General features: G+C 55.9%; 40 protein-coding genes, 1 tRNA gene and 1 riboswitch. Of the genes, 7 read left to right on the top strand and 34 right to left on the bottom strand.

Features of this window, described 5'->3' with window-relative positions; genetic code table 11:
* Positions 1–252: 252 nt before the first annotated feature.
* Positions 253–1,380 (bottom strand): PucR family transcriptional regulator, encoded by a 1,128-nt coding sequence (locus ACE418_RS09205; protein ID WP_416450334.1) that lies wholly within the window; start codon positions 1,378–1,380, stop codon positions 253–255.
* Positions 1,381–1,561: 181 nt separating this feature from the next.
* Between ACE418_RS09205 and ACE418_RS09200 the strand changes: the two genes are divergently transcribed.
* Positions 1,562–2,917, top strand: a complete 1,356-nt coding sequence (locus ACE418_RS09200) for an aspartate aminotransferase family protein (protein ID WP_416450333.1) — start codon at positions 1,562–1,564, stop codon at positions 2,915–2,917.
* Here the strand turns inward: ACE418_RS09200 and ACE418_RS09195 are convergent, their stop codons facing one another.
* From ACE418_RS09195 to ACE418_RS09165, 7 genes are read right to left on the bottom strand one after another with little or no spacing between them, the layout of a single operon-like run.
* Positions 2,918–4,054 (bottom strand): amidohydrolase, encoded by a 1,137-nt coding sequence (locus tag ACE418_RS09195; RefSeq protein WP_416450332.1) that lies wholly within the window; start codon positions 4,052–4,054, stop codon positions 2,918–2,920.
* Between the two features lie 20 nt (positions 4,055–4,074).
* Positions 4,075–5,004, bottom strand: a complete 930-nt coding sequence (locus ACE418_RS09190) for a S66 peptidase family protein (protein WP_416450331.1) — start codon at positions 5,002–5,004, stop codon at positions 4,075–4,077.
* Positions 5,005–5,008: 4 nt separating this feature from the next.
* Entirely contained in the window at positions 5,009–6,601 is a 1,593-nt protein-coding gene (locus ACE418_RS09185) for a peptide ABC transporter substrate-binding protein (RefSeq protein WP_416450330.1), read from the bottom strand.
* Entirely contained in the window at positions 6,598–7,566 is a 969-nt protein-coding gene (locus ACE418_RS09180) for an ABC transporter ATP-binding protein (RefSeq protein ID WP_416450329.1), read from the bottom strand. Before ACE418_RS09180 ends, ACE418_RS09185 begins: the two co-directional genes overlap by 4 nt.
* Positions 7,563–8,555, bottom strand: coding sequence for an ABC transporter ATP-binding protein (locus ACE418_RS09175; protein ID WP_416450328.1), 993 nt, complete (start codon positions 8,553–8,555; stop codon positions 7,563–7,565). The genes ACE418_RS09180 and ACE418_RS09175 overlap by 4 nt, the downstream gene beginning before the upstream one ends.
* On the bottom strand, positions 8,555–9,457 hold the full coding sequence (locus tag ACE418_RS09170; RefSeq protein ID WP_416450336.1) for an ABC transporter permease: 903 nt from the start codon (positions 9,455–9,457) through the stop codon (positions 8,555–8,557). Before ACE418_RS09170 ends, ACE418_RS09175 begins: the two co-directional genes overlap by 1 nt.
* Positions 9,458–9,459: 2 nt before the next feature.
* Positions 9,460–10,392 carry an ABC transporter permease gene (locus ACE418_RS09165; RefSeq protein WP_416450335.1) on the bottom strand — a complete coding sequence of 311 codons (933 nt, stop codon included), beginning with the start codon at positions 10,390–10,392 and terminating at the stop codon, positions 9,460–9,462.
* Positions 10,393–10,530: 138 nt separating this feature from the next.
* Between ACE418_RS09165 and ACE418_RS09160 the strand changes: the two genes are divergently transcribed.
* Complete coding sequence (locus tag ACE418_RS09160; RefSeq protein WP_416450327.1) at positions 10,531–11,727, top strand: MFS transporter; 1,197 nt, start codon at positions 10,531–10,533, stop codon at positions 11,725–11,727.
* Here the strand turns inward: ACE418_RS09160 and ACE418_RS09155 are convergent.
* The 15 genes from ACE418_RS09155 to recG form a co-directional block, all read right to left on the bottom strand.
* Positions 11,724–13,334: an FAD-dependent oxidoreductase gene (locus ACE418_RS09155; protein WP_416450326.1), complete on the bottom strand. Its 1,611-nt coding sequence runs from the start codon at positions 13,332–13,334 to the stop codon at positions 11,724–11,726. The genes ACE418_RS09160 and ACE418_RS09155 overlap by 4 nt on opposite strands.
* A gap of 9 nt (positions 13,335–13,343) precedes the next feature.
* The gene (locus ACE418_RS09150) at positions 13,344–14,015 is read right to left on the bottom strand and encodes a 2Fe-2S iron-sulfur cluster-binding protein (RefSeq protein ID WP_416450325.1); all 672 of its coding nucleotides are present in this window, start codon (positions 14,013–14,015) and stop codon (positions 13,344–13,346) included.
* 90 nt (positions 14,016–14,105) lie between these two features.
* Positions 14,106–17,540 (bottom strand): pyruvate carboxylase, encoded by a 3,435-nt coding sequence (locus tag ACE418_RS09145; RefSeq protein WP_416450324.1) that lies wholly within the window; start codon positions 17,538–17,540, stop codon positions 14,106–14,108.
* 171 nt (positions 17,541–17,711) lie between these two features.
* Positions 17,712–18,425 carry a twin-arginine translocase subunit TatC gene (tatC, locus tag ACE418_RS09140; protein ID WP_416450323.1) on the bottom strand — a complete coding sequence of 238 codons (714 nt, stop codon included), beginning with the start codon at positions 18,423–18,425 and terminating at the stop codon, positions 17,712–17,714.
* Positions 18,426–18,564: 139 nt separating this feature from the next.
* Complete coding sequence (locus tag ACE418_RS09135) at positions 18,565–19,068, bottom strand: nitroreductase family protein (RefSeq protein WP_416450322.1); 504 nt, start codon at positions 19,066–19,068, stop codon at positions 18,565–18,567.
* 175 nt (positions 19,069–19,243) lie between these two features.
* Positions 19,244–19,327 (bottom strand) — tRNA-Leu (locus tag ACE418_RS09130).
* Between the two features lie 102 nt (positions 19,328–19,429).
* On the bottom strand, positions 19,430–20,815 hold the full coding sequence (locus tag ACE418_RS09125; protein ID WP_416450321.1) for an alanine/glycine:cation symporter family protein: 1,386 nt from the start codon (positions 20,813–20,815) through the stop codon (positions 19,430–19,432).
* A gap of 105 nt (positions 20,816–20,920) precedes the next feature.
* Positions 20,921–21,008, bottom strand: a riboswitch (glycine riboswitch).
* A gap of 173 nt (positions 21,009–21,181) precedes the next feature.
* Positions 21,182–21,568: a cytidine deaminase gene (locus ACE418_RS09120; RefSeq protein WP_416450320.1), complete on the bottom strand. Its 387-nt coding sequence runs from the start codon at positions 21,566–21,568 to the stop codon at positions 21,182–21,184.
* Positions 21,565–22,323, bottom strand: coding sequence for a 5'/3'-nucleotidase SurE (gene surE / locus ACE418_RS09115; protein WP_416450319.1), 759 nt, complete (start codon positions 22,321–22,323; stop codon positions 21,565–21,567). Before surE ends, ACE418_RS09120 begins: the two co-directional genes overlap by 4 nt.
* Positions 22,324–22,334: 11 nt before the next feature.
* Positions 22,335–23,585: a glycosyltransferase family 2 protein gene (locus ACE418_RS09110; protein ID WP_416450318.1), complete on the bottom strand. Its 1,251-nt coding sequence runs from the start codon at positions 23,583–23,585 to the stop codon at positions 22,335–22,337.
* A 20-nt stretch (positions 23,586–23,605) separates the two neighbouring features.
* Positions 23,606–24,280, bottom strand: coding sequence for a CDP-alcohol phosphatidyltransferase family protein (locus tag ACE418_RS09105; RefSeq protein WP_416450317.1), 675 nt, complete (start codon positions 24,278–24,280; stop codon positions 23,606–23,608).
* Positions 24,280–24,915, bottom strand: a complete 636-nt coding sequence (locus ACE418_RS09100) for a phosphatidylserine decarboxylase (protein WP_416450316.1) — start codon at positions 24,913–24,915, stop codon at positions 24,280–24,282. The genes ACE418_RS09105 and ACE418_RS09100 overlap by 1 nt, the downstream gene beginning before the upstream one ends.
* 27 nt (positions 24,916–24,942) lie before the next feature.
* Complete coding sequence (locus tag ACE418_RS09095) at positions 24,943–25,674, bottom strand: WecB/TagA/CpsF family glycosyltransferase (protein WP_416450315.1); 732 nt, start codon at positions 25,672–25,674, stop codon at positions 24,943–24,945.
* Positions 25,675–25,692: 18 nt separating this feature from the next.
* A complete protein-coding gene (gene guaB, locus ACE418_RS09090) occupies positions 25,693–27,150 on the bottom strand; it encodes an IMP dehydrogenase (RefSeq protein WP_014014993.1) in 1,458 nt (485 codons plus the stop codon).
* Between the two features lie 115 nt (positions 27,151–27,265).
* Positions 27,266–29,305 (bottom strand): ATP-dependent DNA helicase RecG, encoded by a 2,040-nt coding sequence (gene recG / locus ACE418_RS09085; protein ID WP_416450314.1) that lies wholly within the window; start codon positions 29,303–29,305, stop codon positions 27,266–27,268.
* 140 nt (positions 29,306–29,445) lie between these two features.
* Here recG and rpmB point away from each other — a divergent pair, with 140 nt between their 5' ends.
* Positions 29,446–29,637 (top strand): 50S ribosomal protein L28, encoded by a 192-nt coding sequence (gene rpmB / locus ACE418_RS09080; protein WP_014014995.1) that lies wholly within the window; start codon positions 29,446–29,448, stop codon positions 29,635–29,637.
* A 429-nt stretch (positions 29,638–30,066) separates the two neighbouring features.
* Here rpmB and ACE418_RS09075 read toward each other — a convergent pair whose 3' ends face one another.
* The 6 genes from ACE418_RS09075 to ppsA form a co-directional block, all read right to left on the bottom strand.
* Positions 30,067–31,146 carry a flavodoxin family protein gene (locus ACE418_RS09075; protein WP_416450313.1) on the bottom strand — a complete coding sequence of 360 codons (1,080 nt, stop codon included), beginning with the start codon at positions 31,144–31,146 and terminating at the stop codon, positions 30,067–30,069.
* A 15-nt stretch (positions 31,147–31,161) separates the two neighbouring features.
* The gene (locus ACE418_RS09070; protein WP_416450312.1) at positions 31,162–32,157 is read right to left on the bottom strand and encodes a lactate/malate family dehydrogenase; all 996 of its coding nucleotides are present in this window, start codon (positions 32,155–32,157) and stop codon (positions 31,162–31,164) included.
* On the bottom strand, positions 32,141–36,982 hold the full coding sequence (locus ACE418_RS09065; RefSeq protein WP_416450311.1) for a nucleotidyl transferase family protein: 4,842 nt from the start codon (positions 36,980–36,982) through the stop codon (positions 32,141–32,143). Before ACE418_RS09065 ends, ACE418_RS09070 begins: the two co-directional genes overlap by 17 nt.
* 118 nt (positions 36,983–37,100) lie before the next feature.
* Positions 37,101–37,922: a pyruvate, water dikinase regulatory protein gene (locus ACE418_RS09060; RefSeq protein ID WP_416450310.1), complete on the bottom strand. Its 822-nt coding sequence runs from the start codon at positions 37,920–37,922 to the stop codon at positions 37,101–37,103.
* A gap of 2 nt (positions 37,923–37,924) precedes the next feature.
* Entirely contained in the window at positions 37,925–38,563 is a 639-nt protein-coding gene (locus tag ACE418_RS09055) for a helix-turn-helix transcriptional regulator (protein WP_416450309.1), read from the bottom strand.
* Between the two features lie 197 nt (positions 38,564–38,760).
* Positions 38,761–41,169 carry a phosphoenolpyruvate synthase gene (gene ppsA / locus ACE418_RS09050; RefSeq protein ID WP_416450308.1) on the bottom strand — a complete coding sequence of 803 codons (2,409 nt, stop codon included), beginning with the start codon at positions 41,167–41,169 and terminating at the stop codon, positions 38,761–38,763.
* Positions 41,170–41,488: 319 nt separating this feature from the next.
* Between ppsA and ACE418_RS09045 the strand changes: the two genes are divergently transcribed.
* Positions 41,489–43,537, top strand: coding sequence for a transglycosylase domain-containing protein (locus tag ACE418_RS09045; protein ID WP_416450307.1), 2,049 nt, complete (start codon positions 41,489–41,491; stop codon positions 43,535–43,537).
* 372 nt (positions 43,538–43,909) lie between these two features.
* On the opposite strand, the gene ACE418_RS09040 is transcribed toward ACE418_RS09045, so the two are convergent.
* From ACE418_RS09040 to cytX, 5 genes are all read right to left on the bottom strand, one after another.
* Positions 43,910–44,572 (bottom strand): 3-oxoacid CoA-transferase subunit B, encoded by a 663-nt coding sequence (locus ACE418_RS09040; RefSeq protein WP_416450306.1) that lies wholly within the window; start codon positions 44,570–44,572, stop codon positions 43,910–43,912.
* A gap of 4 nt (positions 44,573–44,576) precedes the next feature.
* Complete coding sequence (locus ACE418_RS09035; protein ID WP_416450305.1) at positions 44,577–45,314, bottom strand: CoA transferase subunit A; 738 nt, start codon at positions 45,312–45,314, stop codon at positions 44,577–44,579.
* Positions 45,315–45,341: 27 nt separating this feature from the next.
* On the bottom strand, positions 45,342–46,136 hold the full coding sequence (locus tag ACE418_RS09030; RefSeq protein WP_416450304.1) for an enoyl-CoA hydratase/isomerase family protein: 795 nt from the start codon (positions 46,134–46,136) through the stop codon (positions 45,342–45,344).
* Positions 46,137–46,783: 647 nt separating this feature from the next.
* Positions 46,784–46,987 (bottom strand): hypothetical protein, encoded by a 204-nt coding sequence (locus ACE418_RS09025; protein WP_416450303.1) that lies wholly within the window; start codon positions 46,985–46,987, stop codon positions 46,784–46,786.
* A 134-nt stretch (positions 46,988–47,121) separates the two neighbouring features.
* Positions 47,122–48,285 carry a putative hydroxymethylpyrimidine transporter CytX gene (gene cytX / locus ACE418_RS09020; RefSeq protein WP_416450302.1) on the bottom strand — a complete coding sequence of 388 codons (1,164 nt, stop codon included), beginning with the start codon at positions 48,283–48,285 and terminating at the stop codon, positions 47,122–47,124.
* A gap of 222 nt (positions 48,286–48,507) precedes the next feature.
* On the opposite strand from cytX, the gene ACE418_RS09015 reads away from it, so the two are divergent.
* The 3 genes from ACE418_RS09015 to ACE418_RS09005 are packed head-to-tail and all read left to right on the top strand — an operon-like array spanning position 48,508 to position 51,569.
* On the top strand, positions 48,508–49,644 hold the full coding sequence (locus ACE418_RS09015) for an efflux RND transporter periplasmic adaptor subunit (protein WP_416450301.1): 1,137 nt from the start codon (positions 48,508–48,510) through the stop codon (positions 49,642–49,644).
* A 13-nt stretch (positions 49,645–49,657) separates the two neighbouring features.
* Complete coding sequence (locus tag ACE418_RS09010; RefSeq protein WP_416450300.1) at positions 49,658–50,362, top strand: ABC transporter ATP-binding protein; 705 nt, start codon at positions 49,658–49,660, stop codon at positions 50,360–50,362.
* Entirely contained in the window at positions 50,352–51,569 is a 1,218-nt protein-coding gene (locus tag ACE418_RS09005; RefSeq protein ID WP_416450299.1) for an ABC transporter permease, read from the top strand. The genes ACE418_RS09010 and ACE418_RS09005 overlap by 11 nt, the downstream gene beginning before the upstream one ends.
* The last annotated feature ends 78 nt before the right edge of the window (positions 51,570–51,647 follow it).

Genomic DNA, 51,647 nt, shown 5'->3' with positions numbered 1-51,647 from the left:
GTTCATTCAGTTCATTGTTCAGTTTTCAAAGGTCATCGTTGTCATCGCCTCACCGCGACGACTTGTATATCTTACCAAACTCTGAGAAGTCTGTCAAGGCTTGATTTGAACTTTTTTCAAAAGTTTCAAATCAAGCGGCAGCTCACAGGCTGCCACGTACAGACACAACAAAAATAAACTGATTGTTTCTTTCGTCCGTCTCAGTACAGCTGGTTACTATATAATAGCATTCGTCTTGCAAAATGTCAACAGTTAATTCCCTAAAAGTTCAAAATAACGGTGGATATGGCAGGCCAGGAAGACCGTAAAACGCTGTTCCCAGTCATTCAAATCATAGGGAATGAGCTTTTCCACCTTGTGCATGCGATATGCCACGGTATTGCGATGGGTATAGAGCTGGGCTGCCGTCCCCTTCAGGCTGCCATCATGACAGAGATAGGCTTCCAGTGTCTCATACAGGCTGGACTGATGGGCTGCATCGTAGGCCAGCAAGGCTCCCAGGGCCCGGTCATGAAGAACGTGCAGTACCTGGTCATCGGGCTGGGAAAAGAACAGGGCATAGGCACCGAGAGCTCCGAAATAGCACCATGCCTGCCGGTGAAGCCGCCCCCATACCAAGGCCTGCTGTCCCTGGCGGCAGCTGTCCGGCAGGGCTTTCAGGACAGGCGCCGTCAGCCCCTGCCCCGTCATCAGGCGATCATGGTCTTTGAGCCAAGAGACGAGCGCTGCCGGCAGTTCGCCCCGTAAAAGCAGGACGATCGTGTCTTTATAAGGAAATATAAAGTAAGGCTGGTCCAACCCGTTGAGAAAGGACTTGCTGTCGGCCAAAAAAGCCGCATCCGCATCGGCCCCGGACAGGACCAGTGCCGTATAAGGCCCTACTTCTTTCCATCCGGTCAGCGCCAATTCCGTCAGGACCGACGACCCCTGGACGCCAAAGAGGAATTCCTTCCACGCCGTAATGGCCCGGTACTCTTCGCGGTTGGTCAAAAAGAGGGACGACAAAAAGGACTGCGTAATGTCAGCCAGCCGCACTTCCCAGGGCATAGTGAACAACGGGAAAGCTGCTTCATCACAGCGTTCTTTCAAGGCTTGCGTAATGTCCGAAGGCAGGAGGTATTTCCCCGTATTGACGACCAGGCCGGCTGCATCGGCTGTCAGCAGGGCATCGACGAAGCCTTCCAGCCAGTGCGGGTCGCCGTGGCTGGCCAGACCGGTCGTGAAGATGAAGGCATGAGGCCGCAAAAAAGTCCCGTATCCTGCATCTTCCATGACCTGCACCCAAGCCACGTCGTGGCTCAATCCCTGCCGTCCTGCCAGGAGGTCCAGTTTATATTTATTTTCATCCTGCCTGTAAAGTTGATCAATGGATAGAGACATGGCTCAGAGCCTCCTTTGTGTCGTCAGCACAACATCACATTTTTAGCTTTGTTCTCTCAGCTTCTTGTTGTTTTTAATGGTAAAACGTATAATAATCGTATCATTTAAGTTCATTCATACAAAGCCTTTCATAAAGCACTCACCAAGGCTTTGTATCTTGCATTGATAAGGGGGAGACATTATGTTAAAAGATGAATTACCGAAAATCGTTACCCAGACCGTTCCCGGCCCGAAAGCCGCTGCCGTCTTGGCCCGCCGCCGTCAGGCCATCCCGGATGCTATCGGCACCATCTATCCGACAGTCATCAAGCGCGGCGAAGGCGCCATGTTCGAAGATGTCGACGGCAACTATTTCCTCGACTGGGTCGGCGGCGTCGGCGTCCTGAACATCGGTTATTCCCAGCCGGAAGTCGTCAAGGCCGTCCAGGACCAGGCCGGTAAGTATTTCCACGCCATGGCCAACATCGTCACCCACGAAGGCTACGTCGCCCTGGCTGAAAAGCTCAACGCCATCGCACCGGTCAAAGGGGACAAGAAACGGTCCTTTTTCATCAACAGCGGTGCTGAAGCTGACGAAAACGCCGTCAAAGTCGCCAAGGCCTATACGAAACGGCCGAACATCATCGTCTTTTCCGGCGCCTTCCATGGCCGCACCCTGATGACCATGGCCATGACCGCTAAAAAAGCGTATGCCCGCGGCATGGGGCCTTTCCCGGATGGCGTATACCGCGCTGAATTTCCTTATCTCTACCGGAAACCGGCTGGCATGAGCGACGATGAAGCCCTGGAATTCTACCTGAATTCCCTGAAAGAAGTCTTCATGTACGCTTCGCCGGCAGAATATGTCGCCGCCATCGTCGTCGAACCGCTCCAGGGCGAAGGCGGTTTCATCCCCGCTCCTATCCCCTGGATCAAGGCCCTGCGCAAAGTCTGCGATGACAATGGCATCCTGCTCATTGCCGACGAAGTCCAGACCGGCTGGTGCCGTACGGGCCGCATGTTGGCGACGGAATACTGGAAAGAAGCCGGCTGCCCGCCCGATATCATCGCCACGGCCAAATCCATCGGCGGCGGCGTACCGCTCGGTGCCGTCGTAGCCCGTGAAGAAATCATGGAATCCGTCCCGGCCGGCGTCATCGGCGGTACGTTCGGCGGCAATGCCCTGGCCTGCGCCTCGGCTTTGAAAGTCATTGAAATCATGGAACGGGATCACTTAGCCGACCGGGCATTGGAAATCGGCAAGAAAGTCTGCGCCCGCTATGAACAGTGGAAACAGAAATACGACGTCATCGGCGACTATCGCGGCTTAGGCGCTATGCTCGGCCTGGAATTCGTCCACGACAAGGCCAGCAAGGAACCCTATCCGGAACTGGTCACAGCCGTCATCAAGGAAGCCGCCCAGCACGGCCTGATCATGGAAAACTGCGGCATCTATGACAACGTCATCCGCTTCCTCTGCCCGCTCGTCGTCACCGACGCCCAGCTCGATGCCGGTCTCGACATCCTGGAACAGGCCATCATTACCTGCACGAAATAATCAATGCGTCTCTCCCATGACATCGAGGGCGACCATGGCCATGGCCTTGGCCCCGGTCAATGCCTGCATCTTGCCCAGGTCGCTACCAGCGGCTTGGGCAAATTCTTTCGTATGGGCATTGATATCATAGCCGATACAGATTTCCGGCTGGCTGACCCGCGTGACCTGGCTGACATTGCCCACATCCGTCGAGCCTTCGGCATAATCGTCGTCACGGACGCCGAATTCTTCATAGAGCTGGTTGAAGGCGTCGGCAAAGTACACATCCATCTTGGGGTCATTGATCATATTCTTATAGAGCGGTTCATAATGGACCATTTCCACTTTCGCTCCGTGTGCGTCGGCGACGTCACGGGCGATTTTTTTTATGTCCGGCAGCATCTTGTCTTCCAGGTATTCCACTTTCAGGGCCCGGATGGTCGCCTTGAGGACGGCCCGGTCGGGCACGATGTTCGGCGCCGTGCCGCCTTCGGTGATGATGGCGCCGATGATATGGCGTTCGGTCAGGGTCTTTTCATAATCCTTCAGGCGGCCATAGAAATCGACGAGGGCATCGAGGGCATTGACGCCGTGGTAGCTTGCATCGGCGACATGGGCCGCCTTGCCGAGGAAAGTGAACTGCAGGGGATGGGTTGCATAGGACGTACCGCCGATATAAGTCTTATCCGTGCCGGGATGGACGATGACCGCTGCTTCCAGGCCGTCGAAGACGCCGTGTTCGCTCATATAGACCTTGCTGCCCACCGTTTCTTCAGCCGGACAGCCGTAGACGTGGACCGTCGCCTTGTCGCCGGCCGCTTTGGCAAAGGCCAGGGCCGCGCCGACGCTCATGGCAGCGATGAGGTTATGGCCGCAGCCGTGGCCGATTTCCGGCAGAGCGTCGTATTCGGCCAAAAAGCCCATCTGGAAAGGGCCATGGCCATAGGCAGCGTGAAATGCTGTCGGGAAAGCTTCGGCAACCGGGTTGTCGATGGCAAAGCCGTGATCCTGCAGGATTTTTTTCAGCGTCGATGAGGCAAAAACTTCTTTCATGCCGACTTCCGGATGAGCATGAAGGCTATCGGCAATGCCATAGATGACCGGTTTCAGTGCATCGACATAACGGCAAGCCTGTTCTTTCAATTCTTTATATTCCATGGAATCCTCTCCTATTCAAATTATAGTAAGGTAAAGCGTACCCCGTCCAGGCGGGCTTCGAGGCCGGCCATCTGGCCCAGGGGCAGCCAGGCGTTGTCCGCACCGTGGCCGAAGGGCAGTCCCATGACAGCCGGTTTGCCCCACTTTTTGGCGTATGCCCGGAGGACTTCCGGGACGGTCCACTCATACACAGCCCCTTCCGTAGGACCGCAATGATGGAATTCACCAAAAGCGATGGCCTGGACGCGGTCGATGAGGCCGGACTGCTCGAACTGGCAGAGCATGCGGTCCAGAGCATAAGCCTCTTCCCCCACTTCTTCCAGACAGAGGATGGCCCCGTCTGGCGGATTGATGGCATAAGGCGTGCCCATCATCACCGACAGGAGCATCATATTGCCGCCTGCCAGAGGGCCGGTAACGGCGCCGGGTACGAGCGTTTCCGGCTGGCAATCCGGCGGCAGCGGCAGTTCCCGCGGTTCATACGGATGCTGCAAACCATAGGCGAACTGCTCTTTCGTATATTCCGAGGCATCCCGGCCCAGAGACATGACCATGGTGCCGTGGATAGGACAGAAGCCGCAGCGCTGGAGGAAGGCCGTGTGCAGGGCCGTGATGTCACTGAAGCCGACGAACAATTTGGGGTGGGCTGCAATGAGCTCATAGTCCAACAGAGGCAGGATGCGCGTCGCCCCATAGCCTCCGCGCAGGCAGACAATGGCCTTGACGGCGTCGTCGGCAAAGGCTTCGTTGATGTCCGCCGCCCGCAGCCGGTCGGGACCGGCCAGATAGCCTTCAAAGGCCGACACGGATTTCCCGATTTTCAATTCATAGCCGAGGGACCGCAAATAGACGAGGCCCTTGGTCACATCGGCACCGGCCAGGGCCGCAGACGGGGCGACGACGGCGATGGTGTCGCCAGCTTGCAAAGGAGCTGCATAGGTATACTCCATAAGGCTACTTCCTTTCTGATTCATCGATATAGGCTTTCTTAAAATCGACCAGACCCAGTGGGGACCAGTGATAGCCTTTAATATAAGGCTGGGCCACATAGGGCTGAGTCGTGTAGTACAAGGGAATGATGACGCAATCGTCAAAGAGCATCTGTTCCGCTTCATGGAGATAGGCCATGCGCTGGCTTTCGTCATTGCTGGCCTTGGCTTTGGCAATCAATTCATTATATGCCGGATTATGGTACTGGGCGTCGTTTTCGTCATCGGCAAAGACGTCGAGGAAGGTCATGGGGTCGATGTAGTCGGCAATCCACGAAGCCCGGGCCAGCTGGTAATCGCCCTGGGCACGGGTAGCCATGAAGACTTTCGATTCCTGATTGGTGATGTTGACATCGATGCCTAGGTTTTCTTTCCACATGGCCTGCAGCGCTTCGGCTACGGCCTTGTGCATTTCATTGGTGTTAAAGAGGAGCGTCACTTCCGGCAGCGGGTGCTGGTCATCGTAACCGGCTTCTTTCAAGAGCTGGCGGGCCTTGGCCGGGTCTTCAGCGATGAGGTTCCCTCCTTCTTCGCGGAAGTCACGACCCGTGGCCTTATCCTTCAGTCCCGGCGGGACCCAGGCATAGGCCGCTTCCTTTTCGCCGCGGACGATGTACTTCATCAGGCCCTGGCGCTGGACGGCCAGGGCAAAGGCCTTGCGGACGCGGACGTCATCAAAAGGCTTCTTCTGGACGTTGAAGACATAGTAATAGGCTCCGAGATAAGGGGCTATCTTATAGAGGCCCATCTGTTCCAGCCGTTCCTGGTCGGCCGGCGGCGGTTCGACGGTCATATTGGCCTGATTGCTTTCGACCAGGGTCAGGCGCGTTGCCTGAGAATCGCTGATGGGAAAATCGAGGTGGTCCAGGATGACCGATTCCGCATCCCAATAGCGGTCGTTCTTGACGACTTCGATTTCACTGGAATGGTTCCAGGAGACGATTTTGTAAGGGCCGCTGCAAATCATGCCGTCTGCATCGGCTGCCCACGTATCGGGCTTGGCTTCAACGAGTTTCCTGGGAACGGGATAATAACAGTGGAACGCCGTCAGGTTGAGGAAATACGGCGTCGGTTCCTTCAGGCGGACGACCAGGGTCTGGTCATCGATGGCTTTGACGCCGACATCATCCGCCGAGGCCTTCTTATTGAAATAGTCTTCGGCCTTGTCGATGCAAAAGAGCATATAGGCATTTTCTGAAGCTACGTCGGGATCGACGACGCGTTTCCAAGAATATTCGATGTCGCCGGCCGTAATCGGCGTGCCGTCGCTCCATTCGATGCCTGGGCGCAGGTGGAAGGTATAGGTCCTGCCGTCCGGTGAAATATCCCAGCTTTCGGCCAGGGCCGGCTGGGGTACATCATCATCGTCGAGGCGGGTCAGGCCTTCAAAAATCTGTAATTCCACATTACTTTCGACGAGAGCCGTCGTCATGGCCGGGTCCAGCCGTGACGGTTCCGCTTCCAGGACATAACTGACCGTGTCGGGGTGCTGGATGCCGCAGCCGCTGAAGAAGACGGCCATCAGCAGGCAACCCAGGAGTAAGCATAATTTCTTCATCGTCTGCCTCCTCTCGCATGATGGCAGGCAACGAAGCGGTCGTCTGCGACCTGACGGAAATGGGGTACGTCGATGCGGCAGACTTCATCGGCATAGGGACAGCGGGGATGGAAGACGCAGCCCTTGGGCAAATCGAGGGGACTCGGCACTTCGCCGCAGACGATGGTCCGGCGACGGTAATGCGGGTCCGGCCGGGGTACGGAGGCGATGAGCATCTGCGTATAGGGATGGAGCGGGTCGTGAAAGACAGCGTCGCCCGGCCCCAGTTCGACGAGGCGGCCCAGATACATGACGCCCATGCGGCGGCTCATGTGATGGACCATGGCCAGGTCATGGGCGATGAACAGATAGGACAGGCCCCGTTCCTGCTGCAGGCGCTGCATCATGTTGACAATCTGGACCTGGACGGACACATCGAGGGCCGAAATGGGTTCATCACAAAAGACACATTCCGGGTCGACGGCCAGGGCCCGGGCGATACCGATGCGCTGGCGCTGGCCGCCGCTGAATTCATGAGGATAGCGCTGGGCCGCTTCCGGCCGCATGTCGACCTGTTCCAATAAAGACGCCACGCGCTGGCGCCGCTGGCGGTCGTCGTGACAGAGATGATAGTTGCGCAGCGGTTCGCTGATGATGTCTTCAACCGTCATGCGCGGGTCCAGGGACGCATACGGGTCCTGGAATATCATCTGGACATGGCGCCGATAATCGCGGCGGACGCCGTCATCAGCTACATCTTTTCCTTTATAATAAATCGTCCCGCCCGTCTTCGAGTATAAGCCCAGCAGCGTCCGGGCAAAGGTCGATTTGCCGCAGCCCGACTCGCCGACCAGGCCGACGGTCTCGCCCTGGCCGATGGTCAGGGACAAGTCGTCGACGGCGGTCAGGGTCTTCCTGGCCCGTCCCAGCCAGTCCCGCTGGACAACGAACTGTTTACTGATATGTTTGGCTTCGATGAGGTTCATGGCAATGCCTCCTTGGCCGCGGCAGCCTGTGCCAGCCAGCACGTATAATGATGGCCCGGTCCGGCTTCTTCCCGCGGCGGCGCCGCCGTCATGCAGGCCTTCATGGCCCGGGGGCAGCGCGGATAGAACCGGCAGCCCTGGGGCATGTGGAATAAGTCCGGTGCCTGTCCGGGAATCCCCGTCAGGATCCGGTCCTTTTGGGCCGGGTCGGGCAGCGAAGCCAGGAGCCCCTGCGTATAGGGATGGGCCGGGCGATAAAAGATATCGTCTGCCGTCCCCTCTTCGACGACAGAGCCGGCATACATGACGTAAATACGGCGGCACATCTGGGCGATGACGCCGAGATTATGAGAAATGAGGACGACAGCCATGCCCAATTCAGCCTGCAGCCGCTTGAGGACGTCCAGGACCTGGGCTTCGGTAGTCACGTCGAGGGCCGTCGTCGGTTCATCGGCAAAGAGGAGCCGCGGCGAACAGGACAGGGCCATGGCGATGAGACAGCGCTGGCGCATGCCGCCCGATAATTCATGAGGATACTGATGGAGCCGTTTTTCCGGCGACGTCAGGCCGACGGCCTTGAGCAGTTCCAGGGCCTTGGCTTCGCAGGCCTTATGGCCCAGGTGCTGGTGCAGGGCGATGCCCTCGCAGAGCTGATTGCCGATGGTCAGGACAGGGTTGAGCGACGTCATCGGGTCCTGGAAGATCATCGCCATGTCGCGGCCGCGCAGGCGGTTCATCTGCGTTTCCGACAAGGGGATGACATCGCGGCCGTCCCAGAGTATCTGGCCGCTCGTATATTCCGTCGCTTCGGCCGGCAGCAGTTTCATAGCCGCCTGGGAGGTCACGGATTTGCCGCAGCCCGATTCGCCGACGATGCCGACGGTCTCGCCGGGATTGACGGTCAGGGACACGTCATGGATGGCTTCCAGCAGTCCCCGGTAGGTATGGAAAGAAATAGTCAGATGGCGTACATCTAATAAGGCTTGCATCAGCGTCCCTCCTTCTGGTTCTGCGGGTCCAGGGCGTCGCGCAGGCCGTCGCCGAGGAACATGAAGCCCAGCATGGTAATGCACAGGGCCAGGGCCGGGAAGACGAGCTGGAACGGGAAGGAGCGCATACTATTGATACCTTCTGAGGCCAGGACACCCCAGCTGGCCATGGGCGCCGATACGCCGAGGCCGATGAAACTCAGGAAGGCTTCTGTAAAAATCGCGTCGGGAATGGACAAGGTCAGGGTGACGATGATCGGCCCGACGCAGTTTGGGATCATATGGCGGCAGAGGATATGCCACGTTGACGTCCCGCAGGAGCGGGCGGCCATGACATATTCCTGTTGTTTCAGGCTGAGAATCTGGCCACGGACGATGCGGGCCATGTTGAGCCAGTAGGCAATGCCCAAGGCCAGGTAGATGTTGAGCAGGCCCGGCTTGAAGACGACCATGAGCAAAATGACGTAGAGCAGCATGGGAATGGAATAGAGGATATCGACGACATGCATCATGATCTGGTCCGTCCGGCCGCCGACGAGACCGGCAATGCCACCGTAAATGACGCCGATAAAGACGTTGATCAGACTGGCGACGAGGCCGATGGACAGAGAAATGCGGGCGCCGTAGAGGACGCGGACCAGGAGGTCACGGCCTAAAGAATCCGTACCGAACCAGTGAGCCGTCGACGGCCAGGCATTGGCAGCCGTCAAATCCTGGTCGGCATAGGTGTAGGGCGCCAGCCAGGGACCGACAAGGGCCAGGATACTCATGACGACGACGATAGCCAGACCCCATAAGGCCAGGCGGTTCTTCTTCATCTGCCGCCAGCCCCGGTCGCGCAAGGTCTGCGGCGGCACGTACGGTTCTGTCCGGTCAGCCGCCGTAAGCGGTGTAAAATCCATCATCAGCCCTCCTTCTTTCCATCCATGGTGATCCGCGGGTCTAAGAGCGGATAAATGACATCGATGAGTAAATTCATCATCATGATGAGGAAACTATAAAAAATCGTAATGCCCAGAATGACCGTATAGTCGCGGTTATAGATGCTGGTGACGAAGTGGCGTCCCAGGCCGGGAATGGCAAAAATCGTCTCGACGATGAAGCTCCCCGTCAGGAGAGCCGCCGCCAGAGGGCCGATATAGCTGACGACAGGCAGCAGGGCATTGCGCAGGGCATGGTGACAGATGAGGGACCGCGTGCCGATGCCCCGCGACCGGGCCGTGCGGATATAGTCCTGTCCCAGGGCATCGAGCAGGCTCGACCGGGTCAGGCGCATGATGAAAGCCGTCGGCTGGGCCGCCAGGGCCAGGGCCGGCAGGATGACGTAAGCCGGCCCTTTCCACAAAGCTGCCGGCAGGATGGGCCAGGTAAAGGCGAAGAGCTGGATGAGGACCGCCGCCAGGATAAAACTGGGCACAGAGACGCCCAGGGTAGCGCCGACCATCATAGTGTAATCGATCCAGGTATTCTTATACCAGGCTGCGGCCATGCCGGCCAGGACGCCGGCACCGATGGCCAGGAAGAGGCTGATGAGCCCCAGCTGGGCCGATACGGGAAAGGTTTCGGCAATGATATCGTTGACAGTCTTGCCGGGATATTTATAAGAAGGCCCCAAATCGAGGACCGCGGCATGGCGGACGTAATCGACGTACTGGGACCATAAGGGCTCGTCGAGGTGATATCGGGCTTCGACGGTTGCCATGACAGCCGGCGGCAGCTTCTTTTCCTGCGTAAACGGGCCGCCCGGGATGGCATGCATGAGGCCAAAAGTAATGGTAATGATCGCCCATAAGACGACACAGGCGCCGGCCAGGCGCTTTGCAAGGTACATGGCCAATTCAGGTTCCTTCCTTTCCAACATAGATATGATTTATTATAAGGCGGCATTCCCATCGTGACAAGTTGTAATCCCCGAAAAGGCGGCGTATAATAAGAAGTTAGCACGTTAACAATTAACACGAGAAAGGTGATCGATGTGAACTGGAAATTCTGTCTGGCTATTCTGACCTGCAACGTCGTCTTCATGTCTTCAAGTTATACCATGCTCATCCCCTTCCTGCCCATGTACCTGACGCGGGAACTGGGCGTCGATGCGGCCTCTGTCAACATCTGGTCGGGTATCGTCTTTTCATCGACCTTCCTGATCAGCGCCATCATGGCCCCTATCTGGGGACGCATGGCCGACCGGCGGGGCAAGCGGCTCATGGCCATCCGCGCCAGCCTGCTCTTGTCCATCAGTTACTTTCTCGGCGGCATCGTCACGTCGCCGCTGCAGCTGACCTTCATGCGCATGTTCCAGGGCTTCGCGTCGGGCCTGTGGCCGATGGAACTGGCCATCATGACGATCTATGCACCGCCAAAGAAACTGGGCATCTGCCTGGGCATCATGCAGGGCGCCCTGACGGCAGGCGGCATCATCGGCCCCCTCTTCGGCGGCATCCTGGCCGAAGCCTTCGGCATGCGCATGTCCTTCTTCCTGGCAGCCGGCGCCTTGTTCCTCAACTTCGTCGTCCTGGTCTTCTTCATCAAAGAACCGCCGACGGATACAGCAGCCGCAGCGGATACGACGGCGGCCGGTGCGAAAGATGAAAAAGTCAGCCTCTGGAAGATTCCCGTCATCCGCCTGATGCTGGTCAGTGCTGCCCTGGTCCAGGTCGTCATCCTCATCGTCCAGCCCATATTGACGACGTACATTTCCCACCTGGCCGGTGATCTGGACAACTTGATTTTCATTTCCGGCCTCATCTTCTCGATGAGCGGCTTTTCCAGCGCCATCACGGCTCCGCTTTGGGGGCGTTTCGGCCAGCATCATGGCTTCGTCAAGGCCCTGCGCCTGTCCCTGGTCCTGGCTGGGATTTTCTTCTTCGTCCAGGCCATCCCGGACACACTGTATACCTTTGCGGCCAGCCAGTTCGCCATCGGCCTCTTCTTCTCCGGCATCTACCCGTCGATCAACGCCATCCTGGCTGAAAAGACCAGTGCCAGTATCAAAGGGCGCGTCTTCGGCCTGATGTTCTCAGCCCAGCAGGTCGGGGCCATGGGCGGCCCCATCCTTGGCGGCGTCATCGCCACCTTCCTGGGCATGAAATGCGTCTTCCTGGCAGCTGGCGCCCTGCTGCTCCTCATCAGCATCGCCGTCCAGCGCAAAGCCCGCCAGCTCCACGAAGCCTAGCCTCTCGTGCCGCGATTGTGGGTGTAATTAGGCAGAAGCTTCGGCGATAAGATATCGTCGTCTACGTGAGCCCCTTCCCGTTCCGCGTCGAAACGGCGGACGTGGTCCAGCGTCCCCTTTCCGGGCTGGGCCGTCTGGCTGTAGGCAGCCGCTTCCGTCCCGGCAATACGGCCGAAGACGATGATATCCAGCAGGCTGTTGCCCATGAGGCGATTCGTCCCATGGATGCCGCCGACGTCTTCGCCGGCAGCATAGAGGCCGGGTATCTTCGTTTCGCTCTTGGCGCCGATACAGATGCCGCCATTCTGGTAATGCAGAGTCGGATAGACCAGGATGGGCTGCTTGCGGATATTGATGCCGAATTTTTCGTACATGTGAATCATGGCCGGCAGGCGCTTTTCCATAGTCCCTTCGCCGTTGATGAGGTCGACCATGGGCGTATCGAGCCAGACCGCCGGACCATGGAGGGCATAGATGCCCTTATCCCGGGCCTGACATTCGCGGATGATGGCCGCAGCGACGACGTCACGCGTTTCCAGGGGATGCAGGAAAGCTTCGCCGTTCTTATTGACCAGCATGGCCCCGAGGGAACGGACCTTTTCCGTCACCAGGGCCCCGTAAATCTGCGGCGGATAGGCTGCGCCCGTCGGATGGTACTGGATAGCGTCGGCATAGATAAGGGGTACACCGGCACGGTAAGCCATGACCAGGCCGTCGGCCGTCGAGCCATAATGATTAGACGTCGGAAAGCCCTGATAATGGAGGCGGCCGGCCCCGCCGGTAGCGATGATGACGCTCTTGGCGCGGACAACGTGGTATTCCCGGGTATCGAAGTCATAGAGGACGGCGCCGGCTGCCTTCCCTTCTCCGTCGAGGAGCAGTTCGACAGCTGGCGAGAATTCGACGACATCGACGCCGGCATTACGCACTTCGTCGCGGAGGACGCGCATGATTTCTGCCCCCGTATAGTCGCCGCAGGCATGCATGCGCTTGCGCGACGTACCGCCGCCATGAGTCGTGACCATGGAACCATCGCTGTTCTTATCGAAGAGGACGCCCAGCGAGCTGAGCCACTGGATGGCTTCCGGCCCGTGGAGGACGAGTTCGGCCAGCAATTCCGGCTTGTTCTTATAATGGCCGCCGCCGATGGCGTCGAGGTAATGGGCAGCCGGCGAATCGCTTTCCTTATCGGCCGCCTGGATGCCGCCTTCGGCCATGCCCGTATTGGCATCGCCGATGCGCAGTTTCGTCGCCATGAGGACTTTGGCACCGTGACGGGCCGCTTCGATAGCCGCTGCCGCACCGGCACCGCCGCCGCCGATGACCAGGACATCCGTTTCGAACTGGATGTGGTCCAAATCGACGTCGGCCGTATCCATGCGGCTCTTCCCCTGCAGCAGGGCGGCCAGTTCCTTCGGCACTTTATCGCCTTTATTGGGGCCGACAGTCAGGACAGCAAAGCCTTCTTCATGGTAATCCGGGTGATACTGGCGCAGGAGTTCTCCTTTCTCTGCTGCCGTAAAACGCGGCAATTCTTCAGACAAACGGATATTCCGCGTGGCTTCGACCCGCGCCTGGGAAGCCCGCATTTCTTCTGTATAGATCATGATGTCCCCCTATTTCTCGATATCCCGCGATTCATATAAGCGGTGCAGTTCGTCGTCACCAGCTGCCATCAGATACTGGACGTCGGCCACGAACTGACCTTCCCGGATGGCCTGGACGCGCTGGTCCAGGTGTTTGCTCTTCTTGGCGATGTACTTGCCCATGAGGCGCCGTGCCAGGAGGCCGACGGCACCGTGACTGATCTTGGCCGGACAGCTGGCAGCGCAGATATTACAGCAGACACAGCGGAAGGATTCCTTGGCACAGCCGGCATAATCACCGCGCTGGGCCAGGGCGATGTACTTCATGACCTGGATGCCCTGAGGGCAGTTCCGCGTACAGGCATTGCAGTGGATACAATTATAGATTTCAGGATAGAGCTGGCCGACGACGTTGCCGGCTACGGGCAGGTCGTCCATATCGTAGGTCTGCTTCTTGATGGGAAACGATTCCAGGCGGCCGACACACATGCCGTCTTCGACCTTCGTCTGACAGGCCAGAGCCGAATGGGTCTCTGTCTGCCCCTGCATGCGGTAGACGACGGCACAGGCCCCGCAGAACCCGCTGCGGCAGCCGCATCCGCGGACGAGGCGGAAGCCGGAATATTCCATGGCCCGCATGATCGTCAGATCTTCAGGGACAGAAAACTTCTTGCCCAATAAATAGACCGTTACCATTTTCATATAATAAAAACTCCTTTGTGAATGAATGGCAAAAGGGCTTGTCGTACACGACAAGCCCTTTTTTAGTTGCTAGTGGCTAGTTGTTAGTGGTTAGTCCAGTACTTCCAACAGGCAGTCACCGCTGATGATGGCCTGGCCTTTGGTAGCGTAGATTTCACCGACTGTGCCGTCGATAGGCGACGTGATGGTCGTTTCCATCTTCATGGCTTCGGTAACGACTAAGGGTTCGCCTTTCTTGACTTTCTGGCCCTTGGTGACCAGGACTTTGACGACGGACCCGGACAGGGTGGCGCCGATGTCACCGGCTTTGTCGGGATCGGCCTTGCGGCGGGTGACGGTCTTCATGTCGACGCTCTTATCCTGGACCTGGATTTCACGTTCGGCACCGTTGAACATGAAGGTAATCGTGCGGACACCACTGTCATCGGGATCACTGATGTTGATGAGGGTGATGATGAGGTCCTTCCCTTCTTCGATTTCAACGTGGACTTCTTCATTCTTCTTCATGCCGAAGAAGAACGTCGGCGTATCGAGAACGCTGACATCGCCGTATTTCTTGACCGTTTCGTTGAAGTCCTTGAAGACTTTCGGATACTGGCAGTAGGCGTTGATGTCTTCATCTTCGTGTTTATAACCGGCATCGCTCAATTTCTGGCGGATGGCTTTGAAATCGACAGGAGCCAGGCTCTTGCCCGGACGTTCCGTAAGCGGCTTCTTGCCTTTCAGGACGATTTTCTGGAGTTTTTCCGGGAAGCCCTGATAGGGAATGCCGATACGGCCTTCAAAGAATTCGACGACGGACTGCGGGAAGTCGAGAACATCGCCTTTATCGTAAACATCCTGTTCGGTCAGGTTGTTCTGGACCATGAACAAGGTCATATCACCGACGACTTTCGACGACGGTGTAACTTTGATGATGTCGCCGAACATCATGCTGACCGTGTGGTACATCTTCTTGATTTCGTTCCAGCGGTTGCCGAGGCCGACGGCTTTAGCCTGCTGGCGCAGGTTGGAGAACTGGCCGCCCGGCATTTCATGCTGGTAGACTTCCGTATTCGGATAAGCATCGGCTTTGTCGACACCTTTATAATACGGACGGACCGTAGCCCAGTAACGGGACATTTCTTCCATGGCATCGACGTCGAGGTCCGGCTGGCGGTCCTTGCCGCTCAGGGCATAGTACAAGGTGCTCATGCTCGGCTGGCTCGTGCCGCCGGCAAAAGCGGAGTATGCGACGTCGACGATGTCGACACCGGCGTCGATAGCGCGGTCATACGTGCAGATAGCATTGCCCGAACCGTCGTGGGTATGGAGATGGATGGGCAGGTCGACGGCATCCTTTAAGGCCGATACCAGGCGATAAGCGGCTTCCGGTTTCAAGAGGCCGGCCATATCCTTGATGGCGATGATGTTGGCGCCGGCGTTCTGCAATTCCTTGGCCATGTTGACGTAGTATTTCAAATCGTATTTATCGCGGGCCGGGTCGAGGATATCGCCAGTGTAGCAGAGGGCGACTTCGGCGAGCTTGTTGTTTTCTCGGACGGCCTGAATAGTGCCATACATGTTGTCCAGGCTGTTGAGGCTGTCGAAGACACGGAAGACGTCGATGCCGTTCTTGGCCGACAAGTCGATGAAGTTCTTGACGACGTTATCGGGATAGCTCGTATAGCCGACGGCGTTGGCACCGCGGACGAGCATCTGCAAGAGGATGTTCGGCGCTTTTTTGCGCATCTGGCGCAGGCGGACCCACGGGTCTTCATAGAGGAAGCGGTAGGCTACGTCGAAGGTAGCGCCGCCCCAGCATTCATAAGAGAAGAGATTCGGCAGCTTCTTGGAAGCAGCTTCCAGGACGCGGAGCATATCGATAGAGCGGACGCGCGTCGCAAACAGGGACTGATGGGCGTCACGCATGGTCGTATCGGTAAAGAAGACTTTTTTCTGTTCTTTGATCCACTGGGAGAATTTTTCCGGTCCCATGGCATCGAATTTCTGTTTCGTCCCGTCCGGATAAGGGCCGGCAACCGGTGTCGGCAGTTCCAGGGCTTCAAATTCCGGTTTGTCCTGATGGCCGGCGTCGGCATAGCCGTTGATGGTCGTATCGCCGATGTATTTGAGGAGCTTCGTGCCACGGTCCTGGACAACGGGCAGGTTGAACAGTTCCGGATGGTCGTCGATGAAGTTGACGTTGTATGTACCGGCGACGAATTCCGGGCTCTTGAGGACGTTGATCAAGAAACCGATATTGGTCTTGACGCCGCGGATACGGAATTCCTTGAGAACGCGGAGCATCTTTTCAGCCGCTTCTTTATGGGTCCGGCCATAGGTCGTCGTCTTGACCAGCAGCGAATCGTAGTACGGCGTGATAATGGCGCCGGTATAGGCATTGCCGCTGTCGAGACGGACACCGAAGCCGCCGCCGCTGCGGTATACCATAATCTTGCCCGAATCGGGCATGAAGTTGTTCATCGGATCTTCCGTCGTGATACGGCACTGGATAGCATCGCCCAGGCAGCGGACGTCGTCCTGGGACTTGATGCCGATTTCATCGCTGTCGAGGGCATAGCCTTCAGCGACTTTGATCTGAGTCTGGACGATGTCGATGCCGGTGATCATTTCGGTAACAGTATGTTCAACCTGTACGCGCGGGTTGACTTCGATGAAGTAGAATTCGCCGTCCGGCGTGACCAGGAATTCGACGGTCCCGGCGTTGACGTAATGGACGTTCTTCATCAATTTCAAGGCAGCGTTGCAGATTTTCTGACGCAATTCGACCGGCAGGGCCGAAGCCGGAGCCGTTTCGACGACTTTCTGATGACGACGCTGGATGGAGCAGTCCCGTTCAAAGAGATGGATGACATTGCCGTGTTCATCGCCCATAATCTGGACTTCGACGTGTTTCGGATTGACGATGCATTTTTCCAAATAAATTTCATCGCTGCCAAAAGCCAGTTTGGCTTCCGATTTAGCACGGTCATAGGCATCGCGAAGGTCTGCCATGCGGTCGACCATGCGCATGCCGCGGCCACCGCCGCCGTTGACGGCTTTGAGCATGATTGGGAAGCCGACTTCTTTAGCGAATTTTTCGACTTCTGCATAGTTCATGACCGGGCCGTCGCTGCCGGGAATGTACTGGATACCGGCCTTCTTCGCCTGGATACGGGCGTTGATCTTATCGCCAAACATGATGAGGTGTTCGACTTTAGGACCGATGAAGATAATGCCTTCTTCTTCACAGCGTTTGGCCAGGTCCGCATTTTCAGACAAGAAGCCGTAGCCCGGATGGATGGCATCGACGTCGTGTTCGTGAGCAATGCGGATAATATCTTCAATATCTAAATATGCATCTACCGGTTTTTTACCTTCACCGACGAGATACGATTCATCTGCACGGAAACGGTGCAGAGATAACGAATCTTCTTTGGAATAAATAGCTACGGTACGGATTCCCAGTTCGTTACAAGCCCGGAACACACGAATAGCAATTTCTCCGCGGTTGGCAACTAAAACCGAACGAATTTTTTTCATGAAAATACCCTCCTGCTTAGAAATATTAAGTCAAGACCGGTAAACGCACAGATGTCCACTCCCATACATTCACCGCTTTCTTCATTATAACAAAATAGGAAAACATTACAAGGGAAGGCATACTTTGTCTTTATAAAAATACTGTATACAAGTCATGTTTTTTTGCCCTTTTCACGGGTTTTCCCGGCTCTTTTTATTTGTCATCTTCATAACGATAATCGTCCCTTCGTATAAGACAATCATTGGGACGGCAATACAGGTCTGGGTAAAGATATCCGTCGTCGGCGATACGACACCGGCAAAGATGAAGGCCAGCAGGACGAAGACGCGGCGCTTGGCCCGGAGCATGGTTGGTGTCACTAGACCCAGGCGGGACAAAACCAAGAGGACCAGGGGCAGTTCAAAGCCCAGGGCAAAGGGCAGCAGGAAGGCGATGAAGAAAGACAGATACGACGCCAGGGAGAACATGGGCTGCAACGACACCGTAGCAAAACTCATGAAGAACTGGACCGCCGCCGGCAGGACAAAGAAAAAAGCGAAGGCCGAACCGCCATAAAAGAGAATCAGTGCCGATGGGATGAACCACAAAGCCGTCTTCACTTCCCCGCCGCGCAGGGCGGGCCGCAGGAAGCGCCAGAACTCAAAACAGTGGATAGGCAGGGTCCCGACAAAACCGGCAAAGGCGGCGATCTCTAAATAGGAAAAAAAGACTTCTGCCGGATTGAGGAAGTACAATGTCCCGGCAGGCGCCGAAACAACGGCGATGATGTCTTCAGCATATATATAGGAAATAATACTTCCCAGCAGCCAGGCCACGAGACAGACGATAATACGCCGCCGCAGCTCTTCCAGATGGAAAGTAATAGGAGCTCGTTCATCAGACATGGGATTTTCCTCTCAAGTGTATAAAAGGGCTTGTCGCATGACGACAAGCCCTTTTAAGTTATTAGTGGCTAGGGGTTAGCAGATGGTTTTAAATTTAAAGCGATCTGCTACAAACTATGAACTCTGAACTACAAACTAATCATACATAATGTACGCGCGACGGGTCGTAGCGGTCTTCGCGGGGTTTTTCTTCGGCCGTAGCCTGGGGATAGCCCATGGCGACGATGGCGAAAGGAGTCATGCCCTGAGGGACGCCGAGAGCCCGGCGGACGAGGACTTCGCGGGCCTTATACGGAGCGACGCCGAGCCATACGGCACCGAGGTCGAGGTGGACCGCTTCGAGCAGGATGTTTTCGACAGCTGCGCTGAGGTCAAGGTTGATGAAAGCCGGAAAACGCATGTTTTCGTCGCGGGAACAGACGACAATGGCCAAGGAAGCACCGGCAGCACAACCGGCATAGGGACTGCAGTGGGACAGGTCCTGGATGACCCGTTTGTCGCGGACGACGTAGAATTCCCACGGCTGCTGATTCCCAGCCGAAGGAGCGGCCATAGCGGCACGCAGTAACTGTTCTATCTTTTCATCTTCTACCATGGTCGGTAAAAATTTACGGATACTCCGTCTGGCAAAGATTTCATTCATGTGAATCGACTCCCTCCTATAATCATATGTCTATTCTATTATAACATATATAGATAGAAAGAAAAAGAAGTTGGAGAGGCTAACCTCTCCGGCCTTTCAGGCCACCTCTCCTATCAGGAGAGGCTCCATCATGAAGATAAAAAAGGCTTGCCGCTATGCGACAAGCCTCTTTGCTTGGTGCCGAGGGAGGGACTTGAACCCTCACGGTGTTACCCGCCTGATTTTGAGTCAGGTGCGTCTGCCATTCCGCCACCCCGGCATATCTCTTGTGCCCGGCACGTTGTGTTTCAGTGCTTGGCACAAGAAAAATTATACCATAACTAACGGAATCGTCAAGTATTTTTTTGAAAATTTTTACGTCTTAATGGCCAGCCGGTACTTTTTCTTCCGAATCTTCGACGACAGCCATTTCTTCTTCTTTCAAATGAGCGAAATATTTCTTCGTTTCGGCTACGACTACGCCAGAGAGCCCGATGAGGGCGATGAGGTTCGGGATAGCCATGAGGCCGTTGACGATGTCAGCCAGGACCCAGATGACGTCGAGCTTGATGAAAGCACCGCAGGCGACGAGAGCGATGAAGATGATGCGGTACGGCATGATACCTTTGACGCCGACGAGATATTCGACGCAGCGTTCACCGTAGTAGTTCCAGCCGAGGATGGTCGTGAAAGCGAACAAGGTCAGGCCGATGCAGAGGATGATGCTGCCATAGGTCGGGAAAGCCATGGTGAAAGCCGCATTGGTCAGGGCTGCACCATTGACATCACCCATCCAGGCCCCGCTGACGACCAGTACCAGGCCGGTCAAGGTGCAGATGATGATGGTGTCGATGAACGTACCGGTCATGGAAATGAGGCCCTGTTCAGCCGGCCATTTCGTCTTGGCAGCAGCAGCTACGATAGGCGCACTGCCGAGGCCCGATTCATTGGAGAAGACGCCGCGGGCTACGCCATTACGCATAGCGACTAAAACGGTAGCGCCGAGGAAACCGCCAGCAGCGGCAGTCGGTGTGAAGGCACTGACGATGATCTGTTCAACAGCAGCCGGGATCTGGTCGGCAAAGACGACGAGGAAAGCGACCGTCGAAACGACATAGATGACAGCCATAGCCGGGACGATCTTAGAAGCGACGCGGGCGATGGACTGGAGGCCGCCGATGGTGATGGCAGCGACGAGGATCGTCAATACGATAGCCGTGTATTCGACAGGGATGCTCGTCGTCAGGCGCGTGATTTCAACAATGGAATTGACCTGAGCGAAGGTCCCGATGCCGAAGAAGGCGACGAGGACGCCGAAGAAAGCGAATAAGAAAGCCAGGGGCTTATATTTCTTGCCCAAACCGTTTTCGATGTAGTACATCGGGCCGCCGGCGATATCGCCGTTCTTGTCGACCGTACGGTATTTGACGGCCAGACAACCTTCGGCATATTTTGTAGCCATGCCGACGAATGCGGCCATCCACATCCAAAAGATAGCGCCAGGGCCGCCAGCATGGACTGCCGTAGCGACGCCGACGATATTGCCTGTCCCGACCGTAGCGGCCAGAGCCGTGCACAGTGCCTTGAAGCTGTCTACGTCCCCTTCGCCCTGGTTCTTAGCCGTGAAGATGAGCTTCAACGCTCTCGGCAGGCGGAAGACCTGGAGCAAATGGAGGCGGATGGTCAGCATCAGGCCGGTACCGATGAGCAGTACCAGCAAGGGCGGGCCCCAGACAAAACTATCAATGGCATTCAACGTTTCTAACATCTTTCATACTCCCCTTTTGTTATGGTAATTATAATGACATGAAAAAAGACCTATCATCATCACTCTGAAGATAGGTCCTAAGGGTCGCAGAAAAAGAAAGGTCGTTCTGCCAGCTCTGTCCTTTTGCCTGAGAGATTAGGAATCGCTTCCTTGCACCTTCGGCGCCCAAATGGGACTCTCCAGAGTCGTGTCCACACACGGTCCCACCCCCTGAGGGGCACCTGAGAGTTTGACTCCGTCGGTAGGCTTTGCCTTCTCCCGTGTGTTTCGTTCACGCAATATGTATGATGTGATTGTTATTATAAACCGGCTTCTTAAAAATTGCAAGCCTTTTATGGAAATTTGTCCGTATTCAGCGCACTTTCTTTACAAATCTGTGTCAGAAAAAGCGTACGGCAGGAGCTGGTCCATCGTGACGACGCACCATTCCCCTTTCAAGTTGGCCATAATGACCTTGGGGATATGGAATTCAGCCATGACCTGCCGACAGGCGCCGCAGGGCGAACAAGGGCCGGGCGTATCGGCGACGATGGCGATAGCCGAAAGGTCCCGTTCCCCTTCGGATACGGCCTTGAAAATAGCCGTCCGTTCGGCACAATTACCCAAAGGATAGCTGGAATTCTCGATGTTACAGCCACCATAGACCTTCCCCGACGCAGCCAGGACGGCAGCGCCGACGGGAAAATGAGAATATGGGCTGTATGAATGAGCGCGGTATTTTTTTGCTATTTCTATGAGTTCTTCATCAGTCATAGGGACAAACATCCTTTCAAGTGATCCATGGCCCGGTCGGCTGTCTGCTGCCATTTGAGCGGCGTCAAGGCGATATGGCCCTGGCGGATGCAGGCGACGTCGCTGTCATCCGGTGCCGTCGTCATGTCGATATCGCCGACGATGTGATAGCAGACGCTGCCGTCGAGGTCGCGTTTCTCAGCGATGACGTTATGGTAAATCTGTACCGTCTGAGGCACGACGCGGACGTTGTCCAGGCCGATAGCCCCTGCCGGCGGCACGTTGACGTTGACGATGCCTGGGAAACGGCCTTTGACGATGAGCTTCTGGACCAGGTCCCAGACGAGATGGGCCGTCTGGGCGCAGCGTTCATCTGTCATGCCCAGCATGGACACAGCAAAGGCCGGCAGGCCGTAATAAGGCCCTTCCATAGCAGCTGATACGGTCCCGGAATAGAGGACGTCGCTGCCCAGGTTATAGCCGTCATTGATGCCGGAAATAATGAGGTCCGGCTTATCTTCTTTGAGGAAATATTCCATGGCCATCTTGACGCAGTCTACGGGCGTACCGGACACGGCGATTTCCCGGATTCCCGACACCGTCGATTCGTCGCGGCAGTAGAGAGCCTTGTTGATAGTCATAGAATGAGACGCCGCACTGCGCTGGCCATTGGGCGCAACGACAGTCAGGCGGCAGTCATGGGATGCCAGCTCCCTTTTCAGCGTCTGAAGACCTGGGGCCTTCAAGCCGTCGTCATTGGTCAACAAAATATGCATAGTCTATCTCCTTACTTCTTATTTTCTTTACGCAATAAGGCCGCGCTTTCATAAGACAGGGCCCGCGTGTGCAGGGTATGGCTCCATTTCATCTTATGCCGGTCTTTGAAACCGAGGAAGTTGACAGGGATCCAGCTGTACATGAAAATCGGATAAATAATGAGGTATGCCCATGATTTCGGCGGCACCTTAATCTGCAAGAGGACGATGACCGGAATGAGATACTGGCCGACGCCGATGATGGTCCATATCTGGACGGGCACGATGGCATTGAGGATATTCGTATAGAACGGCAGATAGGAATTGATCGACGCCAGGACGGCGTAAATCGTCGAAGCCATCATGAAGAAAGGCTGGGACAAGGTGACGATGCCGTCGAGCATGCGGATATTGCCGGTCTTGATGCCCCGGGCGAAAAGTTTCGGGATAAAGCGTTCACCGCAGTCACACTGGCCCTGGGCCCAGCGCTTGCGCTGACGGCAGGACTGCATGAAGCCGACGACTTTTTCGTCATAAATGATGGCATCATGGGCCCAGCAGGTGCGGACGCCTTCCAGGAGGACTTTCATGGAAAATTCCATGTCTTCCGTCAGGCAGTCGCAGCCCCAGCCGTACTTGCGGACGATTTCCGTGGCGATGCACATGCCCGTGCCGCCCAGCGCCGTCGACAGGCCGATGTTGTACTTGGCCAGATGCCACATGTGGTTGATGAGCCAGAAGGCGATAGAAAAGGTCCCGGCAATCCACGAGTCCGTCGGATTCTTGGAATCCATATAGCCCTGGATGACCTTTTCCCCTTTGCAGAGGTGGTTGTTCATTTCCCGCAGGAATTCCGGATGGACCAGGTTATCCGCATCGAAGACGACGAAGGCGTCATACTGCTTCTCCTGGGCCAGCATCTGGGAAAACATCCAGTCCAGGGCATAGCCCTTGCCGACCTGTTCCTTGTTGGTCCGCACCTTGACGATAGCCCCGTGCTCCCGGCAGATGTCGGCCGTATGATCCGTACAGTTGTCGGCGACGACGTAGATGTCGTACATCTCCTTGGGATAGTGGAGCTGTTTCAGATTGTCGATGAGCTGCCAGACGACTTTTTCTTCATTATGCGCGCAAATAACGGCAGCGAACGTGTTCTTAGGCGCTACCGTAATGCGTTCCCGCCGCTTCATGAGGCCGAAGCAGGCGAGGATGAAATAATAGAGGGAATAAAAAACGATGATGACCTGTATGGGTATCATGATGATATCCAAGATGTGTTCCATATGCGACTCTCCCTAAAGACTTAGCGAGCAGCTGCGACGTTCATGGCCGTATTGACTAACCCGAAGACGATATACAGTAAGAAAGGCATGGTGATGATCAGACGCCAGTCGACAAAGGCCAGGACCAGGACGCCAAAGATGAGGGCAATGGCCAGGGCCGATTTGTGGAGTACATCCGGGCTGGCCCCTTTGAAATCGGGGTTGTGGACCTTGCTGACCAGATGGTAGCCCAAGAGGACGACGAAGATGGCCAGCAGCCATGCCGGCAGGACGGCACCGGAAATGACATACGTCGCAATGAGGCAGCCGCCGTTAGGAATCGGCATGCCCTGGAAATAGCCGTGGATGACGCCGGTATTGAGGTTGAACCGGGCCAGGCGGATACCACCGAGAGCGGCGTAGATGATAGCTGGGATGGCACCGATCCAGCCCAGGGACTGGAGCGAATAAGAATAGATCAGGAAAGCCGAGGCGGCCCCAAAGGATACGACGTCGGACAAAGAATCGAGTTCCTTGCCGAAATCACCGGCGACCCCCAAAGCGCGGGCCGAGCGGCCGTCACAGGCATCGCAGACCATAGCCAGCAGGATGCAGACACCGGCCCAAGTATAGAGCCCATGGAGGGTCATGATCATACTCAAGACCCCAAAGCTGAGGTTCCCTGATGTAAACAGACAGGGTATTACATTTTTCATTAGATAATCCTCCCTATGACGGATTCACCAGCACGGACCTTCTGGCCCTTCTTGACGGTGATTTCCACGTTGTCGCGGACATAGATTTCTGCACACGAACCGAATTTAATCATGCCGTAGAGCTGGCCGTGCTGCAGTTCATCGCCCAAGGTGACCCAGGAGACGATACGCCGTGCCAGGATGCCGGCAATGATAGTGACCAGGATATCCGTATGGGCTGAATGGATGCCGATGGAATAGCGTTCATTTTCATAGCCGACGCCTTCTTTATAAGCCGGACGGAAGCGGCCGCACGTATACTGCTGGAAATCAATGGTCCCCGGCAGCGGTGCCCGGTTGACGTGGGCATCGAAGATGGACAGGAAAATAATGATTTTCCGGCACTTCTGGTTGAGATAGGCCTCTTCTTCCACTTCTTCGACGCCGACGACGGTCCCGTCGGCCGGCGACACCAGGAGATGGTCGTCCGTCGGCATCGTCCGGCTGGGATTGCGGAAGAAATAGGTGAAATACGCGGCCAGCAGCAGCGGCAGGACCGCCACGTAGGCATTGATGAAATAGCCGGCTGCCACAGCCAGTAACAGAGGCACGATAATGAAGGGGTATCCATCTTCTACAATATAAGGTTTGTTCAAGACATCACTTTTCAACTCATCACCTCATCACTTAGCCCGGCCGCCCAGCTTGACAGCTGCGACGAACTTCGGCAGCGCCAGCATGCGCTTGAACCGCGTCGGCTCCTTCAGCAGGCGATAGAGCCATTCCAAGCGGTTGTCCTGCATCCATTTCGGAGCCCGGCCTGCTTTGCCCGCCAGGACGTCAAAAGTCCCACCGACGCCCATACAGACGCAGGGACCGAGTTCGTAGAGATGCTCGGATATCCATTTTTCCTGTTTCGGCACGCCGAGAGCAACTAAGAGGATGCGCGTCCCCTTGCTGCGGATATCTTCGATGATACCCTGTTCTTCGTCAGCCGAAAAGAATCCCGAATGAGTCCCGACGATGTTCAGGGACCCCAGTTGCTGCTGCACATTGGCCGCAGCCTGTTCGGCAATGCCCGGGGCACCGCCAAAGAGGTAGACAGCCGTTTGGCGTGCGGCTGCTTCTTGGAGCAGACTGCACGCCAAATCGACACCTGTCACGCGTTCTTTAAATTTCTTGCCCTGCTGTTCTGCAGCCCACAGGACGCCGGCCCCATCGGGAACTACCAGGTCGGCATGCTGGAGGATATGGGCCAGTTCGCGGTCCGTCTGGGCCCGCATGACCATTTCTGCATTGGCCGTCGCAATGGAAGCGGCCCGGCCTTCGTCGATGCACTTAAAGGCCAGGTTCCGGGCTTCTTCCATGGTGACGTTCCATATGGGGATGGACAAGATATCGATTGTACTAATCAACGTATCCCTCCGCCCTGCTTAGTTTACGCTGTAGTTCGGAGCTTCTTTCGTGATGTTGACATCGTGGGGATGGCTTTCACGAAGGCCAGCTGCGGTGATCTGGATGAACTGCGTATTTTCAATCATTTCTTTAATGTTGTGGCAGCCACAGTAACCCATGGATGCGCGGAGACCGCCGACCATCTGGTAAATCGTGTCAGCTGCCGGTCCTTTGTACGGTACACGGCCTTCGATGCCTTCGGGAACGAGCTTCTTGGCATCTTCCTGGAAGTAGCGGTCTTTACTGCCACATTCCATAGCGGCCAGGGAGCCCATGCCACGGTATTCTTTGTAACTGCGGCCCTGGTAGATGACCGTTTCGCCCGGGCTTTCTTCGGTACCGGCCAGGAGGTTGCCCATCATGACGACGTTGCCGCCGGCAGCGATGGCTTTGGCCATATCACCGGAATACTTGATGCCGCCGTCGGCAATGATGGGGATACCATAGCGCTGAGCGACTTTAGCACATTCATAGACGGCCGTGATCTGCGGTACACCGATACCAGCGACGATACGGGTCGTGCAGATAGAGCCAGGGCCGATGCCGACTTTGACAGCGTCGACGCCACATTCGATGAGGGCTTCCGTAGCGGCGCCCGTAGCAACGTTGCCGGCGATGACCGGGAGGTGCGGGTACATCTTCTTGATTTCTTTCAGCGTATTGAGGACGCCCAGGGAATGACCGTGAGCCGTATCGATGACGACGACGTCGACTTTGGCAGCGACGAGGGCATCGAGGCGGTCCGTCATGTCATGGGTTACGCCGACAGCAGCAGCGACCAGGAGACGGCCGTTGCCATCTTTGGCAGAATTCGGATATTTCGTAGCTTTTTCGATATCCTTGATGGTGATGAGCCCCTGCAGGTTGCCTTCTTTATCGACAAGGGGTAATTTTTCAATGCGGTGCTTGCGGAGAATTTCTTTGGCTTCTGCCAGGGATGTGCCGACAGGAGCGGTAATCAGGTTTTCTTTGGTCATGATGTCACCGATGCGGCGGCTCATGTCTTCTTCAAAGCGCATATCACGGTTGGTGATGATACCGACGAGTTTGCCGTCGACCGTGATAGGTACACCGGAGATGCGGTATTTGCCCATTAATTCATTGGCATCGGCCAGGAGATTATCGGGATGGAGAAAAATCGGGTCGATGATGATGCCGTGTTCCGACCGCTTTACTTTGTCGACTTCCCGCGCCTGGGCAGCGATGGACATGTTCTTATGAATAACGCCGATGCCGCCTTCGCGGGCTACGGCAATAGCCATAGGAGCTTCTGTAACGGTATCCATACCAGAGCTCATAATAGGAATATTCAGTTTGATATCGCGCGTCAGGTTCGTCGAAACATCGACTTCCTTAGGAAGTACGTCGGATTTTGCCGGAACCAGGAGAACGTCATCAAATGTCAAACCTCTCATACCAAATTTATCAGATCTCATATTTGCACCTCTGTTTTGAAAAATATAAGAAACTAAGGGGAAATACCCCTAAATAGCTTATCCCTTATTATAACTGAAATCAGCTCTTATGTACATATATTACAGCAAATTTCTATCAGTTATTTAAAAGTCCGGCAAAAGTATAGCCAAAGCGCCTCTTTACGGCTTCCTCTGCTTTACCCAGGTCTTCATGGCCCAGCCACCATTGCCGGGCCGCATCGCGGGCCGCCGACAGGAGCGGTACATCGTTTATAATATCGGCAGCTTTCAAATCGGGCAGACCATGCTGCATATAGCCGAAGAGTTGTCCCGAACCGCGCAGGAGCAGATCTTTTTCAGCCAGCGTGAAGCCGTCGTGTATCTGTTCCATCCATTTCAGGCGCTGCCGCGTCTCGTCGCTGCCGCCTTTGGCCATGAGGATACAATAAGCCTGCAAATCGCCGCGGCCGACGCGGCCCCGCAGCTGGTGGAGCTGAGCCAGGCCGAAACGTTCGGCGCCGTCGATGAACATGAGCGTCGCGTTGGGGACGTTGACGCCGACTTCGATGACACTCGTCGCGACCAGCAGCTGGATGTCCCCTTTCTGGAAGGCTTCCATAACGGCTTCTTTCTCTTTGCCGCTCATGCGTCCGTGGACGAGGCCGCACGTGCGCTGTTTGAAGACACGGGACCGCAGTTCCTCATAGAGGTCTGTCGCGGCCTGCAAGTCGACGCTTTCCGAAGCCTCGATGAGAGGACAGACGACATAGCACTGCTGGCCCTGGGCCATGAGTTTGTCCATGAAGACATAGACCCGTCGGCGCAGGCTTTCGCCGACGGCATAGGTCTTGACCCGTTTCCGCCCTGGCGGCAGTTCGCGGATGGATGACACGTCGAGGTCGCCGTAGAGGGACAAGGTCAGCGTCCGGGGAATCGGTGTCGCTGTCATGAACAGCGCATGGGGCTCCCTCCCTTTCTGTTCCAGTGCCGACCGCTGGCGGACGCCGAAACGGTGCTGTTCGTCGGTGACGACCAGGCCCAGGCTGCGGAAGGCCACGTCGTCCTGTATCAGGGCGTGCGTCCCAATGAGGATGTCGATCCGGCCCTTGGCCAATTCCACCAGGAGCTGCTGCCGTTCCTTAGCCGTCGTCCGCCCAGTCAGCAAGGCGATGCGTACATCCAGTCCCTGAAAGAGGCGGCAGAATTCTTCATAGTGCTGGGCTGCCAGGATGCCCGTCGGCGCCATGAGGGCCCCTTGATAGCCATTCTCGACGATTTTGGCCAGAGCCAGGGCGGCGACGACAGTCTTGCCGGAACCGACATCGCCCTGGATCAGGCGCTGCATAGGCACTTCGCTCTCCATATCGGCCTGGATATCGAGGAAGGCCTGGGTCTGGCCTTTCGTCAGAGTAAAGGGCAGGTGGTCATAGAAGGCCTTGAGCAGCTTGCCGTTAGGGCCGCATTTGATACCCTGTCGCCGGCCTTCATGACGCCGGCGCAGGAGCAGGCCGAGCTGCATGTCAAAAAGCTCTTCAAACGCCAGCTGGCGCCGGGCCTGTTCCCGTTTCTCCATAGAGTCCGGGAAGTGGATCTGCCGATAGGCTTCCAGGGACGGCATGGCGACAAAAGGGGACTGACGGCAGCCGTCCCAGCCGGGCAGGATATCCGGATGGGCCTGGGCCAGTTCCAGGGCCTGGCGCACGGCCTTGCGGACATCCTGCTGGCGCAGGCCGTCAGTCAAGCCGTAGACAGGGACGAAGCCGTCGCCTCCGGCCCGCCCTTCTTCCGTATCCGGTGTATTCATCTGACGGCGGCCGTAAGCCCATTCCATCTTGCCAAAAGCCGTCAAAGTCATGCCGATATGGAACTGGCGCTTCTTGAAAGCCTGGTTGAACCAGACCAGTTCGACCGACCCGGTGCCGTCGCTGACCATGACCTTCAAGATAGAAAGGCCCCGGCGGGGCCGCATTTCCTGGACAGAGGCCACGGTCCCGCAGACGAGGATAGCCTTCCCCGTCCCGCACGGTGACTGGCCGATGGGCCAGATATGGCTGCGGTCTTCATAATCGCGGGGAATATATTGCAATAAATCAGACACCGTCGTCAGATGGAGCCGGGCAAACAGGGCTTCTTTGCGCGGTCCGATGCCTTTGAGATCACGAATAGAAAAATTCATACAAAAAAACTCCTTGTCAAGTAGTCGTTTTTATTGTATCATATTTCGTAGGCTTTTTTAAAAAAATAAAACTTGCTTTACCTAATAATCTGTGATAAGATTTATATGTTGTACTGTGATGGTGCAGGGAGGTGTAACCAATGGCAAACTTTTGCGAAATCTGTGGTAAAGGAACAATGAGCGGCATGAATGTCAGCCATTCCCACTTGAAAACGAAAAAAACCTGGAAACCGAATATCCAGCGTGTCCGCGCTGTCGTCGACGGCGAAGTAAAACGAGTTAATGTTTGCACTCGTTGCCTTCGTTCCGGTAAAGTCCAGCGTGATGTTTAAGGATGATAAAAAAAGCGTTGTCTGTGAAGACAACGCTTTTTTTAGTGGCTAGGGGTTAGGGGTTAGTGGCTAGGGGTTAGGGGTTAGTGGCTCGTAGGGGTCGCCACGTGGGCGACCCGTTGGGAATTTGGGTGATTTCCCCAACAAAATGACCGGGTAATCGCACATATCCTGGGGCGGGCTCGCCACGCGCGAGCCCCTACACGCAAACTGCGAATTGCGACATGCGGCCTGCAAACCGCGGCCCCTACGACCGAATGGTGAATCACCCATATCCCGGAGCGGGCTCGCCACGTGCGAGCCCCTACATGCGGCCTGCGAACTGCGACCTGCGAATTGCGACCTGCGAACTGCGGCCCCTACGACTGAATGGTGAATCACCCATATCCCGGAGCGGGCTCGCCACGTGCGAGCCCCTACATGCGGCCCCTACATGCATATATATTTCGCCAGGCGGGCCGCCCGGTCTTCGATGCCGGCGTTCTGGAGGATACTCTTGGGATCGTTGGCCGTTTCGATGAGGGCGAAGTACGGCGGCAGGATGAAGTTCTTGTTGCAGTTCATGGCATCCAGTATCTGTTCGGCCACGATATCGCCGCCGCTGTAGCCGGAGACGACCAGGGCGTAGACTTCCTTATTGGCAAAGGCCGCTTCTTCCTTGCGGAACAGGGCCGTCAGCCTGTTGAAGAAGGCCGTGATGTTGGCACTGACGGCGTCGTTGTAGTTCGGGCAGACCAGGACGATGACGTCGCCCTGGCGGACAGCGGGATAGACCTTTTCGACCATGACGCCGCCGTAGAAGCAGTCCCCTTTTTCACCGAAGTGGAGACACGTCTCGTAGCTGCATCCCCGGCAGTCGACGACGCTGCCGTTGCGCAGGGAGATTTCCGTGACCTTGGCCTTTCCCTGCAGATGGCGGCGGACCATCTCCCAGAGGAGGAGCGTATTCGACGTGCGGCGGCTGCTGGCGTGGATGACGACGACGTCTTTGACCTTCCCTGCCCCGGACGGTCGGACGAAGGCCAACAGCTTGTTGACCAGACGGCCGGCACTGACGGCATAGGCTTCTTCATTGGAAAGGCCCTGGATTTTGGCCTGGGTATTAAAATTATAGAGCGAGCCCGTTGCCTCGACGAGGGGCTTTCCGGGAAAGATACAGCCGGCCTGATTGGCAAAGAAAATCAGCTCCCGGCCTATTTTTTTTGTAAAAAATTCCCCCTGCCCGTCGACGAGGACGGCGCCGCGGCAGCCGGCCAAACAGTGGCGGTGGCGGACCAGGCAGGACACGAGGTGGACATAAGACAGGCTGACGCCGGCCCTGGGCAGGGCAACAGCAAAGAGGACGGCGGTCCCCTCCTTTTCCGCCGGCGTGCGGACACACCAGCGCAAGAAGGCCTTTTCTCTCTCGATGACGCGATACGTCCGCCCGGCCAAAGCCCGGTCGAGGACGCGCCGGATGCGTTCCGTATGGCCGGCTTCGTCCCAGCCGACCTTGACGACCAACAACATGGCAAGGCCCCCTTCCTATACGAGGCGGCTCAATGCCGTATAAGCCCGTTTCCAGCGCTCATACAGGGCCGGACAGGCGCAGACGTCTTCATAGGTCACACAGCCGCCGGCGACGCGGTTCTTGACGCCGAAAAAAGCGCCTTTCGCCGCATCGCCGAGGTAGACCGAGCCGTAATGCCACTGACCGCGTAGAGTCAGGATGATCGACAACGCCGCCGACGACAGGGCCGGCGCAATATAAGGCTTGTAACCCAGGTTTCGGACAGCGACGTTGGCATGGACGACGAGATCTGTCAATTCTTTCGACAGCTCGTCGTCATAACCGTCGAGGCGGTCGGCGATGACCAGGTCCGCCCCGTGGGGCCCAAAAGCACGGCCTTCCGTCAGATAATGGGCGAAGCGCGGATCTTTTTTTGCATAATAGCAGGCCCGGGCATGCATGACGCCCAGCCCGTAGCCCTGTATCTGTGACGGATGGAGACCGGAAGCCGTCAAAAAGGCTCGGCACAAGGGGTCGACCGGGTCCGATACGATACAGACCTGACCGCCAAAGCCAGCCTGACGGGCCAAAGCCGCATAATGGGCGACAAGGCTGCGGTTGGCTTCGAGCTGGGCCATGCGCACGTCGCCGCCGGCGCCGACAGGCGGTACGCCCTTGCTGGCACAGAAAACGAAGACATCGCAGTCGAAAACGGCTTCTTCCGGAACGATGGTCACGGCCGGCAGGACCGGGTCATCACAGCCGTCCTGACCGGCAAAGGGGTAGCGTATCTGGTTCATTTCCATTTCCAGGCGGGCCAGGTTCTTCTCATTGATATCGCACATGCCGACAGAACTGATGACATCCTGGCCGGCCAGGAGCAGGCCGATGAGCATAGTCGTGCCCACATCGCCTAAGGCGACGATGTGGACACGGGCTTTCCGGGTCAGCTGCGGCGCCCGGTCGAGGGGTATGGCAGAGGCTCCGATTTCCCCGGGCAGATCATGTATCCATTTATTCAAATTCTCCATCTCCTTCCCCCCAGCGCAGGCGGATGAGCCGTTCGATATCGTTCTTGATGAAACGCGTCGGGTCCATGTTCTCATCGAACTTGACGCCGATGTCGATATCGGGGATGCGCGGGTACGTAATGACTTCGCCGAGCCGCTTCAAGGTCAGGCGTTTTTCAAAGGTTTCCTGATAGACGTCCTGCAGGGTTTCCATGATGGACGCCGCATTCTGCAGGCACGTCAGGGAATATAAGTAATCAGCGTCGCTGTTCCCCTTGCCGATGAAGGCCGGCTTGACATAGGGCAGGACCAGGTTGATTGACGGATTGCGGCCGTAACCGCTGTAATTATGGGCATTGTCCAGGCTGTCGCCGCCGATGAAGGGATAGCAGTCCCTTTCATTGAGCCAGACTTCCAGGCTGGGCAGGAAATAGGCGCTCTCGGCGCGGATGTCCTTTTCTTCCATCATATCCATGGCCTGTCCCGTCATGACGCCGACCAGTACTTCCTTGATTTCGACACCGTTCTGTTCCAGATAAGGCGTCAGCATGCGCATGCGGTGGCCCTTGTGAAGGAGGTCGTCGATGAGGATGACCGGCCGGTCGAAGGACTTGATGGTCTTGACCTGATTGTCGACTGACGAATAATGCTGGCATTCGGCGATGGTAAAGGATTTGACAGTGCGGTCGAAATACTTGTCGATGTGCAGGCCCTTGGTCACCGTATTGGGCACGAGGACGTCGCTCAAGGCCTTGCCAAAGGGAACGGTCATGTATGGGCCGCGGCGTTTCTTCTTATCTTCGACGATAGAAACGCCATTGATTTCAGCGACTTTCTTGATAATCTTATTATAAAAGGCACTCATGTTGAAGGACAGGATGAGCTGGCCCGGATAAATATGGTTCATGACCGACAACAAGTTGTTGTGTGCTTCATAGATGGCCCGGCGGACGCGGGGATTCTTGTTGAACGGGTTCTTGATAGTCGTTTCGACGTCGCGGAAAATAACGATGGGCGACTTCATGTTGACCGCATAAATGGGCGTCTCTTCCGGCGGCGCAATATTGACGAACCCCTGGCGGCGCAGGGCGTCGATGACGGGCTGCTCATAGCCGGCCGGGTCGACGGGATGATAGATGGCGTAGGCGTAGTCGCGGGCAATGAGCTCTGTCAGGATTTCCGTAATGATGATCTGGCTGACATTGGCAATACCGGCCATGTCGTCGGTGTACAGAAAACCAATGCAGGCAATGCCCCCGTCAGCGGCATCGCGGATGTGGGAAGCAATGGCCGAGTCGTGGAACTCGCGCAGCAAATCGCGGGAGCCGACGCGGTGGACGGCGGCGTAGGCAATCATCTTGCGCTCCTGGCTGGCGTCGTCGATATACAGCGTCCAAACATAGTCCTTTTCGACGTAGCTGTCGACGGTCTCCGTATGATAGCCCTTATCCCAAAGAGCACTGCAGATGGGCCACAGGCTTTCGGCGCCGCGCGGCTTGAAGGAACCGATGCCGATTTCCCGGGCTTCCAGGACGTGCTTATACGCCGGTTCGCGCAGGTAGAGATTATTATCGTAAATGAAGTTCTGGGCCACCGCGTCGATGAGGTTGGAAATATCCCGGTTGAGGTCGATGTTCTCGCGGATCTTCGTCGAACTGATATCTTCGTAGAACTTATCCAGCGTCAGGCGGATGACCTTGGCCTGGATGCCGTAGGACCTTTCATGCTGGCCCGGTTCGGGATTTTCCCGCGTCTCCCTGGCGAAGGCGATGTGGTTGACCGTATGGATCGAGTCCGGCGTCGGTACGGCCCGATAGGCTGACGCATTTTCGATGACGTCCGTACCAACGGCGATATACAGGTCCTGACCGGCAAAGATGTCCTTGAGCTTCTTGATATCCGCCGGGTTGGCAATGTTGATGGGGATATCGTCCGGGAAGGGATACATGTTCTCTTCATCGGCGACGGACATGTTCATGATCTTGCGGCGCATGAGGCGCGGCTGCGTATGCTTGGACCAGGAAAATTCATCGAGGGCCAGGTAAATGTCGAAGCCCAGGTCGCGTATCTTGCAGGCCACGGCCTTATGGCCCAGGCTGAAGGGGTCGAAGGTCCCCGGATAGAAGCAGGGCTTGCGGCCTTTTTCAAAGGTAAAGGGCCCTCTGGCGAATTCGTGCTGGCTGATGTAGCGGTAAATATGGTTGAGCACGGCAGAATTGCTGTAGAAATCCAGGTTTTCTTCGCTGTTCTCATCGAGGAGGACCAACAACTTTTTATAACAGTGGCCAAAGAGGAAATCCTTCCGTTCGTCCGGCATGAGCGGGCTGTGGAAGATGAATTTCCCTAAATCGCGGAAAGCATCGCGGCTCAGTTCCTTATTGTAATGGGCATAGGCCTTGATCATGATGTAGAGCAGGCGGCGCTGGCGTTTCTCGTTGACAGCCGGGTCTTCTGAGAATTCCCTGGCGAATTCATCGAATTGTTCCAAAATGATGCCCACGGTCTGGACCATCGACGCTGCCAGGGGGATGTTGACCGTCAGCAGCTGGCCTTCGATGGTCTTGACGAATTCGTCGAACTCCCGCGGCGGCAGCTTGAGGATCATCTTGCCCAGGAACTCCGGCACGTATTTAGAAATCTGCGGGTCGCCGATTTCCAGGCCGTTGAACAATTCTACCGTCAATTCGTTGCGCTGGGCATAGGTCATGCTGGAGGCAATCTTGAGCAGGCTGTTGCCGGCAGCGCGGCGGACGAAGATGGATTCGCTGACTTTGAGCAAATTGGTCAGATGAGTCCCGAGATGCATGACGCTGCCGGCGTCGCTCTGGCCGTCGATGTAGCGCAGCATGAGTTCCAGGTTGGCTACTTTGACGACCCAGTGAGTTCCCATCTTGAGGTCGACCAGGAAAAGATTGCCTTCCCGTTCAAAGAAGGCTTCCCGCCCTTCGGGCAGGTCCATGACCTTGAGCAGATCCTTATAGTACAAGTCGTCGGTATAATCGGCAAAGACGTGGCGGGCGCAGTTCAGGGCAGCGACGCGCAGATTGAAGGAGCCGCTCTGCCTGGCCGTTTCGATGAAAGGCCCGGCGGCAGCCATAAAGGCGTCGTCCAGATAGTCCCTATCCATATCGGCCAGGACCTTCAAGAGGATGATGTACTCTTCTTCATTGTAATTGCGCCGTTCATAGTATGGCCCCATGACAGCCGTATAGCGGGGGCGCTGGGACAGGGCACAGCGGCGCAGGACGGCCGACACGAAGGTGCTCAGGCAGTAGCCGATCCACAGCTTATGCTGCTCTGTGAAGCGGATATCCGGGCAGATGATGCGGTCCAGGTACGTCGTGAACAGGGATAGGTTGGTCACGGCCTTGGTCGGCAGGGAGACGCCTTCCGGCAGTTCCTTCGTATACGTATCGTTGAAATTGGCAATGATGCGTCCCATGAGGGCTGCCGCCTGCAGGCGGATGTCCCCTTCACGGTGGGACAAGAGTTCATAGAGGAATTTCAAGGTCATCAGTTTCTGATGCTCTGTCATGTACGTCGAATATTCCTCGAAGATGCCGATATACGTGCGGACATTCTTCCACTGCCGCTCGCTGCGGGCCGCTTCGATGAGGTTGCCAAAATCGCTTTCATCGCGAAAGATACTCATGAGGCGGATATTATGGTCGATGGCGGCATATTTGAGCTGGGCAATGATGTCATTGCCTTCGAGGAGGACCTTTTCCCGATGGACGGGCTGCGGCGGGTCGGCCGGTTCCCAGGCGAAGTCAGCAGGCAGTTCGGTGACGACGCCGTGTTCTTTCATAAAATCTTCAAAGTCCGCCAGTTTGGCGTAGACCTTCTGATAGCGCTGCCGCTTGGCATCGTCGACATTATCCAGTTTCCCCAAGATGACGTCGAAAGCCTGGGCCAGGGAATAGAAATGGACGATTTCCTTCCCCTGGGCGTCACGGCTGCTCTTGACGCGGAAATCAGCATAAATGAGCAGCAGCGATTCGACGGACAAGTTTTCCAGTTCCAGGTCCCAGACGGAATGATTGGCCGCGATATGGCCGATGCCCGGCAGGCCCAGGCGTCGGCAGCACATGCCCGTATAATAATAATGTAAATAAGGGACCCGCTTCTCTTCATTCTTTTTGCAGCCGTACTTGCCGATATCATGGCAGGCAGCGGCACCGGAAATGAGGGCGACGTCGACGGGGATGCCGTTCCGCGCCAGCTGGCGGGCTGCATAGACGGCAACGTAGTGGACGCCGCCGACGTGGCCCAATGTATTGAAAGGCGTAATATCGACGCCGATGCGCATGAATTCATAAATGTAATCGTCAGCTGCCAGGGTACGCAGTCGCAGGTATTCCTTGGTATAGCCGTGGGCCATGATTTCCTGGACCGATACCAGGGGCATATCGCGTTTAGGATCGAAGGGCAGGACGTTCCGTTCATAGCGATAGAGGCCGCGCAGGACCTGCATGAGGATCAGGCAGCCCCGCCGGTAGATGTCGCCATGGCTGCCGCGCCCTGCCAGGGACGCCGCATCCGGCCCCTGGCAGGATCCGGGAAAGAGCCTGGCCAGGACGCGCTGATGGCAGCAGCGCAGCCAGCCGCCGGCCGGTTCGTCGCGGAGGCAGTCCAGATAGGGTTTGGCCGCTGCGACGACAGCAGGCGAAGAAAAGCGCCCTTCCCCGTCGCGGCAGTGCTGTAGTTCATCGGCCAGGGACCGCAGGCGGCTGCGGCGTATCCAGGCCGTCATTTCATCTTTTTCCATTCCCAGCGTCGCCAAAAAATGCCGGCTCTCCAGGGACGCTGACAGGGACGTGAAAATGGCTGTCGTCGAATCTTTCATAGTACTCCTTCCGAAGTTTGATATCGTGATGTCAAACCTCATACATTGACGCAAAAAGGGGCCTTGCAAGATGGCAAAAGCCACCATGCAACAAGCCCCCCTCGCCGCCATTGTCTGATTATTCTGGATACAGTTCTTTGTTTCGTTTTACGATTTCCATGACCAGGTTCGCCGTTTCTTCAATAGCCTTGGACGATACATCGATGATGGGACAGTGGAGGCGGCGCATGACACCGCGGGCATATTCCAGTTCTTCATTGATGCGTTCGATATTGGCGTAGCTGGCGTTGGCATCGAGCCCCATGCTGCGCAGCCGTTCGGAACGGATGAAATTCAGCTTGAACGGGTCGATGATGAGGCCGACGATCTTGCGGGCCGGGATCTGGAACAATTCCGGCGGCAGGCTGACTTCCGGCACCAGCGGCAGGTTGGCCGCTTTGATGCGTTTATGGGCCAGATACATGGAAAGCGGCGTCTTTGACGTACGCGATACGCCGACGATGACGATATCGGCCTTCAAGAAGCCCATCGGGTTCTTGCCGTCGTCGTATTTGACAGCAAATTCGATGGCTTCGACGCGTTTGAAATATTCTTCGTCGAGCTGATGGATCATGCCGGCCTTCAAGGTCGGTTCCGTATCCGTCAGGGTGCCGACACCGGCCAGCATAGGGCCGATGATGTCGACGACGGTGACATTGGCCGATTTCGTCAGTTCCCGCAGTTTCCGGCGCAGAGACGGTGAAATGATGGTGTAGCAGATCATGGCCTTATGGGCTTCAGCTTTGCTGACCAGTTCTTCGATTTGCTGTTCCGACCGGATGTACGGTACGCGAATGATGTTGAATTCCTGTTTGTCATACTGGCTGGCTGCTGCCCGGGCCACGCGTTCTGCTGTCTCGCCGAGCGAGTCTGAGCAAGCATAAATAATCGGTTTTTCCACGGTTATCTCCTCCCTAACCCACATTCTACAAAGAGACGGGTTATGTTCGTTTTTGATATTCTGCCCAAGACCTTCAATTCTTTCTTGTCGTCTTCATCCGTACCTTGGACCTCGACGACAGGCAGGCAGTCGATTTCATATTCAATCAGGCGCTGAGCGGCCACGATGGCCTTCTCTTCGGGCTGGGCATAGATCACTTTACTCACTGGTGTCATGACCATGCGCACTGGCAGGGCCCGCAGGTCATTGCTGCCCATAGCCGTTTTCAATAAATCCTTTCGCGATACGACGCCGGCCAGGATATTGTCCGTCCCGACAAAAACGGTCCCCACATCTTCCGTAAACATGGCGATGATCGCATCGTAAGCACTCGTATGCTCACCGACGATCACAGGCTGCGACAGGCAGGAATCAATGGTAATATCTGTAATGGCCCGTGAGAGCAGGTCTTTTTCCTTGTTGCCTGTAAAAAAGTAGCCTAATTTCGGCCGCGCATCGATGAGCCCCAACATGGTCAAGATGGCCAGGTCCGAGCGCAGGGCTGCCCGCGTCACGTGGAGCCGGTTGGCAATATGCTGGCCCGTAATCGGACTGTTTTCCTTTACTATCTGTAAAATCGTTTCCTGACGTTCCGATAACATAGCGTCTTTTCACCCCCTACATAGCAAGCGTTCTCTTATTCACTTATTATCATAACATATATAAAAACATCCCGCGATATAAGATGTATAATATGCAAATAGTATATAATACAAGGCCTTAGTATGAGAAAAAGGCGGCCCAAAAGTCTGTTTTTCTTTTGGACCGCCTTTCTACGACTCATAAATCGGATATGCTATTACCACGTGTAATCTTCTGTATCAGCACGGCCCTTGCCAGTCAGCGAATCGAGGAGGATACGCTGTTCGACTTGTGCCACGTGTTTCCGTGTCGATACAACGGCATCCGGATTGACCGAGATGGAGTCGATGCCGCTCTTGACCAGGAATTCAGCGAAGTCCGGATAGACGCTCGGTGCCTGACCGCAGATAGAAACGGTCTTGCCGTCCTTATGGGCTACGGCGATGAGATGGCGGATAGCCCGTTTGACGGCCAGGTTGCGTTCATCGAAGAGCGGAGCGACCGTATCGTTATCGCGGTCGCAGCCCATGATGAGCATAGTCAGGTCGTTGGAGCCGATGGAATAGCCATCGACGAACTGATTGAACTGGTCGGCCAGGATGATGTTGGACGGGATTTCAGCCATGAGCCAGACCTTGAAGTCCGGACCGCGATGGAGGCCTTCCTGAGCCATGAGGTCGACGACTTTCTGCATTTCATCGACGCGGCGGCAGAAGGGAATCATGACATTGAGGTTCTTGTAGCCGTATTCTTCACGGACTTTGCGGACGGCTTTCAGTTCCAGCTTGAAGGCTTCGACGTATTTCGGGTCATAGTAACGGGAAGCACCGCGCCAGCCGAGGAGGGCGCTGCTTTCCTGGGGTTCGTATTTGTCACCGCCTGTGAGGTTGCGGTATTCGCTCGATTTGAAGTCGCTCAAGCGCAGCGTGACCGGACGCGGAGCCAGTGCCTGGCAGACTTTGCGGATGCCTTCGGACAACTGATCGACGACGCGGTCAGCCCGGCCCATTTCGATGAGGTATAACGGGTGTTCATGAATGAAGGTCGTCCAGATGAATTCTTCGCGCATGAGGCCGATGCCGTCGCAAGGCAGTTTGCCATACTTTTCAGCCAGATCCGGGTTGCCCAGGTTCATGTAGATTTTGGTGCCCGTAATCGGAGCAGCTTCAGCAGCGACGACGGTAGCAGCAGCCTGGCCGGCAGGCGCTTCGGCAGCTTCCGGTTTGACGATGTCGGCTACAATACCTTCATAGACGATGCCGTTCGTCGCATCAACGGTGATTTCTGCGCCATCCTGGATAGTCGTCGTCGCTTCGACACTGCGGCTCTTCGTACCGACGATGCAGGGGATGCCCAGTTCACGGCTGACGATGGAAGCATGGCAGGTCATGCCGCCGGCATCGGTGACGATGGCTTTCGCCTTCTTCATGGCCGGTACCCAGTCCGGAGCGGTCATGGTCGTAACCAGGATTTCACCATCTTTGAATTCGGCAATCTTCGACGGGTCGAGGATGACATGCGCTTTACCAGCAGCGCTGCCCGGGCTGGCCGGCAGGCCTTTGACGACGACCTTGCGGTCCGTCGTGACAGCCGCTTTTTCAGCAGCCGCTTCTTTCTTTTCTTTATTCTTCTTGGACCATACCGTTTCCGGACGAGCCTGGAGGAGCCATACCTTATTGGTCCGTTCGTCGACGCCCCATTCCATATCCATGTAGCAGCCGTAATGCTTTTCGATGGCTTTAGCATAGGTAGCCAGTTCTTTCACCTGTTCATCCGTGATGACCTGCTGTTTCTGCAATTCCGGCGGAACGAGTTTTTCTTCGCAGTCGCCGCCCGGTTTGCGGACCAGTTCGATCGGTTTAGTATTGATCATCTTGGAGAGGATAGTCAAATCGTCTTTGCGGACTTTGAAGTTATCCGGCGTAACCGTACCCTGTACGACGTATTCGCCGAGGCCCCAGGCCCCTTCGATAGTAATCGTCGAATCATCGCCCGTAACCAGGTCGACGGTGAACATGACGCCAGCGGCTTTGGAGAAGACCATCATCTGGACGGCAGCGCTCAAAGCGACGGAAAGGTGATCGAAGCCCTGTTTCGTACGGTAGTAGGTAGCGCGGTCGGTAAAGGTCGAAGCGTAACATTCCTTGACCTTCTGGATGACCATATCAGCGCCCTGGACGTTGAGGTATGTATCCTGCTGGCCGGCAAAGCTGGCGTCCGGCAAGTCTTCGGCCGTCGCACTGGAACGGACGGCGACGAAAGGATTGTCTTCGCCGACTTTCTTGCCTAATTCTTCATAACTCTTGCGGATATCGGCTGCCAAGTCGGCCGGCATTTCAGCATCGCAGATAGCCTTGCGGATCTTTGCCGTGACATCGCGGAGCTGGACAGCGTCTTCGACGTCGGTCAGCCCTTTGAGCAATTCCGGGATCTTGACATCCATGCCCGTTTCATGCATGAAATGGCGATAGCCTTCCGCTGTCGTCGCGAACCCATAGGGAACGGGAACATCCGTCTGGGATGTCAATTCACCAAGGGAAGACGATTTGCCGCCTACGAGAGCTACATCGGCTCTGCGCAGTTCATCGAACCACAATACAAATGCTTTTTCTCTGTCCTTTGCCATAATCCTTACCTCCTGCTATTATAACCAAGCGTGTACGCTAAATTCTCTGCTTGTTACGTTTATAGTACGCTATTTCTATGCAGTTGTCAATGGTATTTCTAAAAAAGCTACATGATACTCTTTTAAAGAGTATACTACATATGAAATATTTTCAGATTCCGTGTATCGTAAAACGATTTAATCGCCCAATAGACTTTAAATTTTTTCAACCTGTCCTGCCTATATAGGATAATGATGTATGATGTGATATAATAAGAAATTAGTAATGTCTCATTACCTGCTCATCTTGAACGATTACGTCGTCACGTAGGAGGAAAAAATGTATACACCCAGACGCAGAGCAAAAAAAGCCAAAAAAGCCGGTCCCCTTCGCCGCATCCGCCTTTTCATCGCCTTATGCCTTGTCGTTTTCGCAGGCTTAGGCTTTGGCTATATTTTTGCTGCCTATCAAAGTTTGCCTGCTGTAGGCAATAACATGCGGCCTGCCGTTTCATCGCAGGTCTTCGATTCCCACGGCCGCCTGATCACGACCCTTCATTCCGATCAGAACCGCCTGCCCATCGACATCAACAAAGTGCCGCAGAATCTGCAGAATGCCTTCATCGCTGCCGAAGACAACCGTTTCTATGAACATATCGGCATCGATCCTATCGGCATCTTCCGCGCCATCTTTGCCAACCTGACCAATCGCGGCATCGCCCAGGGCGGCAGTACTATTACCCAGCAGCTGGCCAAGAACGCTTTCCTGTCCCAGGAACAGACTTTGAAACGTAAGATACAGGAAGCCATGCTGGCCCTGGAAATCGAACACAAGTACAGTAAAAAAGAAATCCTGGAAATGTACATGAACCAGATTTACTTCGGCCAGGGGGCCTATGGCATCCAGACGGCGGCCAAGACGTATTTCAACAAAGACGTCAACGAACTGACCCTGACGCAGTGCGCCATGCTGGCCGGCCTGCCCAAGAGCCCGAACTACTACTCGCCCTTCAATAACTTGAACGAAGCCAAGAAGCGCAAGAACGTCGTACTCGACCAAATGGTCAAGTACGGCTACGTATCGGCTGCTGAAGCGGAAGACGCCAAGAACCAGGACCTGGGCCTCTCCAAGAGCCATCAGTCCAAAGAAGCCGACGAATATGCATCCTTCATCGACTACGTCTCCCAGCAGGTCGCCAAGAAATACGGCGACGATGCTCTCTATAAAGAAGGCCTCAAAATCTACACGACCATGGACGTCGACAAGCAGCACGCCGCCGTCCGGGCTATGCGCAACCTGCCCAACAACTACACCGACGAAAACGGCCTGACCCAGCCGCAGGCAGCCATCGTCTCCATCGACCCCAAGACGGGCCATATCCTGGCCATGGTCGGCGGCCGCGGACAGGACAGCTTCAACCGTGCCAGCATGGCCGTCCGTCAGCCTGGTTCGGCCTTCAAGCCTTTCGTCTACCTCACGGCCCTGCAGCACGACATGACGCCGGATACGACGATGGACGACAAACCGGTCACCTATGGCGGCTGGAGTCCGAAGAACGCCGGCGGCTCCTACAGCGGTACCATGACCCTCAGCGATGCCCTGGCCCACTCGGTCAACACCATCGCCGTCCAGCTGGCCGATGAAGTCGGCACGAAAAACATCATCGCCAACGCCAAGAAGATGGGCATTACCACCCTCGACGCCAAAGACGACAACCTGGCTATGGCCCTGGGCGGCCTGACCAAGGGCGTCACGCCACTGGAAATGGCCAGTGCTTACGGCACCTTTGCCAATAAAGGCGTCCACGTCAAGCCGACGGCTATCGTCAAAATCCTCGACCGCAACGGCAACGTCCTGGAAGACGCTTCGACGTTAGAAAAAGAAGAAACGAAGACCCGCGTCATGTCCGAACGGGAAGCCTATGAAATGACGACCATGCTCGAAGGCGTCATCGACCACGGCACAGGGACAGCCGCCGCCATCGGCCGTCCGGCAGCCGGCAAGACCGGTACGACAGACGACAACAAAGACGCCTGGTTCGTCGGCTATACGCCGGACATCGTCACCGCCGTCTGGATCGGCGACGATACGGGTTCGCACAGCTTGGGCGAAGTCTACGGCGGCACGATCCCGGCAGAAATCTGGAAGGACTACATGTCGTCGGCTACGTCCGATGAATCAGGCAGTGACTTCTCGGCCCCATCGGGCATGGAACGCCGTAAAGAAACGACGTCGTCTTCCTCTTCCAGCAACAGCGTCCGCAGCGACGACCGGGAAGAACCGAAGAAAAAAACGGCGACGACCGAAAAGACAACGACTAAAGAAAAATCTAAAACACAGACCCAGCAGCCGGCCAAACAACAAGCCGACCGCAATAATAAGGAATAACGAAAAGGAGCTGTCGCATCGCGACAGCTCCTTTCAAGTTGTTAGTGGCTAGTTGTTAGTTGTTAGCGGATGGCTTTAAATTTAAAGGCTTTTTCTGCAAACTACAAACTCTGTACTACAAACTATAAAGTAAACGGGGCATCACATGATGGCAGAAACCTTCGTGCGACAGCCCCTTTAGCTGTTAGCAGCTAGCAGTTAGCCGTTAGTGGCTCGTGGCTCGTGGTTCGTGGCTTGTGGCTCGTGGCTCGTGGCTCGTGGTTCGTGGCTCGTGGTTCGTGGCTCGTAGGGGCGACCACGTGGGGCGCCCGCTTCAGATAAATGGGCCACCTCTCCTAGCAGGAGAGGCTTACGAAGCCTTCATTCGCCCCCTCACTCGCCCATGACGGCGATGGTTTCGGGAACGGTGAAGTCCGCTTCGGTGCAGGCCCGGATATCGTCTACGGTATAGCCCGGTGCCAGTTCCCGCAGGACCAGCCCCTGCGGCGTGACTTCAAAGTAGCAGCGTTCGGTCACGATATCGGTGACGCAATGGGCTCCCGTCAGGGGCAGCGTACATTTCTTCAGTATCTTGGAGTGGCCGCTCTTTTCGCAATGGTCCGTGGCGACGATGATCTTCTTGACGCCGGCGCAGAGGTCCATGGCCCCGCCCATACCGGGGGCAAATTTCCCAGGGATGGTCCAGTTGGCGATATTCCCTTCCTGGTCGACTTGCAGCGTCCCCAGGACGGTCGCGTCGATATGACCGCCGCGGATGAAGGCAAAGGACGTCTCATGGTCATAGACGCTGCCGCCGGTAATGACCGACGCCGGCTGGCCGCCAGCATCGATGACGTCGATGTCGACATGGTCCCAGTCCGGTGACGGGCCGCTGCCGACCGTACCGATTTCAGCTTCCAGCCAGAGGTCTACCCCTTCGGGCAGGTAGTTGACGCACATCAGAGGCAGGCCGATGCCCAAGTTGACGAAATCACCATTTTTAAAGAACTGGGCACACCGCCAGGCAATCAAAGCTCTTCCTTTCCGTTCGACCATGACCTCATCCCCTTTCCTGCCGTTCCCGCGCTTTGGCTTCCGCACGGGCCCTGGCCTTTTTCCACATCGGGCAGATAAACCGTTTTTCGCCCTGCCGTTCATAGACCATATCGACGACGGGCGCCGGGATGGCGATTTCTTCCGGCGAGAGCTGGCCGACAGGGACGATTTCTTCGACTTCAGCAGCGACGAAATCGGCTGCATAGGCAATGGTGCTGTTCGTCGCCCGCGAATTCATACGGAAATAGAGGTTGCCTGCCGTATCGGCTTTGGTCGCTTTGACCAGGGCCACATCGGCATGGAGCGGCAATTCCAGGAGATATTCTTTCCCGTCGATGACCAGTTTCTGTTTCCCTTCTTCGACGCTCGTCCCGACGCCGGTCGGCGTGAGGACGCCGCCCAGTCCGGCACCGCCGCAGCGCACCCGTTCGGCCCAGGTCCCCTGGGGCACGAATTCGACCTGCAGCTCGCCAGCCAGCATCTGCTTCAGCGCTTCCGGGTTGAGCCCGATATGGGTCGTAATGATCGACGATACGCGATGGGCCACGATGAGCTTGCCTACGCCCTGGCCGGGATAGCCGGCCGATACGGCGATAGCTTTGATATCCTTGACCCCTTTTTCCAGCATGCCGTCAATGATTTCATCAGCGGCAAACTGGCCATGCCAGTCACCGAACATGATGGTCTGGCCGTCGTGGATATGTTCCAGGATATCTTGGAGAGAAAATACTTTCGATAACACCGTACTCACTCCCTTCAAAGATGAGCCTTACTGGCCGGTAAAATGAGGACGCCGTTTTTCCATGAACGCGCAGACGCCTTCGGCGAAATCCTTCGTCCGGGCACATTCGCGCTGGCACGGGACTTCGATATTTTCCAGGTAATGCTGGTATTCGGCAAAGGCTGCTGCATAAATCTGGCGTTTGATGTTCTTGTAAGAAATGATGGGCCCTGATGCCAGTTTCTTGGCAAACTTCATCGTTTCTTCATCGAGAGAATCGTTGGACACGATGCGATAGACGATACCCAAATCCTTGGCTTCCTGAGCACTTACGGGCCGGCCAGTCGCGCAGATATCCATAGCCCGTTTCGGCCCCAGCTGTTTGACCAGGAGATACGAGCCGCCCGTATCGGGGACCAGGCCCAGGTTGACGAAGGCCATGATGAACTTGGCGTTTTCACTGCAAATGATGAAATCCGCAGTCAGGGCCAGACTGGCACCGGCACCGGCTGCAGCCCCACTGACCGAAGCGATGACCATCTTGCTCATCTTCTTCAGGCCGTCCGTGACTTTGCCGACCTTGCCGATGAGGCCATCCATATTGACGTCACCGCCAGCCTTGATGAGCTGATAGAAGTAGCCGATGTCGCCACCAGCCGAAAAAGCACGGGGTAAGCCCTTGAAGACGACGACTTTCACCGATTCATCGGCTTCGGCTGCCTGTACGACGTAAAGCAGTTCATCAGCCATCTCTTCGTCAATGGCATTGAGATTCTTGGGATAGTCGAGCTGAACAATAGCAATACCATCTTCGACGGTATAGTGTAACTTTTGGAGCTTCATATGAACCCCTCCTCGTAACCATAACAAAACTGAATATTCGTCTTTCTTTATAATCATATTATAACATATATTTTAGTAAAAAATCTATACATAAAGAAAGGAGCTGTCGCATCGCGACAGCTCCTTTCAAGTTGTTAGTGGCTAGTTGTTAGCGGATGGGTTTAAATTTAAAGCTTTTCTCTGCAAACTACAAACTCTGTGCTACAAACTATAAAGTAAACGGGGCATCACATGATGGCAGAAACCTTCGTGCGACAGCCCCTTTAGCTGTTAGCAGCTAGCAGTTAGCCGTTAGTGTCTCGTGGTCCGTTGTTAGTGGTTCGTGGCTCGTGGCTCGTGGCTCGTGGTTCGTGGCTCGTGGCTCGTGGTTCGCGGCTCGTGGTTCGTGGTTCGTGGTTCGTGGCTCGTGATTCGTGGTTCGTGGCTCGTGGCTCGTGGTTCGTAGGGGCGACCACGTGGGGCGCCCGCTTCAGATAAATGGGCCACGGGATTCCTGCATCCCCCCGCACGTGCAAGCCCCTACGAGGTTAAACCTCTCCGGCCCATTCGGGCCACCTCTCCTAGCAGGAGAGGCTAAACCCTTTCCATCCGCTAGCTGCTAACTGCTTAAAAAAAGGGCTGTCGCACGTGCGACAAGCCCTTTTTTATCAATCAATGCAATACTGGCAGAAGATGCCGCGGAGATTGAAGCCGCTGTTTTCTTTTTCCTGGCGGGCCGTTTCTTTCGGCTGGTCCATGGAAGCGACGAGTTCCTGGCCGCGGCAGTAGATGCCTTCGCCGTTGGCGCTGCCGCTGATGGGCAGGGGCATCATGGTATTGATCATATCATCGAAAGTAAAGTGTTTATCCATTTGAAAAGCCTCCTTTGAAGATGCTCATAGTTTTATTATCTTTCTTGAGCATAAGTTTACGCTTTTCAATGCTTTTTTGTCAATATTAATTGCAAATCGCTTTTGCAATTTAACTATTCTTTTCAAGAATTATATTAAGCCCGTTTCAAGACCTTGTGGACCAAGGCGCTGACGACCATCAGGATGACGACGACAGGGACCGTGATGCCCACCGGCGTGTCGACGTTGAGCAGGAATCGGTATAAGATGACGCCCAGGACCCAGAGGATGAGGTTGAGCCAGTTGACGCTGTCTGCCGTGTGGTCCTGCTTGAGGATGAAGAAATCCGACAAGAGGATGGCCGTCATCGGCGCAAAGACGGATCCGATGAGGTAGAGGAAGTCCTGGAACTGGTCCGGTGCGGCGAAGATGGCCAGGATGACGCCCAGGACGGTAGCGATGAGGGCCAAGACTTTATCCGAAACTTTGGGGACCAGGCTCTGGCAGCTGACGCCAGCTGAAAAAGCATCGAGGAAGGTCGTCGTCACCGTCGACAAGAGGACGACCAGGATACCGGCGACACCCATGCCAGCCTGGACCATGATGGCCGCAATATCGTCCTGTCCCGTGAACAGAGCGGCGCCCATGCCGATGAGGAACATCCACGAGCTGGCGATGAAATAGGCACTGCAGCTGGCCGCCGTAGCCAGGCCCGGCTTTTCAGCCGTCCGCGTGTAGTCCGAAATAATCGGCAGCCATGATAAAGGCATCGCCACGGCCAGTTCGACGGCACCGCCGAAGGTGAGGTCGCCAGCCGGTACCTGCGGCGTACCGCCTTTAAAGACGACCAGGCTGAGGACGATGGTCAGGATGAACAGCGCCGCCATGACGACGACGTTGACCTTACTCAGGTTCTTCAGGCCCATGACGATCCATAAGGTGATGAAGGCGCCGATAATCAGGCTCCACCAGGACACGCCGATAGCGGCGATAGTGTTGGCTGCCAGGGCGGCACTGGCAACCATGACGGCCGTCCAGCCGACGAGCTGGATGACATTCAGCCCGGCAAAGAGCTTGGCTCCCTGGGTACCGAAAGAAATGCGTACCGTTTCCATGGCGCTGCCGCCGGTCCGGCCGCCGATGAGACCGGCCAGATACATGACCGTCCCGCCGATGAGATGGCCTAAAATGATGGCTGCAAAGGCCTTGGCAAAACCCAACGGTGCCAGGAGCATACCCGTCAGGATTTCAGCGATGGAAATGCCGGCGCCGAACCATAACAGGCCATTAGAAAAGACAGATGTTTTACGTTCATTCACAATATGATACCAACCTTTCTCTATAGAAATTATTAGCCACACCAGTATAACACATCTTACGGGAAAACCCTATGCAAGGCAGTCACTTTGTCACAATTTCAACTCACTTTACTAAGAAAAACGGCTTTTATCTTTATTACCCTTCATGCTCATGCTATACTTAGCTAACAATATAATAACTATATAGTCTTTTTTTTAAATTTATACGTTTGGAGTGATACCATGAAAATTGACAAGCGCCTGAAAATCGCCATTGCCGCTGTCATCCTGGCTGCCTGTGCCTTTGGCGGCTATACATATTACCAGTCCCAGCAAACGGCGAAGCAGGCCAAGGCTATCGAAACGGCCGACGTCGTCCGCAAAGACCTGCGCTCGACGGTTTCCGCGACGGGAACCATCAGCCCTGTCGATTCCGTCGAAGTCTCACCGAAGATCACGGCCCGCATCAGCCAGGTCCTGGTCAAGGAAAATGACACGGTCACAGCCGGCCAGACTGTCGCCATGCTCGATGGCAAGGACTATGAAGCCAAGCGCGACCAGGCTCAGTATAAAGTCACCAATACCCAGGTCGAATACGAACGCGCCCAGAAGCTCTACGACCTCGGCGCCGGCACCAAACAGGACCTGGATACGGCCAAATTCAACTATGACACAGCCGTCAGTACCTTGGCCCAAGCCGAATCGGATGTAGCCGAAACGGTCATTACCGCTCCCATGGACGGCGTCGTCGTCGGTGAACCGAAGACCGTCGGCACCATGGCCGTCCAAGGCAACAGCAACCCGACAGTCATCATGCGCATCGCCGACACGTCGACCAAGCAGATCCTGGCCAAAGTCGATGAAACGGATATCGGCAAGATTCAAGTCGGCCAGGATGCAACCTTCACGGTCGATGCCTTTACGGACCGGACCTTTACGGCTCACGTCTCGAAAATCGCCAAGACCGATACCAGCAATACCTGGGACACGAATGGCACGAGCACGACGTCGAGCTCCTCATCGAGTTCCTCGGCCAGTGTCATCTACTACTACGTCACCCTCGACGTCGACGACCCTGACGACGTCCTGAAACTGGGCATGACGGCCCGCGTCGATATTACGACGTCGCAAAAAGACAATGCCCTCGTCGTCCCCATCGCCGCTTTGAAGACCAACGATTCCGGGTCTTATGTCATCCGCGTCGATGCCAACGGACAGACCGAACAGGTCCCGGTCACGACGGGCATCTACAGCGATGAATACGTGGAAATCCTCTCCGGCCTGACCGAAGGCGACAAAGTGTCCATCACCTATACGGCATCCAGCAAGTCTTCGTCGTCATCGAATAATACCCGGCGCCAAGGCCCGCCACCCATGTAAAGGAAGCATTGCCATGAAGCATGTCATCGAATTGAAAGATATTACGAAGATATACCATATCGGCGGTGAAGATTTCGCCGCCCTGGCCGGTATCACTTTGAACATCGAAGAAGGAGAATTCGCTGCCCTCATGGGGCCGTCGGGCTCCGGGAAATCGACGCTCATGAACATCCTGGGCTGCCTGGACCGGCCCACGTCGGGCTCGTACAAACTCGGCGGCAAGGAAGTCGCCCACCTCAGTGACGATGAACTGGCCGTCGTCCGCAACCAGCACATCGGTTTCGTCTTCCAGAACTTCAACCTCTTGTCCCGCATTTCCGCCCTGGACAACGTCGCCCTGCCCCTGGTCTACGCCGGGGTAGGCCGTAAGGAACGGTCGGAACGGGCTATGGAAAAACTGCGCTCTGTCGGCCTGGAAACGTGGGCCCACCACAAGCCGAACGAATTATCCGGCGGCCAGCGCCAGCGCGTCGCCATCGCCCGGGCCTTGGTCAACAACCCGCACATCATCATGGCCGATGAACCGACAGGCAATTTGGACACGAAATCGACGAAAGATATCATGCGCCTCTTCGAGGCACTCCACGAAGAGCACAAGACGATCATCCTGGTCACGCACGAACCGGAAATCGCTGCCTGTGCCAACCGCCAGCTCCTGCTCTCTGACGGTAAGATCACCAAAGACGCCGGAAGGGGGGTCGTCATGGATGTTATTTAGTGAAAGCGTACAGATTGCCGTTACGGCCCTGTTATCCAATAAATTGCGTTCCATCCTGACCATGCTGGGCATCATCATCGGTGTCGGCGCCGTCATTGCCATGATTTCCATCGGTATGGGCGTCAAGCAGAACGTCACCAACTCCATCGCCAGCCTGGGCAGCAACATGCTCATCGTCATGCCCGGATCGACCAATCAGGGCGGTATCCGCTCAGCCGCCGGGTCGAACCAAAAACTGAAGTACGATGACGCGACAGCTATCAAGAACAAGATTAAGAACATCGACTACGTATCGCCGACGGTCAACAGTTCCTACCAGATCGTCAACGGCAACCAGAACTGGAATACATCGGTCTACGGCGTCACGCCGGAATACCTGCACATCCGGTCCCTCGTCGTCCAGTCGGGTTCCTTCATCACCCAGAGCGACCTCAACTCGCGCAACCGCGTCGCCGTCATCGGTCCGACCGTCGCGTCCAACCTCTTTGACGAAAGCAACCCGGTCGGCAAGAACATCCGCATCAACAACCAGCCGTACAAGATTATCGGCGTCCTGGAAAGCAAGGGCCAGTCTTCCATGGGCCAGGACCAGGACGATATCGTCATCGTCCCCCTGACGACGGCCCAGGAACGCCTCATGGGCATCACCTATGTCCGCTCCATCAATATCCAGGTCTCCAGTGCCGATAAAATCGAGCAGGTCCAGTCCGAAGTCGAAACGCTGCTACGTCAGCGCCATCACATCATGAACGGCAAGGAAGACGACTTCAATGTCCGCAACCTGACGAGCCTCATGGAAACCATGACCAGCACGACGACCATGCTGACCCTCTTCCTGGGCAGCATCGCCGCCATCTCGCTCATCGTCGGCGGCATCGGCATCATGAACATCATGATGGTCTCCGTCACCGAACGGACGCGGGAAATCGGTATCCGTAAAGCCCTGGGAGCGACCTTCCAGAACATCATGATGCAGTTCCTCATCGAATCCGTCGTCATCGGCGTCATCGGCGGCCTCCTGGGTATCGCCTGCGGCGTCGGTATCGCTCTGGCTATCGCCAAATCAGGCCTCTTCCAGACGGTCATCACAGCGGCACCGATCATCATTTCCTTCAGCTTCTCCGTCGGCATCGGCCTCTTCTTCGGCATCTACCCAGCCCGGAAAGCAGCCAAACTCGATCCTATCGAAGCCTTGCGGTATGAATGAATAAAAAAAGAGGCTGTCGCATTAAGACAGCCTCTTTTTACGTTGATCGTAGGTCGTTCATCGTTTGTCGTATGGGAT

The sequence above is a fragment of the Megasphaera jansseni genome, from assembly GCF_047974155.1.
Taxonomy (GTDB): Bacteria; Bacillota; Negativicutes; order Veillonellales; family Megasphaeraceae; genus Megasphaera.
Note: the sequence above shows the minus strand (reverse complement) of the source record. Positions and strands in the feature narration are given on the sequence as shown.

Coding starts and splice junctions, on each gene's coding strand:
- ACE418_RS09155 (WP_416450326.1), bottom strand. CDS start 13,334: ATGATCTATACAGAAGAAATGCGGGCTTCCCAGGCGCGGGTCGAAGCC.
- ACE418_RS09025 (WP_416450303.1), bottom strand. CDS start 46,987: ATGGATAAACACTTTACTTTCGATGATATGATCAATACCATGATGCCC.
- ACE418_RS09170 (WP_416450336.1), bottom strand. CDS start 9,457: ATGGATTTTACACCGCTTACGGCGGCTGACCGGACAGAACCGTACGTG.
- ACE418_RS09180 (WP_416450329.1), bottom strand. CDS start 7,566: ATGAACCTCATCGAAGCCAAACATATCAGTAAACAGTTCGTTGTCCAG.
- ACE418_RS09200 (WP_416450333.1), top strand. CDS start 1,562: ATGTTAAAAGATGAATTACCGAAAATCGTTACCCAGACCGTTCCCGGC.
- ACE418_RS09075 (WP_416450313.1), bottom strand. CDS start 31,146: ATGTTGTTGGTCGTCAAGGTCGGCTGGGACGAAGCCGGCCATACGGAA.
- ACE418_RS09105 (WP_416450317.1), bottom strand. CDS start 24,280: ATGAAAAATGTAATACCCTGTCTGTTTACATCAGGGAACCTCAGCTTT.
- ACE418_RS09110 (WP_416450318.1), bottom strand. CDS start 23,585: ATGGAACACATCTTGGATATCATCATGATACCCATACAGGTCATCATC.
- recG (WP_416450314.1), bottom strand. CDS start 29,305: ATGAATTTTTCTATTCGTGATCTCAAAGGCATCGGACCGCGCAAAGAA.
- ACE418_RS09185 (WP_416450330.1), bottom strand. CDS start 6,601: ATGAAGAAATTATGCTTACTCCTGGGTTGCCTGCTGATGGCCGTCTTC.
- tatC (WP_416450323.1), bottom strand. CDS start 18,425: ATGTCTGATGAACGAGCTCCTATTACTTTCCATCTGGAAGAGCTGCGG.
- ACE418_RS09190 (WP_416450331.1), bottom strand. CDS start 5,004: ATGGAGTATACCTATGCAGCTCCTTTGCAAGCTGGCGACACCATCGCC.
- ACE418_RS09150 (WP_416450325.1), bottom strand. CDS start 14,015: ATGAAAATGGTAACGGTCTATTTATTGGGCAAGAAGTTTTCTGTCCCT.
- ACE418_RS09010 (WP_416450300.1), top strand. CDS start 49,658: ATGAAGCATGTCATCGAATTGAAAGATATTACGAAGATATACCATATC.
- ACE418_RS09045 (WP_416450307.1), top strand. CDS start 41,489: ATGTATACACCCAGACGCAGAGCAAAAAAAGCCAAAAAAGCCGGTCCC.
- ppsA (WP_416450308.1), bottom strand. CDS start 41,169: ATGGCAAAGGACAGAGAAAAAGCATTTGTATTGTGGTTCGATGAACTG.
- ACE418_RS09015 (WP_416450301.1), top strand. CDS start 48,508: ATGAAAATTGACAAGCGCCTGAAAATCGCCATTGCCGCTGTCATCCTG.
- ACE418_RS09120 (WP_416450320.1), bottom strand. CDS start 21,568: ATGACTGATGAAGAACTCATAGAAATAGCAAAAAAATACCGCGCTCAT.
- ACE418_RS09195 (WP_416450332.1), bottom strand. CDS start 4,054: ATGGAATATAAAGAATTGAAAGAACAGGCTTGCCGTTATGTCGATGCA.
- ACE418_RS09135 (WP_416450322.1), bottom strand. CDS start 19,068: ATGAATGAAATCTTTGCCAGACGGAGTATCCGTAAATTTTTACCGACC.
- ACE418_RS09040 (WP_416450306.1), bottom strand. CDS start 44,572: ATGGTCGAACGGAAAGGAAGAGCTTTGATTGCCTGGCGGTGTGCCCAG.
- ACE418_RS09030 (WP_416450304.1), bottom strand. CDS start 46,136: ATGAAGCTCCAAAAGTTACACTATACCGTCGAAGATGGTATTGCTATT.
- surE (WP_416450319.1), bottom strand. CDS start 22,323: ATGCATATTTTGTTGACCAATGACGACGGCTTGAAGGCCCCAGGTCTT.
- ACE418_RS09005 (WP_416450299.1), top strand. CDS start 50,352: ATGTTATTTAGTGAAAGCGTACAGATTGCCGTTACGGCCCTGTTATCC.
- ACE418_RS09065 (WP_416450311.1), bottom strand. CDS start 36,982: ATGAAAGATTCGACGACAGCCATTTTCACGTCCCTGTCAGCGTCCCTG.
- ACE418_RS09070 (WP_416450312.1), bottom strand. CDS start 32,157: ATGGAGAATTTGAATAAATGGATACATGATCTGCCCGGGGAAATCGGA.
- ACE418_RS09055 (WP_416450309.1), bottom strand. CDS start 38,563: ATGTTATCGGAACGTCAGGAAACGATTTTACAGATAGTAAAGGAAAAC.
- ACE418_RS09205 (WP_416450334.1), bottom strand. CDS start 1,380: ATGTCTCTATCCATTGATCAACTTTACAGGCAGGATGAAAATAAATAT.
- ACE418_RS09145 (WP_416450324.1), bottom strand. CDS start 17,540: ATGAAAAAAATTCGTTCGGTTTTAGTTGCCAACCGCGGAGAAATTGCT.
- rpmB (WP_014014995.1), top strand. CDS start 29,446: ATGGCAAACTTTTGCGAAATCTGTGGTAAAGGAACAATGAGCGGCATG.
- ACE418_RS09125 (WP_416450321.1), bottom strand. CDS start 20,815: ATGTTAGAAACGTTGAATGCCATTGATAGTTTTGTCTGGGGCCCGCCC.
- guaB (WP_014014993.1), bottom strand. CDS start 27,150: ATGAGATCTGATAAATTTGGTATGAGAGGTTTGACATTTGATGACGTT.
- ACE418_RS09175 (WP_416450328.1), bottom strand. CDS start 8,555: ATGCAAGCCTTATTAGATGTACGCCATCTGACTATTTCTTTCCATACC.